Source organism: Bacillus sp. GbtcB10 (genome assembly GCF_019091365.1).
GTDB lineage: Bacteria > Bacillota > Bacilli > Bacillales > Bacillaceae > Bacillus > Bacillus altitudinis.
Window position 1 is genome coordinate 805,590 of record NZ_JAGXJP010000003.1, and the last position, 57,671, is coordinate 863,260.

Consider the following 57,671-nt stretch of genomic DNA (forward strand, 5'->3'; position numbering starts at 1 on the left):
TTCATCCATCTTCACGACAGTCTTTAGTGAACGGACGTTAAAACTTGCGGTTTCTCTGATTCGTTCTTTTGTCCAGTTTTCCTTTTGCAGCATCTTCTCGTCAATTAATCTGTAGGTGCTTCCAAGGTCAAGTGCATAGTAGATTCTTGTCTCTGCTGTATGCTCATCAAAAACGAGCGGAATCTCATCACTCGATGTTTCTGGAAAGGACGTTGAACGAATGACCGGATAAATGTGCTTCTCTTTACCTGAGATGTGCTGCGCTTCACCTTTCATAACGCTGAGCGCTTCTTTCACATAATAAACGATCTCATCCAGTGTTTCATCAGGCTTTACTTCCCACTTTGCAATAATCGGCGGGAGCTCAAGCGTGATACCCTTTCCTGTATGTTTATCTTCTACACGAAGCGTATCTTTTTCCCTGTCAAACTGGTGGGTCCAGCTGTCGTTCGTCAGACGGCTTTTCAATTGATTGGCAAGCTGTCTTGATGTCATTTTCGCCATAATAAGACTCTCCTTTCGTTATTTAGAAAGAGAATCTGTTAAAAATGCTTCAATCTCTTCCTTTGTCTTACGATCTTTGCTGACAAAACGGTTGATCTCTTGTCCGTTTTTAAAGACTAAAAAGCTTGGAATTCCGTAAATTTCCCACTCTGCACAAGTGTCGATGAACTGATCTCTATCCACATAGAAGTATTCAAATTCTGGATAGTTTGCTTCAAGCTCTGGCAAAAACGGCTCAATAAATGTGCAGTCCGGGCACCAGTCAGCTGAAAATAGTAATACTGTTAAGTCTTCTTGAATCACTTTTTGTAATTCTTCGTTTGATTCAATTTTTTTCATGTTTGATTCCTCCAGTTTGTATACTTAAATCTCCGAATTGTATATAGCCTTTCTTTCTCATCCATTCTGATACTACCAAACTAATCACTGCCGGGCCAACGATATGCAAGAGAGCAATAGCGAGGAAAACGGAAGGATGAAATCCCATGACTGTGAGAGTCATGAGCTGGCCGACAAGTCCGCTCGTTCCCATACCCGCTCCTGCCGCATTATTGACCATCCCAAAGCCAATGATACCAATTGGCGCAAGAATCAGTCCTGCAATCGTCGGCGGAATGAGAATGAGTGGATTTTTCACAATGTTCGGCAGCTGTAGTTTTGATGTTCCAATGCCTACCGCAGCAAGACCGCCAAAACGATTTTCTCTAAATCCTGCAGCAGCAAAGCCGACCATCTGCGCACAGCAGCCAATCGTTGCCGCACCAGCAGCAAGACCGCTTAAATCAAGCATCAGCGCAAGCGCAGCGCTTGAAATCGGTGAGCTAAGAGAAAGTCCAACAATGGTTGCAACCAGCATGCCCATGATGAGTGGACTTTGATCAGTCCCCCATACGATCAGCCTGCCGAGCCCTGTCATCACCGCCTGAATCCCAGGGCCGATGAAAGCAGCAGTGAGAAAACCTGTGATAATGGTCACAAGCGGCGTTAAAATAATATCAATTCTTGTCTCACCACTGATCAGTTTGCCTAATTCCACACCAATGAGAGCAGCCACGAAGCTTCCAGCAGGTCCCCCAAGCTCTGCTCCAGCGGCACCTGACACAACACTTGCGAAAATAATTAAAGGAGAAGCGTTTAAGCGATAAGCAACCGCTACGCCAATTGCTGGTCCCATCAGCCCCATAGCGAGCGTTCCCATTTCCACGATGAGAGGAAATGATAACAGGCCGCCTGCTGTTTTTAAAATCAGCCCTACCACTAATGTAGCAAATAGACCTAAAGCCATATAAGAGAGTGCATCAATAAAATACACCTTTGGCGAAAGGGAAATACCCTTTCTTTTTAAATAAGTCATCAACGTCGTCTTCCTGCTTTCTCATAGGAAAGACGAAGAGGCCTGTCCTTCCCATTATATGTAGTCTTCTTACGATGAAAAATAGTCTCTACCATGAATATCATAATCATATTTTTTTTGCTTTATCAAGCACTTCTTGTGTAACATGAAAAGAAACAGGGCAAACCTTTACTAAGTTTGTGCACAAGGAGGAGATTGTTATGCAATTAACGGTTTATTTAGCTGGAGAAATTCATAGCCAGTGGCGCGATGAAATTAAGGAAAAAAGCCAGTCGTTGAAACTACCAGTAACGTTTGTTGGTCCAATGGAGAATCATGACCGATCAGATAACATCGGAGAAGATATTTTAGGCGGGCAGCCAAATGCCATCTTGAAAGACGATGCGGCTTCTGATTTGAACAATTTCCGCACCGAACTATTATTAAATAAGGCAGACGTTGTCATCGCCCGCTTTGGTGAGAAATATAAACAGTGGAACACGGCAATGGATGCTTCTTCTGCCATCGCCAAAGGGAAACCCCTTATTTTGATTCGTCCTAAAGAATTACATCATCCCCTAAAGGAATTATCAAACAAAGCAAATATCACTGTCGAAACAGTGAATCAAGCGATTAAGGCGTTGTCATACGTGTTTGAACAGGAATAAGAAAAAGGCTGTGCTCTTAATGAGGCAGCCTTTTTCTTATCGTTTACACTTGTTGATAAATCGAATCCACCGTGCTTTGATCACAATTTTTCACAAGACGAACAATTAATTCTTTTGCCGCTGCATAATCATCCACATGCAAGACAGAGTGACTTGTATGAATGTAACGCGCACATACACCAATAACAGCAGATGGTACACCTTGATTTGAGATATGAACACGTCCAGCATCCGTACCGCCTGGCGATACGAAATATTGATATGGAATATTGTTTGTTTCGGCTGTATCGAGGACAAATTCTCTCATGCCTCGGTGCGTAATCATCGTGCGATCATAAATACGAAGAAGTGCACCTTTTCCAAGCTGGCCAAATTGTGATTTGTCTCCCGTCACATCATTTGCAGGACTCGCATCTAGAGCAAAGAACAGATCCGGTTTAATCATATTCGCAGCTACCTCAGCCCCTCTGAGCCCTACTTCCTCTTGGACGGTTGCGCCTGAATATAGCTGACATGAAAGAGCTTCGTCTTTTAATTCTTTCAATAATTCAATGGCAAGTCCGCACCCATAGCGGTTATCCCAAGCTTTGGCTAAAATCTTTTTCGGATTGGCCATTGGGGTAAAGACCGTTGCAGGAACGATTTGCTGCCCTGGGCGAACGCCAAGCTCTTTCGCTTCTTCTTCACTGTCTGCACCAATATCAATCAGCATATCTGACGGTTTTACTGGTTTGCTTTTTTGTTCTGGTGTCAGAAGATGAGGAGGTGTGCTCGATACAACGCCCGGAATTGGCCCGTGATCCGTATGAACATCCACACGCTGCGCAAGCATCACTTGACTCCACCAGCCGCCAAGTGTTTGAAAACGAATCATTCCATTTTTCGTAATGGATGACACCATAAAGCCGACTTCATCCATATGACCAGCCACCATAATCTTCGGCGCGTTCTCTGGGCCTTTGCGGACACCAAACACTCCGCCAAGACGATCCTGTATGAGTTCATCGGAATATTTCTCAAGTTCCTTTTTCATAAAAGCACGCACATGGTGCTCATTACCTGGAGTCCCTTGTAATTCTGTTAAATTTCGGAAAATCGACATTGTTTCTTCGTTCATTTGACAGTTACCCTCATTTCTATGTAATGACCATATAAATTCCTATAAAAATAACACTCACTTTATACTATAAGAATTCTTTCGGTTTTCCAAGTATCTCTCCAGAAATTTTGAATATGCTTTCAAGTATTCGGATTTCTTAACATCGCTGGACAAGTTTTGTATAATGGAAAAAACAGCAATACGGAGGTGCAGCACGTTGAAGTTAAAACATGTTCTGATTGGTGCGAGTATTGGCGTAGCCGCTGCAATTGTTGCAAAGAAAGTCTTTTTCCCGACGTATATCTCGTCTGAAAAAGCGTTAAAAATTGTGAAATCCGCTTTTAAACAGCGCGGCCCGATTGATGGCTCTTGGATTTATACTGTACCAGAACCGTATACCGTAAATGGTGAAACGATTGATGTGTACAAATCTGGCATTACACGCTCCGCCTTTGGCGAGCTGGAACAGTATGAAGTCATGATTGATGCAAAAACAGGCATGATCGTTGATGTCATTGATTCTGTTGCTTAATAAGAAAGCTTCGCAAAGACAAGTCCTTGCGAAGCTTTTTTTAGATGGCTTTGATTTTTTTGTATACAGGGTGCCACATGGCGTCTTGCACAGCCTGAATGAGATCATCAGGGGTTTCTTCCGCAATTCCTTCGTCAATCGCTGCTTGTGCCACACGGACAGCCACTGTCGCTGAAACCGTTCTGAGCTGATCAACACTTGGAAGCATCGCAGCACCCGGTTTTCCGACATTGACCATGCTCGCAATCGCTTCAGCACTCGCAACAAACATGCTGTCTGTCATGAGGCGGGCTTTACACACAATCGTTCCAAGGCCAAGCCCTGGAAACACAAGGGCATTATTTGCCTGCCCAATTTCATATGTCACACCACCATATTCAACTGGATCAAACGGACTTCCCGTTGTGACAAGCGCACGTCCTTCTGTCCACTCAATGAGATCTTCCGGCTTTGCCTCTGAAAGAGGTGTCGGGTTTGACATCGGTAAAATCGCTGGCCGCTCTACATGTGACGCCATTTCTTTCACTATTTCCTCTGTAAATGCCCCACCTACAGTTGAGGTACCAATTAAGATCGTAGGTTTCGCCTGCTTCACGACCTCTAACAAATCAATTGAATGCTTTGGACCATTACGTGCATAATCCTTCACTTCATCAGAACGTCTTGCATACGGCTTTTGGAATGGCTGAATGTCAGGTGAATCATCTGTGAGCAGTCCCGTTTTATCAATACACCAGAAATGATCATATGATTCCTCTTCTTTGACACCATCTCGCACGATGGCATCACGAATTTGCTCGGCTATACCAATCCCTGCTGTACCTGCTCCAAAGATCACGATTCGGTGATCTTTCAGCGGAACCTTCGATGCTTTTGCACAAGCAAGAACGGCAGCAAGTGAGACGGCTCCAGTTCCTTGAATATCATCATTAAATGTACAAATACGGTCCTTATATTTTTCCAAAATGGCGCGCGCATTTTTTGTACCGAAGTCTTCCCAGTGAAGAAGTGCATTTGGAAAAGTCGCACGGGCAAGCTCAACATATTGATCAATAAACTGATCATAGCGCTCTCCTCGAACGCGGGAGTGCTGATTTCCCACATAAAGCGGATCATTTAAAAGGCTTTCCTGGTTGGTCCCAGCATCAAGCACCACTGCCAGCACACGGCTAGGATCAATACCTGCTGCAGCTGTATAAACAGCCAGTTTTCCGACTGAAATGGCGATTCCGCCAACACCCCAGTCACCGATGCCTAAAATTCCTTCTGCATCTGTTGCGACAATGAGATCAATTGATTCATCCACTCCGTAAGATGCAAAAATTTCTTCCATTCCTTCTAGGTCATCAATGGATAAATAAATTCCTCTTGGCTTTCTATACTCGTGGCTGTAACGCTGAATCGCTGTTCCTACGGTCGGTGTGTAAACAATCGGCAGCATTTCTGCCAAATGCTCATTTAATAATTTATAAAAGAGCACTTCATTTCTGTCATGAAGCGCAGTTAAATAGACATTTTTCCCAAGTGCATCTGGCTGTGCTTTGAACTGTTCATATGCACGCTTTGCTTGATCTTCTAGTGTTAACACCTTCGGCGGCAGAAATCCTTTTAACCCAAGCTCTTCCCGCTCTTCCTTTGTAAATGCGACTCCTTTGTTTAAATAAGGGACAGACATGACTTCGATCCCTCTTAACGGTGTCTCGATGACATCACCATGTACACGATAAAATTGATTCACCTGCACTCTTCCTTTCACAAGTTCATTTTGTCGTTATTTTGTGTGAAAAGCGAAAAAACATACAGATGATCTTTTATCTTCCGGTTTCTCTTTTGACCTCATGGGTCATTGCCCCGTCTTCATCCCACTTTACAGCACGGTAGATGGCATCATGATAAAACAAGTACCATGCATTGTTTTCTTCGGCAAATGCCTGCCATTTTTGCTTCGCTGGGATCGAGGTCATTGGATAATCATCGTAGGCCAAGACCCATAGCGGGTTTTTATGAGCGTGTGTCGGCATGATATCCGCTAAATGAATAGCTGTTTCTCCCTGACTTGTGAGCGTTAAGATGCTATGCCCATCGCTATGTCCACCTGTATGATGCAGGCGAATGCCTTCTGTTACTTCAATGCTATCTTCAAATGTCATGACTTGATCGGCAACAGGCTCCCAGTTTTCTTTCCAATATGTATTTCTTGAGCGGATGTTCGGCGCTCTCATTTCGTCCCATTCAATTTTGGACGTGATGATTTTTGCCTGTTGAAAAACAGACACGAGCTCATCGCCTTCACGTTTTGTCAGCCCGCTTGCATGATCAAAATGCAAATGAGTCATTAAGACGTAATCTATATCAGATGGGCGCAAACCGAGAGCCGCAAGTGATTCTTCTATTTTCGTTTCCTCTGTGACGCCATAATTGCGTTTTTGTTTCTCTGTCAGCTTCCCTGACCCGATGCCGGAATCTACTAACAGATGAAGACCGTTCCACCGTATGAGCATTGGATCACACCGTAATTCAATTTGATTTCGATCATTCACAGGGTATTTTTTTGACCATAATGGCTTTGGCACCACGCCAAACATGGCACCGCCATCCATGTGTGTATCTCCCCCATTTAACCAGAACAGTTCCATTTCGCCTATTTTCATTGTCTCCATTGCTGTCATCCCTCCTTTTTCTATCGTAGCAAATACAAAGAAAAATCGCATGTGCTAATCTTTTTATCAAAAAAAAGCTGACCGCAATCGTTCGTTGCAGCCAGCTTTGTTCGCTTGTTATTCAGGGAATTTTACTTCTGATCGATAGATCGGTTGTCCCATGGAAGAGAATTTCTCTTCATATTCTGTCATGACATTTCCTTCGAGACCATCCTCATGTAAATCAAGGCTCACATACGTTAAAAGGAGTCCGTAAGACGAAAAGCTTTTCAAGGAATATTCAAATAGTCCGCGGTTATCGGTTTTGAAATGTAATTCACCGCCTGGACGGAGGATCTGTTCATATCGCTTTAAAAAGGCTTTAAACGTCAACCTACGTTTTTCATGCCTTGATTTTGGCCACGGATCAGAGAAGTTTAAATACACCCGGTCAATCTCATTTTCCGCAAAGACATCTGTTAGTGTCTCTGCGTTGATGTTTAGAAGCTTTACGTTTTCTACATCTGTTTCTTTGATTTTATCGACTGCCGTCACAATGACACTTTTAAATAATTCAATGCCGATATAGTTTATCTCAGGATGAAGCTTGCCCATTCCGGCAATAAAGCTCCCTTTTCCTGTACCGACTTCAATATGGATTGGATGATCATTTTCAAACAGCTCATGCCATTTCCCTTTGTATTGTTCAGGGTTGGCTAAAGCAATATGAGCATTTTCAGCTAAATAATCATCCGCCCACGGTTTATGTCGCATTCTCAATTTGATACACCTCTATTTTCTTTACATTTTATCAAGATACCATGAAACATAAAGAGCCGCAAGACAGCATCTTATCCGCACATATGAAAAAGACCAGCTGCTAATTGGGCTGGTCTGCTTCATGTATAAAATCAAAGCTGAATGCACAGTTTAACCACATAAATGACACGCCTTGAAAGGAGCATACGTATGGGATTAAACCGCCAACATCAGCTTCAATTAATCAAAGATATTTTAACTGATCACCAGCTGGATTGCTGCGGGACTGTTGCAGAATATGAACAGGTGGGACGCGTGATTCAATTAATGCTGGCAAAAGAAGATTTGGATGCTGACGTTCGTCAGCTACTATCCGATATTTATGATTACAGCCAAAAAGGTACCTCTGTCAGTTCAATTGATGCACATATCGAAGCGCATCAATCGCATCTATCTGACTGGGTCGAGAACATTCCACTGTCTTAATGGATGTTTAACCGTTTTAAGAGTGCATGTAGCTCGGCTTGCACTTCTTTTTGCGCCTTTTCATTTCCTTTTCTTTTATGCCAAACGACAAACGAGACGGTTTCAGCCAGCACATACCATGCCATGCGTTTTCGCAAGTTGTCGGTCAGCGGAGCACCATACATAGAGAGCCAGCTTTCCCAGTTCTCTTCTTCAACATAATGGTATAAGAGCGGTCCAAGATCAATCGCTGGATCTGCAATCATTGCCCCGTCCCAATCAATTAAATAGAGCTGATTTTCATCTGTCAGCAGCCAATTATTATGGTTGAGGTCACAATGGCATACGACCTTATCCTCGAAATGAACTGCGTCCACATGTTTCTCTAAATACTGGATGGCGCGCGTGATATCATGTGAGTCAATCTGCTCTTTTAAGATCGATGCCTTGAGATGCATCAAGATCGATGCCGGGTCAAGCGAGTGCTTTTCTAATCGTTTCAGCATATCGAGCAGCTCTTTTGATGTATGAATTTTTCTTAGCTGCTCCGCTACAGGACGGTCATTCATGTCCTTTGGCTTCAGCTCTCTGCCGCTCAGCCAGTGCTGCGCAGTAATGACATCCCCATTTTCCATCCGTTTTGTCCAGACAAGCTTCGGCACAATGCCTTCAGCTGACAAAACCGCAAGAAACGGTGACGTATTGCGTTTTAAAAATAGCTTTTGGTCATTGTGTGTTGCGAAGTACGCATCTCCCGTAGCGCCTCCAGCAGGAGAGATGTGCCATTCGCTACCTAATATTTGTCCCAACCAGTTCATATCAATTTTCAACCCATCATTTCTTAAAATATTTTAAATCATGCTTTTTTAGTCGACAAAATTCAGCCGATTGAGATCAATTGGCTGTTTATTTTTTATTTATATGATCATAAAAACAAAAAGGACAGCTATTGAGAATGAGATGCTAAACAATAGCCGTCCTATAGATTTTATCGCTACCTTCTTATACTCGTCAAGCAAAACTAGAAAATCAGGACAAGAACCTTATGAAAAAGGAAGTCTTTTTTCATGTTTCTTTTGCTCGTGCGCACACTGGCTGCTTCTTAGCCACGTAATTTTAACGATCGCTCACTAGCCTTAACAAACACTGGAGTGGCGCCAATCACTTCTCCATCGGCGTGAAATAAAATTTTTTCATCTGCCTCCAAGTAGGCTTCTTCATGCTGAAAAAGGGTGACTCCTTCCATTACAAGGTGCTTTTTAAAAACCATTGCACTTAAAAATAAGAGAACTTTCAATGGATTCAAATCCGTGACAACGAGCGTTTGAAATCCTGATTGCCTCGCACTCGCTTCCGGCGCTGCTTCCAGCCCGCCCCCATAGTAAGGGTGATTACATACGATCACAAACCACACTTGGCGAAAAACTTTTCTCTCATTTTCAATAAAAAGAGCAAGGTCAAACGGTTTGAATGACCATAACGAATGTAGAAAAGACAGCGGGTAGATGATAAACCCGAGTTTGAGTCGGTTGAGCCACTTTTTCCCTCTAAAATGTACCGTTCTCTTCAAGACATGCGCATCAAACCCAACACCAATATGATTGAGAAAAAGAACAGATTGCGGACTTTCTGCATGATCTTGAAAGGAACCGAGAGAAAATGTTTTCGTCAGCATCCTCTTTTGTTTTCTCACTTCTTTGATCACATCATGACGCTGGATGCCCAGCCCCTTCGCAGCATCATTCCAATGACCTGCTGGGACAAAGCTTAGCTGCACATGATCAATTTCTTTTAAACCATTCAGTACTTCATGAAATGTGCCGTCACCGCCAATGACGATCAGCCGTTTCAATCTGTCGTCTTGCATAGCGCTAATCTGTCTCGCCAAAACTTCGGCATGTCCTTCATGCTGGGTAAGAAACGATCTGTAGGAGATCTCTACCTTTTGTAATTCTTTCTCTATGCTTCTCCAAGTGCGGAGTCCTTTTCCTTGTCCTGCTGCTGGATTGACGATAAAGTACCATTCATTCATATATTAGCTCCACTCAGGTCTCATTTTTTGGTGACCTTGATATGCCTTTAATCGAGCCATTCCTGCCTTCTTTTGCTGTCTGATTCACCATAAGCAAGCAATGCCTTTGTCGCTTTGAATTGCTGGTGCTTTGTCGGCGCGGTGTTTTTCCGTTGCTTGTCAAACCAATCCTCCGCTTTCTTCTTATCGACAACCTCCATCCCGAATGGAACTTCGGGCAAATCAATATACGAGGTGCGGCTGATGAGGATTTTTTTCACAGGAAGTTCTACACCACTTTGCTGTAAAATTTTTGACACAACAGTTCCAGAGCGCAGAAGGCTTGCACAAGGGTTTAAAACGGATTGAACAGCTTTTCCCGTCGCCCGCTTTTCCCAAAAACGTTCCTTCGATCCAATATATACGCTGTCTGGCTCTGCTTCTAAGAAAGATAAACAGATGACTTCAAGCGGCGTAATGAGCACTGGACACAATTCCATCTCAGCTTTTTGAATGAGCAGCACCGGCTTGTACATCACAAAATAAGAATCTGGCAGCTGCCTTGCAAGCATCCGCAGCTTTTCATCATATCGAATGTGATGGGAGACAGTTGAAATATGAGAGATCGTCGAGCTGGCCCATTTTAATTGAACATCGTAAAGATGATCCTTAAAAAAGTGAATCAGCTTCGTTTCATCGGTAGGAACGTTTGTAAAGACACCTTGTTCTATATCTGTTGGCTCGTTAAAAAGACTCAGGTCCCGTTCCTTTTTCATATCGGCTTCTTTTTGCTTTCTTTTTAAGGAGAATTTCTTTCTCTTTTCTTCCTCTTGTTCAGGTGCTTGCTCGGTGGCTTGGTCAGCCTGCTTTTGCACCTGCTCTTTGGAAGCCTTTTTTAACTCGTCCCATCTTTGTTTTTTCAACCGAATAAACTGATTGATGTAATGATGCGGGTCTTGTTCATATCGTGATATATAATCTTGGATTTTAATAATTTGCGCCATCTGCTGCTCACTCCAACCTCTAGAATCATTTATGTAATGTAAATTGTTTGATCGCGTGATAACGTGGGGTTTCTTTTAGACGAATTTCAAATAAAGCGATACTAGAAACCTCCATCGAATATGGTTCTTTCCGTAAGGGCGCTTGTTCTATATAGGACTGTTCTCTATTCCATTTGCGCGCAATCGTCATGTGTGGATGAAAGGGTCTCTTTTCGACAGGATGACCTGCTGTCAAAACGGTTGCTTTCACCTTTTCTCTTAGATCCATCAAAGGCTTACTTTCACTAGGCTTTGCAAAAAAGACTCTCGGGCGCTCCTTTTGACCAAATATTCCTACTTCATTCAGCTTGAGCGGGAAAGCAGACACCTCATGAGACAGCTGTGCAAGTAGCTCAGAAATCTTATTTAAACGGTCCTCTGGAATCGCACCTAAAAACACAAGGGTGACATGATAATCAATGGGTGCTGTCCATTTTTGAAAGGACAGTTCGCTCCTCTTGTCTATATCTGCTTTCATTTGATACGCGAGTTGTTCAGGGATTGGAATCCCGATAAAATAATGACGGCTTTCGGCCATATTTTCACCTGTCCTTTTTAACAAACTTTACGAATCCCCATTGATGATAGTATAACTAAAGTAATGCGGAATGAGAAGAAAGGGTGTCACATGATGAAGGTTGCACAAAATATAGCTGAATTAATAGGTCATACACCACTTGTAAAATTACAGCGCCTTCAGCCAGAACATGGCGCTGCTGTTTATTTAAAACTGGAATCATTTAATCCTAGCGGAAGTGTAAAAGATCGGGCTGCTTACAATATGATCCTTGAGGCAGAAAAACAAGGAAAGCTCACAAAAGGGGCAACGATTATTGAACCAACGAGCGGGAATACAGGAATTGGCTTAGCGATGAACGCTGCAGCAAGAGGATACAAAGCCATTCTGATCATGCCTGATACAATGACCCAAGAAAGAATCAATATTTTAAAGGCATACGGCGCACAGGTCGTTTTAACCCCGGGGGAGGAAAAAATGCCAGGCTGTATTCGCAAGGCAGAAGAATTAGCTGCTCAAATTCCTAATAGCTTTATTCCCATGCAATTTGACAATGGTGCGAACCCTGATGCTCATAGAGGGACAACGGCTGTAGAAATTATGGATGCAGTGCAACAGATTGGACAGCCGCTTGCCGCTTTTGTCGCCACTGCTGGAACGGGCGGAACCATTACAGGCACTGGAGAGGAACTCAAGAAAGCATTCCCGGAATTGACGATACGTGTGGCAGAGCCAAAGGGGTCTCCTGTTTTATCAGGCGGGAAACCTGGCAAACATAAGCTTGTTGGCACAAGTCCAGGATTTATCCCACAAATTTTAAACGAACAGGTGTATGATGAGATTGTGCAAGTGAGTGATGAAGATGCTTACGACATCACACGAAAGCTCGCCCGTCTTGAAGGTATTTTAGTCGGTCCATCATCTGGCGCGGCATGCTATGCAGCGATTGAAGCAGCCAAGCAAATGCCAAAGGATCACATTGTCATTTGTATGACAGCAGACACGGGTGAACGTTATTTATCAAGTGATGTGTTTCAAGATTAAAAAAGGAACAGGGCGTATGCTCCTGTTCCTTTTTCTTCGTTTCATATGAACAACTCCTACAAGACCATCTTGACCTCAGTCTGTTCGCCTGTCACAAGTAAAACTTGTTCATCAGTGAGCGGGCATAAAGAGAGCGTATTTTGATCTTTCTCTATGATGTGCTGCGCGGCTTCACCTAAATAAGGATTGTTTATATGCGGTACCGGATAGCTGCTGATCTCATTGAATCCTTCAAAGGAAGATAATTCTAGCGCTTTCTCCTGATCATCCATCAGTGAGATGTATTCAATGCTTGGCGCCATGATAATACTCCCCGCAGATTCTCCGATATACAGCTTGCCTTTGCCGATCTCTTCTTTCAATACACGATCGAGCCCGGGCTTTCTTAATTCTTGCAGCAAATAAAAGGTATTGCCGCCAGATACATACATGACATCATTCTTCCTAATGATCTGTGTGATCTCCTGAACCGTTTGCCCGGTCAGCTGAACAGTCTCTACACGCATTTCTAATTGATGAAAGGCTTCTTTTGCTGCATCGACATAGTGCGTGACTTCTTCCACTTCACTGGCTACCGGAATGAATGTCACACTTTTTCCTTTTAAGGTGTCGCCTGCAAAGTCAGACAAGAGAGAATAGCTGTCTTTGAATGAAGAGCATAAGAACATTTTTTTCACGGTGAATCCCCTCTTCTCTTTCCTTTTTTATTTCGCCAATTCATACATGGCTTGTGCATATAGCGCAGTTGCTCGTAGTAAATCATCGATTTCGATATATTCATCCTTTTGGTGTGCGCAATCAGGTCTTCCAGGGAATAGAGGGCCAAAGGCAACGCCTGCTTCTAATGACCTTGCATACGTTCCTCCCCCAATCGCAATAAGATGAGCAGGATCTCCTGTTTGTTCTTCGTAGACACGCTGTAATGTTTTCACAAGTGGATGGTCTTTTGAGACATGATGAGGAGGACTGTTATCAAATTTCTCAATCGTTGCCCCTTTTATTCGTTCAATCCCTTTTTTGACTTCCTCACCGTCCGCGGTTACGGGATAGCGGACATTCAGTCCAAGCTTCGCTTCTTCGTTTTGCGAATAGCGGATTGTGCCAACATTCAAGGTCAAGTCACCACTAATATCATCTTTACAAGCGATGCCGAGTTTTTGTCCTCTTGTGTCTTGATCAAATAAGGCATTAATTTGTGATGTAAAAGCGAGCCCTCTTTCATCTAATTCATGCGCACATAAGAAATTCGCCATATGAATGCCCGCATTTGTGCCATTCGCCGGCTCCATTGCATGAACTGATACACCTTTTAATGTGAATGTCAGTCCATCTGCTGTATGGTTTGTCTCACCGGTTAACTGATTTTCCGCAAGATAGGCTGCAAAAGCCGTTTTTAAGGCTTCAGCATCGTGATCGTTTGCTGCTGCCACAATCGCGCGAGCCTCATCTGGGACCATATTGAGACGCATGCCTGATGTGAATTGCTTGAGGATGTAACGCTTGTTTTCTTCTGATTGTTCGTATGTAAAGGATACGATGGCATCTATGATCCCTTTTTCAGCATGAATAATTGGAAAATCAGCATCTGGTGCAAAGCCAATTTGCGGCATCGCCTCATGCTTGAAATAGTGATCGACGCAGCGCCAATCGCTTTCTTCATCTGTGCCAATGATGATTCGAATCTTTTTCGACAGCGGCAGACCGGCATCTTTTAACATTTTCAATGCGTAAAACGCCGCCATGGTCGGCCCTTTATCATCAATGGCTCCTCTTGCAAAGATTTTATTTTCTCTTATGTCCGCTGAAAATGGCGGGGTTGTCCAGTCGTCTCCCGCAGGCACGACATCCACATGGCATAGCACACCGACGATATCTTCGCCTTCTCCATATTCAATATGACCAGCATAACCATCAACATTTTTCACTTTGAAGCCCTCGTCCTGCCCTTTTTTGAGCATATACTGAAGAGCCTCATCCACTTTTTCACCGAACGGTTTTCCTGCTGTGCCGCCTTCTTCATCCAAGACACTTTCAATTTGTAAAAAAGATTGTGTATCCTGAATCAAATTGTCTTTTTTTCGTATGACTTCTGCTTCCCAATTCATTTTTCCATTCCTCCTTGAAAAAAGGTTGCAATCCACCCTTAAAACGAATATTATATTAAGTGTTTTGTAATAATGTTCGTAAATGGAGGATTTTATGTTTCAGTTAAAAGAGAACCAAACCAACATAAAGAAAGAATTACTCGCTGGTATGACGACATTCTTTACGATGGTATATATTGTAGCCGTCAATCCAGGAATCCTTTCAGATGCAGGCATTCCTTTTGACCAAGTTTTTACTGCAACCATTATCGCTGCTGTTGTCGGTACCCTTTGGATGGCACTCTTTGCAAACTATCCGATTGCCATTGCACCAGGTATGGGGCTGAATGTCTATTTCACCGTCACTGTTGTCGGTGGTGGGGGTCTCAGCTATCAAACAGCATTTAGTGCGGTATTTGTTGCTGGAATACTCTTTATCATTTTATCGTTAACATCCCTTAGAAAACAACTCATTGAGGCGATTCCAGATAATTTAAAGTACGGGATTACAGCAGGTATCGGATTATTTATTGCATTCATTGGGCTAAGACAGTCTGGAATCATCACTGCTGATCCACAAAATCTTGTGAAGCTTGGCAATTTAAGCTCACCTGTTGTCATTTTGACACTCGTTGGTTTAATGATTTCTGTCATATTAATGGTTCTTCAAGTGAATGGAGCGCTGTTTATCGGCATGTTAGCAACCACGTTAATTGCACTTGCAACAGGCCAGCTTCATTTTCCTAAAGTGCTAGTGGATACCCCAGCACTGCCTGAAGGAATGCTGATTACAAATCCATTCGCTGCGTTTGGCGATGTATTTTCCCATCACTTGTATGCTGTTGTCTTCTCCTTTTTACTTGTGACGATTTTTGATACAACAGGAACAATGATCGGGGTTGCGGAACAAGCAGGTTTAATGAAAAATGGTCAGCTCCCAAAAGTACGCAGAGCCTTACTTGCTGACTCTGCTGCGACGACAATTGGCTCAATGTTTGGAACAAGCCCAACCACAGCTTACATTGAATCCTCATCAGGAGTTGCTGCTGGCGGAAGAACTGGACTGACCTCTTTAACCGTTGCTGCATTGTTTATTGTGGCTTTGTTTTTTGGTCCACTCGTTCAAGCCATTTCGTCTTTGCCGTCCATCACTTCACCTGTCTTAATCATTGTCGGCTGTTTGATGATGAATTCAGTGTCACGTATTCGCTGGAATGAGCTTGACGAAGCATTTCCTGCTTTTCTTGTGATTCTTTCCATGCCGCTGACATCTAGCATCTCTACAGGAATTTCACTAGGATTTATTTCATATCCACTTGTGAAGCTGGCAAAAGGAAAATGGAAAGAAGTGCATATTCTTGTGCTCATTTTTGCTGTCTTATTTTTCGTGCAGCTCTTTTTCTTAGAAGGATAACCAAAATAAAAAGACACATTTCTCATTTGAATGTGTCTTTTTTGTATGAATGATTTTTTATTTTGTAAATTTTCTGTGTTTATTTTTTGATCTTTCTTAAGTGGCAATTTTCTTTATATGCCTTGTGTTTATTGGGTTGTAACCGGATTCAAATCATAATATATAACATATTTCAATTCATGAAGACAAGTTTAAAAACACGTAAAGTTGACTTTTTGGTGGAACTAGATGCATAATAACGTGTATAATAGAATAAAACATTAAGAAACACGAACATTTACCATTGTTGCATGTCCTTATGTCGCAGTTTTAGTGTAGTAAGTTGTGGTTAGTCAAGTCCATCCGATCTTATTGATAGGGAGTGGTTTTTTGAAACCTTCAACAAACCGTATGATGACTCGAATAAAATCAGTTTATATGTTCATTCAAGAGAAAGGTCTTGTGACGACACAAGAACTGGTTGATGAATTCGGGATCACACCTAGAACCATCCAAAGAGACTTAAACGTGCTTGCCTATAACGATCTTGTTCATAGTCCAAGCAGAGGCAAATGGGAAACAACGAGAAAAAAAGTAAAAATATCATCATAAGCGAATAATGAACTTCCATATAACAAAAAGAACCGGCGGTCGCCGGTTCTTTTCATTTTCTCTATATTAATCACGATTGATTAAGCTGTCTAACTCTTCCTCCGTCAATTCACGGTATTCTCCGGGCGCCAAATCTTCGTCTAATGAAACAGCCCCCATCGAGAGTCGTTTTAAAAAGATCACTTCATTGCCCACTGCTTGTGCCATCAGCTTCACTTGATGGTACTTCCCTTCTGTAATCGTTAAACGGATTCTTGTATCTGCCTCTTGGTTGGCATCTACTTCAACCTTCGCCGGCTTCGTTCGGTAGTCGTCTAAAATCACAACTCCCTCTTCAAGACGAGTGATGTCTTGATCTCCAAGCGGGTATTTCAGATGAACTTCATACGTTTTCGGGACATGCTTTTTCGGAGATAACAATTGATGAGCAAGCTGACCGTCATTTGTAAGGAGGAGGAGACCAACTGTATCCTTATCCAGTCTCCCTACAGGGAATGGCTCCCTTGCCATATCCTCTGGCTCTAGTAAATCAACAACCGTCTCATCTCGCAGATCCTCCGTTGCTGAAATGACACCGTCTGGCTTGTTCATCATGAGATAAATGAATTCTTTATACTCTACACGCTCTCCATGCACGAGCACTTCATCATTTGTTGGATCGACATGATCTTTCACCTGCTTCGCCACTTCTCCATTCACTGTGACAGCCCGGGCCTTGACCAGCTTCTTTACATCTTTCCTTGAACCAAAGCCGGTATTGGCCAGCAATTTATCAAGCCTCATGCTTCTCCACCTCTTCTTAACTCTTTTTTCTTAAAAATGATGGCATCCGGCTGCCAAGTACACGCTCTAACAATCCAACTTTATAAGATAAGAACATATACACACCGCCGCCTGTAATCATTGAAATCAAAATAACAATACCAGCTTGTATGATTCCGCCTTCATATGAAATGACTTGACTCACAAGCTGACATGTCACATAAGCCACTACAGCCATGATTGCCGTTAAAATACCAATTAAAATAAACCGTTTGAAAATCCTGCGGAACGAATAGCCTGCATGGCGCTTGATCATGATGAACATATACAAAATCGAGGCACTGTAGCCTAATGCCGTTGCAAGCACAGAACCGTTTCCTTGCAGCCAGCTAATCAGCGGGATATTGAGAACCGTTTTAATGATAATCCCTAACAAAAGACTGACGATCGCAAATTTTTGTTTGTTAATCCCTTGTAAAATCGCTGCGTTAATGGTGAATAAAGAAAACAGTAACGCAACAGGTGCATACCAAAACAAAATAGAAGTCCCAATCTCAGGATGCACAGACGGATAGAAAAACCAATAAACTGGTCCAGCCAATGCTGAAATGCCAAATGAAGCAGGCAGAACGAAGAATAAAATGACCTGCATCGTTTGATCAATTTGCCGATTCAGCAGCTTGTAATTTCGCGCTGTAAAGGATTCCGTTATGGTAGGAATCAATGTTAAACCAAATGCAGTTGCAAGTGACACAGGAATCATGACGAGCTTCGGTAAATATAACGTCACAATAGACAGGACCGCTGTACTAATATCCTGATGTCCTGATGCAATCATTGCTCTGTTAATTGTATTTGTATCAATATAAGAATAAATCGGAATGGCAAGCCCAACAAACACATAGGGTGCTGCATAACTGAACAGCTCTGTAAACATTTGCTTATAAGATAATCCAGAATAGTCCCCTGTATTCGGCTGCATTGCCAAAAGCCGATCTTTCCGCTTCAGCCAATATAAATAAAGCGTAAATAGACCACCAAACGCACCAATGAGTGCGGCAAATGTGGCATAACCAACCGCAATAACAAGACCACCGTCAAGCACTTTTAAAATGATAAACGTCGCTGTTAATAGGAAGATGATTCTGACAAGTTGTTCGATGACTTGGGAAACAGCTGTCGGGCCCATCATCGAGTGCCCTTGGAAAAACCCTCGCACAAGACTCATAATGGGTACAACCAATAGACCCAAACTGACCATCCGAATCACATAAACCACTTGATCGACCGTCAAACCGCCCGTTTCATTCGATCCTCCAAGCTGAATCTTGGCGAAAATCGGTGCGGTCAAATATAAAATAGAAAAGGCGATAATACCGGTGACAAGCATGACCGACATACCCGCCCTGAACATTTTTCTTGTTGTCTCATAATCGCCGATTGCATTATATTTAGAGACGAATTTCGATACCGCTGTTGGAAAACCGAGCGTAGCAATACTTAAAAAGATCGTATACTGATTGTATCCATATTGGAATAGCGCACCACCAGTCGCTCCGACCATTGCGCTAAATGGAATTAAGTAAATCATACCAAGAATACGAGAGAGATAAGTCCCAATCGTTAAAACCAACGTACCACGAAGCAGTTTATTAGACATGCGCTTAACCACCATTTTTCTAATGAATATTCAACTTAACTATTTTAACACATCATTTCATCGCACAGGTAACAAATCCAATACAGAAGTCACAAAACCAATCAATTCATATTTCAGCCTTCCCCAATCTTCGTTATAATAGAGAAATGACTGAAAGTAGAAAGAGGAATGTAACATGAAACATTATGATGTCATTGTCATTGGCGGTGGACCTTCTGGACTGATGGCCGCGATTGCATCGGCAGAACACGGTGCATCGGTTCTGTTAATTGACAAAGGAAACAAACTTGGCAGAAAGCTCGCCATTTCTGGCGGTGGACGCTGCAATGTGACCAATCGCCTTCCAGTAGAAGAAATCATCAAGCATATTCCCGGAAACGGCCGTTTTCTATATAGTGCATTTTCTGAGTTCAATAACGAGGATATTATTTCGTTCTTTGAAAATCTAGGTATTGAACTAAAAGAAGAAGACCATGGACGTATGTTCCCTGTCTCAAACAAAGCACAATCTGTTGTGGATGCCCTATTGGATAGGCTCCGCGTGCTCAATGTGACCATTCGAACGAATGAAAAGATTAAAACCGTTCTGTATCAAGACGGACAAGCAGCTGGAATTGTTACAAATAATGATGAAAAAATTTCAAGTCATGCCGTTGTCATTGCTGTTGGCGGGAAAAGTGTGCCGCATACAGGCTCTACTGGCGATGGCTATGCATGGGCAGAAGCCGCTGGTCATACCATTACAGAGCTCTTCCCAACAGAAGTACCCGTCACGTCAGACGAGCGTTTTATTAAGGACAAAGTGCTTCAAGGTCTTTCATTAAGAAGTGTGGCCGTGAGTGTTTTAAATAAAAAAGGAAAACCCGTCGTCACTCATGTCATGGATATGATCTTTACACACTTTGGCTTATCAGGTCCTGCCGTTCTGAGATGCAGCGGATTTGTTGTGAAGGAACTGAAAAAGCAACCGGCCGTCCGTCTTCAAATTGACTTATACCCAAAGCTCAATGACGAGGAGCTATTCCAAAAGCTTCATCGCGATCTAAAAGATGAGCCAAAAAAAGCCATTAAAAATGTCCTGAAATCTTGGATGCAAGAGCGCTATTTATTGTTCCTTTTAGAACGAAATGGCATTGATCCGCAGGAGACATTTTCTGGTCTCGCTAAAGATAAACTGCGCGCTTTTGCTCATGATTGTAAACATTTCATCGTCCATGCAAATGGGACGCTTTCTTTAGATAAAGCCTTTGTTACAGGAGGCGGCGTTTCTGTCAAAGAAATTGAACCGAAGAAAATGGCATCCAAAAAAATGGTCGGTCTTTATTTCTGCGGAGAAATTTTAGATATTCACGGTTACACAGGCGGTTACAATATTACGTCAGCACTTGTGACAGGCAGGTTAGCTGGCATGAATGCCGCACTAGAAGTAAAGGAGAGATTTCAATGATTAGACGCGCACTTCCGATTGTCCTTGCAGTTGTCATTAGTTTGACAGCCGCTTTCTTTATGAAGCTGTCCATTACCCCGTTAAAAGTCGCCATTGTTTTAGCGTTTACGATTTTCGCTGTTTGTTTAAAAGAATATGTCTACCGTCTGCGCAAACGAATTGAAGAAAAGTCATCTTCACATATCGATGGTTGATAAATGGAAGGAAAACATGTTACGGTAAAATAGAGGTCGAGTGAGAAACTCGCCTCTTTTTGTTTGAAAATAGTTGAGACAGGGGATATTAAATTAAATCCTCTGCTTAAACGTGTAGAACAACAGGAGAGTGAGATGGTGTGAAAAACGTATCAAGTGTATTTTGGATTGTGATTGCTATCACATTTATTGCCGTTCTATGGGGAGCCCTTTCTCCAGATACGCTGCAAAATGTGACAGATCAAATTCAAACATACATTACAAATGACTTTGGCTGGTATTATTTATTAGTCGTATCGCTGCTAGTCGGCTTTTGTCTATTCTTTATCTTTAGCCCTATCGGAAAAATCACGTTAGGAAAGCCAGGTGAAGAGCCTGAATTTGGTCTTTTTTCTTGGTTCGCCATGCTGTTTAGTGCTGGAATGGGCATTGGGCTTGTTTTTTACGGAGCCGCTGAACCGATCAGCCACTTTGCCATTCAATCCCCAACAGGCGAGACGGAAAATGCACAAGCCTTCCGTGATTCCCTTCGTTATACCTTTTTCCACTGGGGACTTCATGCATGGGCCATTTATGCAATTGTCGCCCTTTGCATTGCATACTTTAAATTTAGAAAAGATGCACCTGGATTAATCAGTTCCACCTTATACCCAGTATTCGGGAACAGAATTCATGGATGGATTGGAAAAACCATTGATTGCATCGCAGTATTTGCAACGGTGGTCGGTGTAGCTACTAGTTTAGGACTAGGTGCCGCACAAATTAATGGCGGATTAAACTATTTATTTGGAATCCCAAATAACTTCCTAACTCAGCTCATTATTATTGCAATCGTCACGGTCCTGTTCCTCCTCTCTGCTTGGAGCGGTATTGGTAAAGGGATTAAATATTTAAGTAACACAAACATGATTCTTGCTGCATTACTCATGATCTTTTTACTCATTGTTGGACCAACTGTGTATATTTTAAATTCATTTACTGATTCAATCGGACAATACTTATCAAATATTGTACAAATGAGCTTTAGATTATCACCAAATGATCCTGAAAAGAGAGAATGGATTAATGGATGGACCATCTTCTATTGGGCATGGTGGATCTCTTGGTCGCCATTTGTCGGTATTTTTATTGCAAGGGTTTCACGCGGGAGAACCATTCGAGAATTTTTAATTGGTGTCTTAGTGGCTCCTTCCATCCTCGTGTTCCTTTGGTTCTCGATCTTTGGTGTATCTGCAATGGACTTACAACAGAACAATATCGTCGATGTTGCAAACATGTCTACTGAAACGATGCTGTTTGGTGTTTTAAATGAATACCCACTCGCCATGATTACATCCATTCTGGCACTGATTTTAATTGCGGTATTCTTTATCACATCAGCAGACTCAGCTACATTCGTTCTCGGAATGCAGACAACCTATGGATCATTAAATCCAGCGAATAGTGTAAAGATCAGCTGGGGTATTATCCAGTCAGCAGTAGCGGCAGTGCTCTTATTTTCAGGCGGTCTTCAGGCCTTGCAAAACACAGCCAAACTCGCTGCTTTACCGTTCTCTGTTGTCATCATTTTAATGATTGTATCTCTGTACAAATCATTAAATGAAGAACGAAGAGCGATTAAACAAGCAAATAAGTACAATAAACCAAGAAGTCCAAGAGTAAAAAAAGCATAATCATCACAAGAGAAAAGTCGTTCCTCATCCGAACGGCTTTTTTTCTCGTTGAAATAATTGAAGATTGTCATGACATCGTGTATTCCGATAAAATAGTGTTGAATCATCACTTTTCTACATAATGGAGGTTTATATGACGTTACCTACGTTCAAGTACAACCCAGACCCAGTTTCATTACATGTGATTAAAAAAGAGCAGACGATATGCCCCGTTTGTGCGAAAGAACGAGATTATGTATATCATGGTCCTTTTTATTCTGTTGAAGACGTTTCTGGCATTTGTCCTTGGTGCATTAAAGATGGATCAGCTGCTCAAAAATATAATGGAATGTTTCAAGACGATGTGAGTTGTGATGACGTCGATCATGAGGAATATATAGATGAACTGATCTACAGAACGCCGGGTTACCGCGGATGGCAGCAGGAATATTGGTTAAGCCATTGCGGGGATATTTGCGCGATTGTGCAGTATGTTGGTTGGAAAGAAATTGAGCATTTAGAGGAAGAACTCTCAGAGGATATTGAAGAGATTTGCAGTGGTGGACATTTCACAAAAGAGAACCTGAAACAATGGCTCGTGAACGGAGGAGACTTGCAAGGCTACCTCTTTCAATGCGTTCACTGCAAAAAGCATCGTTTACATATTGACGCTAGTTGATCATGGCAAAAGGACCCTTCAGCAGGTCCTTTTATTTTTTATATAAAATGAGCGCTGAAAAACAGTAGAGCTGCTCTCCTCCTTGCTCACAGATCACCGCCACATTGTATTTGATGTCAATAATTTGGTCGTCGTCCATTCCTTTTAAAAAAAGATTGATTTCGCTTTGCAAATCTTTCTCGTGTTCTTCATCAAATACAGCTACCTTCAGCACATATGTCACTCTCCCTTCTCTTGCTACTCTATTTTTATGCAAATAGAGACGGACATATGAACAAAAAAAGCCTTCCATCTTGTCGATGAAAGGACTTCTTTTTACAGCTTCGGTTTTGTTTCTCCTGTCCATGCAAGCATGCCGCCAACGACATTGGTTGCTTGATAGCCTTGGTCTTCTAAGAAATAGCAGACATTCTCACTGCGTTTACCAGAACGGCAAATAATATAATACTCTTGCGTCTTATCAAACGCATCTAGCTTCTCAGGAATATCGCCCATTCGAATATGGACTGCCTCTGGAATCATGCCTTCTGCTACCTCTTCATCCTCACGCACATCGACGAGTTGAATGGCTTCTTCTTGCTCTAGCTTTTGCTTTAATTCTTCTATTGAAATTTCTTTTACTGACACGACTCTCATCTCTCCTTTTATTCACGGTGACACCATTATAGCAAATCATACACATCACTGCGTATTCACCCGCTTGGATTGAAGGAAAGACGGGAATCGTTTCTTCACATCAACTGCCGGCTGCTCGCTTTCAAACTCTATCTTTTTAAACACTTGATAGGCTAGCCACATGTGGCCATATGCGAGAATGCTGATGCTAAAAAACGGCACGATCCCTGGCAAATAAGCAAATAGGATAAAGAGAACAGCCGAGAAAACGAGCATAGAGAGCGTATATTGCAAATACGAGATCCCAAGTAGAAGGGAAAATTTCAAATAAAGACGCTTTTTCCAATCATAATGAGCCAGCAGCGGAAAGATATAAAACAAGCTGACAATAAACAGAAAACCAAAGATATAGATCGCAAAGCGAAGCACGTGTAAAAACCAGCTCGTTGGATAAATATAAGCAAGGTCTACATAAATAATCGTCCCGATGATGACCAGCACCACTCCAATGACATTAGAGCGTACAAATTCTTCGCGGTATACTTTCCAAAAGGTTTGAAAGACGCTGACTTGCTCATGCCCTTGTATCCACTTTCTCATCACAGAAAATAACGCTGTTGTTGCAGGCATGAAGCCAAAGATTCCAAGCCCAAGTAAAGTGAACAAAAGCCATAACACATTCGTATAGGCGAGTCTCATCACCCACTCACACATACGCAGCATTCTGCTCATTGATCCATCATGATCCATCTCTCGTCCCTCCTCTCTTTCTCGTTACACCGTCTCTTTTTGAAACAATTCTTCTATTTCAATCGGGCGTTTTTCTGCAACTGATCGCCACATGCCTTCGCCAAGTGCAATGGAATAAGCACCCGCCTCTGCTCCTGCCGAAATGTCATAAGGAATGAGCGGATCTTTTCCTAAAAATAAATCTGCTAATAATAGCGGATCTCCGCCTCCATGACCACCTGATTGCTTCACAACTTCAATCGTTTCTTTTCCACCAAACATCGGGTAGTATGCAATTGTCTGTTCAGGGAATTGAAAAGGGATTCTCGATGGCACATGAAACTCATTTGTTTCAATCCGTCCCTTCGTCCCGTTAATCGCAAGCCGGTAGCCTTCATATGGCGCTGAAAATTGAATCGAGTAACTTAACAAAGCCCCCTGATCATAAGCCACTGACGCCACATATGTATCCTCAATATCAATTTCTTGATCAAAAATACAGGCATCCGGGCGATAATTCGAGTATTGCTTTGACTGCTGCTCACCTGATTCAATATGGTCATCCTCCACCTTTGAACGCTCTACCCGCGGATTCCACCTTGCTTCATAATGACAGGTATCTCTTACATGACAGGTTCCGCAATATCGATTCCCTTCACCCTGCAAAGGATTCCAAGGACTTTCATTCCCATAATAATTCAGTGCGCCATAGGCAAATACTTGCTTCGGCTTTTGATCAACCCACCAGTTGACCAAGTCAAAGTGATGGGTCGATTTATGAATAGACAGTCCGCCAGAATATTGACGCGAGCGGTTCCACCTTTTGAAATAACTCGCTCCATGATACGTATCAATGAGCCAGCTTAACTCAACAGACGTGACCCTTCCAATCTTTCCATCTAAAATGAGCTCTTTTATCTTTCTGTGGAATGGATTGTAGCGATAATTAAAGGTGACGGTGACCTTCCCTTTGCTTTCTGCCTCTTTTTCCATCACCTGTTTGGCGTCTTTTGCTGTTGTGACCATCGGCTTTTCCGTCATGACATCCAGATCATGATCCAGTGCCTGCAGGATATATGTGACATGTGTATCATCTCGCCCCGCCACAATGACGATATCTGGTCTTGCTTCCTTCACCATCTGATCAAATGCATCCTCATGAAAAAATGAGACGCCCCTTAGTGATGGAAAACGCTCCTGACAAAGTGTATACCGCTTCTCATCTACATCTAGGAGCCCTGTAATCCTGTAATGCTCATTGAAATCCTCGGTGAGCGGTTTGATAAACATATTGAAAGCGCGGTGACTGAGCCCGCAAACGGCGACCCTTTTCACATTCCCCCACCCCTTTTTCTATTGGTTTTCACGAAGCTGCTTCATGAGAGACAGTGCCTCTTTAGATTTCTCCGCATACACAGGAATGAAGGCGACCATATCTCGATGTAATCGAAAGGTATAGCCATTTAGCTGCTTTGTTCCTTTCTTGATTTGGACCGCATAATCGACTGTATTTCCCGTCTTTGCATCTTCTACCGTATATGGTCCTGCCCCTTCGCCATCTACCCGCATCTCTTCAAGCAGCTGAAAGCTTTCAGGATCATCATATGTTCTAAACATTTCTTCCGGGACAAACATCACGTCCCCCTCTTTTGCAGTTATTTCAACAAGAAGTTTTTCAGGAATTGCAGGGAAGATGTGAACGTCGTATGTCTCCTGATTTGGTTGAAAAGCTTTCTCCACTAATTGATCTTTCATTGCTTTTGACATGTCAGAAAAAATAAGGACATCAATCCCCTCTGTTTTCCCCTGACAGGCGGACAAATAAAAGGCAGCGATGAAGCTGAGGAGCCATGCCGCAGCCCTTTGATGCCGCCTCATACCTTTTGAAAAACAGACAGCTTTTCTAGTTCAGTTAACGCCATAATAAAAGCGCCTGCTCCATGCAAATCATTCGTGCTACGCTCTCTGCCAACGTAATAGTCATAAAATCCCGCAGATGTTCCAATACAAATATCGTTCACCGTAAAATCGCCGTTGTCTTTTTCCTCCGTTTTATACTGAATCAACCCTTGATACGCTTTGACCACATGATCAACATATCGAAGACTGACATATCCTTCATTCATGGCTTTTGCCATCGCATATATGAATAGACATGACCCTGAGCTTTCAAGCCAGTTGTCGCTATGACTTCCTTTATCAAGGATCTGATGCCATAGACCCGTTTCGTCGTCCTGATATTTTGCCACACTTTCCAGCATATCTGTCAGTGTGTCCTTCCACACTTTTCGTCCTTCATGTCCTTCTGGTAAATCTTCGATCATATCGGCTAACGCAAGGACATACCAGCCAAAGGATCTTGCCCAAAATTCTGGGGAACAGCCCGTCTGTTGATCAGCCCATGGCATCACTTTCCGTTCATCCCATGCGTGATAGTAAAGACCCGTTTTTTCATCTTTGGTATGCTTTCTCATGAGATGCTCTTGATGGATGACCATGTCCACCAGCTCCGATTCTCCTGTCATCTGGGCATACTTTAAAGCAAAAGGCCCACCCATATAAAGACCATCTAGCCACATTTGATAAGCATAATTATCTTTATGCCAGAAACCGCCCTCAGACGTGCGATTCAGCGTCCGGTAAAGCCCCCGAAGCTTTTCCGCTGCCTTCACATACCGCTTCTCTCCCGTTCTTTCAATCAGCGGGAATAAAATGAGCCCTGCTTGAATGGCATCAAGCTCGTCTCTGCGGAATAACAGATTCCCATGGTCATCAATGAGTGAGTCAGCATAATTTTTCACATAATCAAAGTACGCCTCGTTTTCTGTTGCTTCGTAAAGCTTCATCACTCCGCAAAGGAAAACCCCTTGATGATAGTGCCACCTTCCAGCTGGCGGAAGTTCAATCGGTGTATACGCTTTCATTATTGTTTGTGCTAATTTCTCTGCATGCTCAAGCGGTGATCCCTTTTCAATCGATAATGTCATTGGTCTTCATCTCCCCTTTTAATAAATCCCTTCTTCTCCAAACTTCTTCGCTAAACGGTTCGCCATCATGACCAAAATAAGTCCAACGGCTGCTTTAAATAAACCAACAGCAGTACTATAGCTGAATTGTCCTTGCTTCAGACCAGCTGTATACACATACGTATCAAAAATCTCTGCAACTTCCCTGTTGGTCGCATTGAGTAATAAATAGACATGTTCAAATCCAAGCTCTAACGTATCACCGATTTTTAAAATGAGCAGTACAACAATGACACTTTTAATCGCAGGAAGGGTGATGTGCCACATTTGTCTAAGTCTGCCGGCTCCATCCATTTTTGCTGCTTCATATAGCTGCGGATCTACTGCTGTAATCGCTGCAAGATAAATAATGGTTGACCAACCCGCTTCTCTCCAGATTACCTGCAAAATGTACATGGGTCTAAACCATTCTTGGCTAAGAAGGAAGTTAATCTTTTCTCCTCCAAAGAAAGCAATCAATTCATTGATTAACCCGCCATCTACCGTTAACAAAACAAAAGATAAGGACACGACAATCACCCATGACATGAAGTGAGGAATATAAATCATCGTCTGAACAAATTTCTTAAACAGTGCCAATCTGACCTCGTTTAAAAGAAGGGCTAATAAGATCGGAATCGGAAAGAAAATCACGACATTCATGGCAAATAAAATGAGCGTATTTTTTAATAAGATGAAAAATGTTGGTTCTGTAAATAATCGAATAAAGTGTTTGAAGCCAACCCACTCACTGCCAAGAATTCCGAGAAACGGCTGGTAATCTTGAAAGGCAATGATCAGCCCCCACATAGGGACATATTTAAAGACAAGAAAATAAATGAGCCCTGGCAAAATCATTAAATACAGAAATTTTTGACTAAGCAATTGATTAAGTAAGCGCTTTCTCTTTTCTTTTTTCAAAGCTGCCGCAGGCACACCCTTGGCAGTGACATCCTGTGTTTTCACAGATAAAGCCTCCCCTCATGCTGATGCATGTGTTAACTGTATCTTAAGGATGAAAAATCCGTCTACAATCATATCATCAGATCATATTTACTCAGGGGAAGCTACTCAAAACGTTACATAAAACATAAGAAAATGATCCTAATCTCAGAAAATGATTATTGACAAACCTACCAGATTTTTGGATTAATAAACTAAGGGGAAAAGATTGTTTCGTTTGAAATGGGGGGTTTTATGAAAAGAAAGCAGTATAAATTTTATTACAAGCTGGTGACGTTTTTTTTCGTGCTTAGTACGATTCCTGTTATTATTGTCGGTATTTTTTCTTATCAGCATTCGCAAAAAACTGCACTCGAAAATATTTCAAATGAAAAGCTGGACAGCGTCAAACAAACGCAATCCAATATTGAGCATATTCTAAAGACAGTAGATCATTCTCTCACTCACTATGTCAGTTCGCCGCCTCTCCTTCAAACACTGGCAGAACCTTTAAATCCAGACCAATTCCAACTTTATAATCAAGTCCAGCAAGAACTGAATTACCTGCAAACCTTCGACACCGATCTCTCCAATATTACACTTGTTAGTAAAATGGAAGATTGGTATATGAACAATTCTGGTCTTTATCATGTCTCGAACGGGGATCAAGAGAAAGCGTTAACCTCTTACCTCAATATTCCGAGTCATTCCAGCTGGGCACTTGAAGAAAATAATCCACTTGTCTCAACAAAAGAAGGAAAGACATCCTTTTGCAAATACAATGTGAATTTAATCAAGCAGCTTCCGATGAATAGTGTCCAAAAGAAGGGGATCGCCGTCGCCAGCATTCCAAGCTGCGTGATTGCTGACAACATGCCTGACTTCTCTCAATCTGATAGTATGTTTGTCATTGATACAAACGGAAAAGTGCTGCTACATAATCGAAAAGAACAAATTGGTGACTCGTTAAAAAATCAAGATTTCGTCAAACATGTCCTGTCACTTGAAGAACGATCCGGACAATTTGATATGAAAATCGATGAACTAAACTATCAAATTACGTTTCAAAAATCAGATTATAACGAATGGACATACTTATCCTTTGTCTCCATTCCAGAACTAAAGCAGCAAACGAAATCAATCGGGTGGATCACCTTTATTATTTGCTTTATTTTGTTAGCGCTTTCATTATTATTTTCATGGTTTGGCTCTAGACACTTTTATAAACCGATTCGCTTATTATACGAATCCTTTGCACGTAATGAGTCGTTTTTGCATAAACAGCCTTTCCAAAATGAATTTGAGCTCATCGAATCGAGCATTAAACAAATGAAAGATCAAAACAATGATCTAGAGGAACGAATTGAACAGCAAGTGACACACTTACAGCAATACTTTATGGTGCGGCTGCTGCTTGGCAAGCTGACGGAAGAAGAGATTCACAACCGATTTCAAAGTCTAGGCTTTCCTCGTGACTGGTCCCATTTGTCCATGCTTGTGACCCAAATCGATACACTAAAAGGAACGCCGTATGAAAAAAAGGATGCAGACTTGCTTTTATTTGCGATAAATGGACTGATTGAGCAGATTATTCCGCTAGAGGAGCATCTTCAGCCAACCGTTGTCAATCAGCATCAAACGACGATTGTCCTCAATCAATCGAAGTCAGAAGAGGAATTTACTGAATATTTAAATCAATTAGCCGAAACAATTCAGCAGCGAATTGAGGAAGAGCTGGGCTTGTCGATCAGCATTGGGATCAGTCGCTCATTTAAAGAGCTCTCTATGGCCAAACATGCTTATATTGAGGGAAAAGAAGCCTTAAAATACAGGCTCAAAGCAGAGAAAAAATCCATTCTTTTATACGAACACATTCAGCAAGGAAAGACGTTTAAAACTCACTTCCCAAAACAGCTGCAACATGATTTATTCGATGCCATTAAAGCAGGCGATCAAGGCAAGGCAGATCACTATTTACATGTGCTTCTGCAATCCATTTTTTCTAAAAATGCTGGACCACATGAGTACCAGATTGCTCTCGCTCGTTTTTTAAACAATCTCATCGAGCTGATGCATTTGCTAGGCATTGAATTGTTTGAAGTCGAAGATAATAAAATGCTCTATGATACGATCTTTGAGTTTAAAACGTTTGAAGATACAGAAGCGTGGCTGAAACATGAGATCATTCGACCCATCATTGATCAGCTCGGCGCACGTGAAGACTCTCAATATAAAAATATCTCAGAGAAAATCATTCATATCATTCATCAAGAATTTGACTCAGATCTGACCTTGGACGAAATCGCTACACGCCTGCACTATAATCCAAATTATTTAAGTAGTATTTTTAGAAAAGAAATGGATATCTCCTTTAGTGAATATCTCTCGTCTTACAGACATCATGTCGCCAAAAACTGGTTGGTGGAGACGGATATGTCGGTGAAAGAAATTTCGGAAAAGCTAAAATACAAAAATCCGCAAAATTTCATCCGCTCCTTCAAAAAGCTGGAAGGCACGACACCTGGGAAATACCGTGATCAGAAAAAAGGCACATAAAGCAAAGTCCCGCTCTCACAAGAAGCGGGACTTTTTTATTTAAACTGTTCATTTAGGATACTGTCTTCCAGCACTGAAAGCGGCTCGCCATACACTCGTTCAATATGGGCTGCCCCCCAATCACATAACGCATTCAAAATTCGCTCAAGTGACTGTCCGTATTCACTTAATTCATACTCCACTTTAGGCGGCACTTGTTCATACACAATGCGGTTAATCACACCGTCATTTTCAAGCTCTCGCAGCTGCTGTGTGAGCATTTTTTGCGTGATATTTGGCATGAGGCGCTTCAGTTCACTCGTCCGCTTTTTCCCATGTGTTAAATGACATAAAATGACACACTTCCATTTCCCGCCGATCACTTCAAGCGTTGCTTCCACAGAGATATTATATTTCTTCTTTTCCAACGTCTCTTCACTCCTTTTGATGCTGAACAGGCACTTTTTAGTACCTATATTACAAAAAAGTACGTACTTTTTTTTCTGTCATCTATGTTAGATAATAACTCTTGCCGATCGGCTTCGTCTATTAAAATGTCATGAAAGAAGGATGTGAATCACGATGCAAAACAAACAAAATCACTTTGCCCTTCTCGCACTAGCGATTAGTGCATTTGCTATAGGTACAACTGAATTTATCTCTGTAGGTCTTCTGCCGATGATCTCAGAAGACTTTGGCGTGAGTGTCAGTCAGGCCGGCTGGACTGTTTCTTTATATGCGCTCGGTGTTACCTTTGGCGCACCAATTCTAACCTCACTTACGTCAACGATGAAAAAAAAGACATTGCTTCTGCTCATTATGCTCGTCTTTTTGATCGGAAATACACTCGCCACGATTGCCCCGACTTTTTCTGTACTCTTAATCGGACGAGTGATTTCAGCCCTATCACATGGCGTATTTATGTCGATTGGCTCGACCATTGCCGCAAGCCTTGTGGTGAAAGAAAAGCGGGCAAGCGCTATTGCCTTTATGTTCACTGGTTTAACAGTCGCTACTGTGACAGGTGTGCCATTCGGTACGTTTCTTGGTCATGAGCTCGGCTGGCGGACGTCATTTGGTGTGATTGTTATGATTGGCCTAATCGCACTGATTTCTAACTATTTCCTTGTTCCGTCTCAATTGAAACAGGGCGTGAAAACAACGTTTAAGGATCAAGCAGCCTTATTAAAGTCGAAAAGAATGTTGCTTTTATTTGTCATTACTGCTACTGGGTATGGAGGAACTTTTGTCGTCTTCACCTATTTATCCCCTCTCTTGCAGCATGTGACAGGTCTTGCGCCTGGAACAGTTGCATTGATCCTGCTGTTATACGGAATGACCATCGCCGCTGGGAATGTCATTGGCGGAAAAGCAGCGAATAAACAGCCAATGAAGGCACTGATTTATATGTTTATCATTCAAAGTCTCATCTTGTTTATCCTTAGCTTTACTGCTGGATTTATGGCAGTCGGGATTGGAACTGTGATGCTGATGGGACTGTTTGCTTTCATGAATGTCCCCGGCCTTCAAGTTGCCGTCGTTGATTTTGCAGAAAGGTATACACCTGGAGCTGTCGACGTTGCTTCCGCTCTGAATATCGCTGCCTTTAATGCAGGTATCGCCATTGGTTCATTTTTAGGCGGCATCGTGACAGATACCCTTGGGCTTGTGCATACCGGCTGGGTTGGCGGCATCATGGTGCTCATGGCTGCCTTACTCACAATCGTGAGTCATCAAATCGAACAAAAAGAATACAAACAAACCATGTAAAGGAGTCTTTCATATGAACAATTTACAAAGTACAAAAACATTAAACAACGGGGTCCGCATGCCAGGATTTGGTCTTGGGGTCTTTCAGGTTGAAGAGGGAACGGAATTAATTGAAGCTGTTAAAACAGCCATTCAATTAGGATATCGCAGTATTGATACAGCTTCTATTTACGGCAATGAAGAAGGTGTTGGACGAGGCATACAACTTGGTCTAGCAGAAACAGGCCTTCGCCGCGAAGACATCTTTGTGACATCCAAAGTGTGGAATGCCGATTTAGGATATGAAGCGACACTAAAAGCATATGAAGACAGCCTGAAAAAACTTCAACTTGATTACCTTGATCTGTATTTAATTCACTGGCCAGTTGAAGGAAAATACAAAGAAGCATGGCGCGCGCTTGAAACGCTATACCGTGAAGGAAAAGTCAGAGCCATCGGTGTGAGTAACTTTCAGCCGCATCATCTAGACGAATTATTGAAAGATGCGGACATCATTCCAGCAATTAATCAAGTCGAGTTTCATCCAAAACTCACGCAGGAAACGCTGTTTACGTATTTGAAAACACATGGTATCCAAATGGAAGCCTGGTCACCACTTATGCAGGGAGAGCTGCTGCACCACCCGCTGATCACGGAGCTTGCGGGCACATACAGCAAAACACCTGCTCAAATTATTTTGCGCTGGGATGTGCAAAAAGGCGTCATTACGATTCCTAAATCAACGAAAGCCCATCGTTTAAAAGAAAATGCCGATATTTTTGATTTTGTCCTATCTGATGAGGATATGAAGCGCCTGTCTGACTTAAATGAAAATAAACGAATTGGTCCTGATCCAGACAACTTCGATTTTTAATGAAAACACCCCCGCTTTTTACTAAGCGGGGGTCTTCATGTTCATCATTTTGATTTTTTAAAGGAAGCTTCATATTCTTCTATGATTTTATTTCCACCATTTGATTTCCACTTCTCTACATCTTTCTTAAATTGTTCTTCGTTGATATCACCAAGAATGAACTTATAGGTCGCATCATCGATGATTTTCTTCAATTCATTTCCTCGCTCTGATGCTGTTTCTGAATACAGGCTTTCAGCAGGGTTAGCGACAATGATGTTTTTATTGTCTTCTTCCAGCTCTTCATATTTTGTACGAACTGCATCGCCTTTATTTTTCAAGTAACGTTTATCAATCCCTACGAGGCTGACAAGCGGCTGTACATCTGTCTGCCAGCTTTTCACTTGGCTTTCTTCCCTCACAAATGTATTTCCATCTTGTTTGTTATAATGCTTTCCATCAATCCCGTATGTCATGAGACCATACACGTCTTCTTCTGCAATGCGGTCAAAGAAAGCCAAAATTCTCTTTAACTCTGCTTCTGATTTGACGCTTGTTTTCGGGAAGGCGAAGATGCCATTATGGCCGCCTGATGCCCATACACGTTCTTTGCCATCTGGGCCTTTGATTCGGTTGATAATATCCACTTCCATGTTTTTATCTGTTGCATCATCTCTTAAGTTCACTGCATCTACCATATTTCCAACATAGATACCCGCTTTTCCTTGTGAAAACAATTCTTGCTGCTGCGTTTTGCTTGTGACTGGGAAGTCTTTGTTTATATAACCATTGTCACGCAGCTTTTTCATATATTTCATTGTATTCATATACTCATCTGTCATAAAGTCTGGCGTAAATTTGCCATTTTCTTCTTTCCAATCTGTTGGCATTCCTTCATAAGAACCAAGCGTTTTAAATGCACCGTAAATCAAATCATTACGGTCTGTAAAACCAATTGTATCGTCCTTGCCATTTTTGTTCGGATCTTTTTCAGTAAATGCCTTGGCTACCTCATAAAGGTCATCTAGCGTTTTTGGTGTATCCAAATTTAAATTTTCAAGCCAATCCTTTCGAATGACAATCCCTTGTCTTGAAAGTGGTCTCTCTCTATAAATGCCATAAAGCTTCCCATCGATAGAGGCATTTTTATTAATCAGTTCGTTCATCTTACTTAAATTTGGATAATCCTTTAAGTATGGACCGATTTCCCAGAACATGCCTGATCTGAACGCATTGATAGCAGATGAATTCTTAATGTCTTGAATCGTCACAATTTGCGGGAGGTTCCCTGCGGCAAGTGCTGAATTTAAACGGTCTTCTTTCACCGCATCAGGCACCCACGTAATATCAAGCTCTGTATTTGTAAGCTTCTCAATCTCTTCTAACACTGAATCTTTTGGCGGCTGCTGATGATACAAAATCGCCATCCATGACAGCTTCACCTTTTTGTCTAAATCAACCTTTTCATCTGATGAGCTTGCCCCTTTACTTGAACAAGCTGACAGAATACCGCTTGCGGCAAATAACAAAACAAAGGCAATCAGCCATAATTTCTTTCTCCCCATAAGATCCCTCCGTTATTCCATCTTTTTAACCCTTTACAGAACCTAGTAATGCCCCTTTGTTGAAATGCTTTTGAATAAATGGATAGACAAGCAGAACGGGAATGGTCGCCACGACGATGACCGCCATTTTAATGGTTTGGTCTGGCGGCGGTGTGGATGAGCCCATATCTGACATATCTCCCTGCATACCGCTTGATACAATGACGATTTGTCTTAACAGGACCTGAATTGGCCATTTCACCGAATCGTTTAAATATAAAATGGCTGTCATGTACGTATTCCAATACGTCACGGCATAAAAAAGTGAAATCGTCGCAATAGCTGGCAAAGAAAGTGGCAGCACGATTTTAAAGAAGATCCCTAAATCGTTACAGCCGTCCATCTTCGCTGATTCTTCAAGGCTTGCCGGAATGTTTTGAAAGAAGTTTTTCAAAATGATCAAATTGAATGCATTGATGGCCACTGGCAGAATGAGTGACCAGTAAGTATCAAGCAGCCCAAGTGTTTTCACGACAATAAACGTCGGAATCATCCCTCCGCTAAACAGCATCGTGAAGACAACGAGAAACATGAGGGTTCTCCTGCCCTTTAGCTCCTGACGAGACAGCCCATACGCCATGAGTGAGGACAAAAACATGCTGACCGCTGTTCCAACGAGTGTCACAAGAATGGATACAATCAGGCTGCGATACACAATATCTGTAGAAAAGATATAGCGATAGGCCTCTAGAGAAAACGTCGTTGGAAACAAAATAAACTTCTTTGAGATGACCTCTTCTACTGTCGCAAAAGAGGCGGCAATGACATGGATGAACGGGAGCACACATATTAATGCGAACATGAGTAGAAAAGAGTAATTAAATACATTGAACAATCGGCCTTTAATAGAACGATCTATGTTCATCACGCCCTTTCTTTGTAAGCGTTATCATTTCGTCTGAACATAAGCTGCAGCCTTTGACGATATCGTGATTAAAATGTAACAAACGGGGGAAGAAAGCGTCTATAATCATCATGACAGACCACAGAGATGATCATGCCATTCGTGCTTTTAGCCTCATCAATGAAAAGAAAAAGATCATGAGCTAATGTCATGATTATGCCCTATGCCTGATCGTTTTCTTTCAGAATTTCTGCCGTATTGACATCTGGCCTGTAGCCTAACTCCTGCTTCGTTTTCTCAGTAGACCAAGGTTTTCCTTCGTTTTCTGATACGGCATAATAAGTCCCGAATGGAACGTCTGTTTCGATGGCAGCCTTGATCATGCTGAAAAGATCTTCATGTGAAAGAAGCGTTCGTTTCGTTCTTTTTTTGGTGTGCAATCCTTCCATCTCATCTGTCACGACGGTTCCAATTCTCAAATTGATGACAGACATACCTGTTTGATCGTGAAACAAACGCCCAAGCTGTTCGGAAGCAAATTTTAAAATGCCATACACATTTTTCGTTGCTGGTACATCATCAGTCGTAATTTCTCGCCCTAGTAAGGAGTGACCATCTTTTTCATAGCGATCTGTCACATGATTACTGCTTGCAAAAATGACTTTTGGAATGCTTAACCTGGTCGCTGAACGAAACATATTATACGTGCTTATCCAAAACACCTCATTCATTTTTGCAAACTCCTTTTCATTCATCACATCATGCGTCATGTCTATGTTTAAAAGATGAATGATCACATCTGTATCTCTTGGAATGGCTTGAAACAACTCAACATCATTTGCCGCATTTGCAAAAATGACTTCTTCTACACATCTTGTTTGATCAATGATGGTCAGGTCATACTCCGAAGAGAGCTCTTTAGTTAATAAACGTCCGATGACACCACATCCGCCAATCATGGTGATTTTTTTCATCTGTTTCCTCCTTCATCTTCTATCGGAGTAGTATGTCCATGCCGTCTATTGATTACAGCCACTTTTTCAAAAAACGTGTAGCCTCGTGGCGCATAGCAGCCGTTTCAAAATGACCTGCATGTAGACCTATAAGCTGATAACGTTCCTTTAAGGAAGCAGCTTGATAGGCTTGACTTAATGTCTGTTGAATTCGTCCAACACCTTCAGCAGGAGTAAGCTGATCATGCTTTCCAACTAAGCTTAAATGCGGTCTTGGGAAAATCATTTCTTGGATGTCAGCTGCTGTAAAGTGCTTAGCTAAGCTCGGTACATAATAGTAAAAACCGTGTCTATCTAAATGATTTGTTTCAATCAATGTGTGATGATCAACCTGTGCGCAAAGATCCACACACACACTGACCCTCTCATCAAGTGCTGCCGTCCACCATGAAAGAAGGCCGCCCATTGACATCCCAAAAACAGCTAAACGCTCTGGGAGTACATCAGAGCGGGACAGCAAATAATCAATTGCACACATGCTCTCATACAGCATCATGCCCCACATCACTTTTCCTGTTAACAGCATTTCTTTGAAAATTTCACTTTCTGTTCTTCCCCTTCTTTCACCAAATCCCGCATGATCAATCGCCAACACACTATAGCCCTTTGAAGTGAATTCTTTTGCGTATGAAGGCGCTTGCAAATAATGAGCCCCCTTCAATAACTCTTCTTTCCCATCCACATAATTCCCACCATGAGAATGCTGAAACAAGACAACAGGCCTTTTTTTTACTGTATCTTTCGGCTTCACAAAGTAAGCCGGAACTTCCTCCACCCCATGAATAGAGAGAATGAGTGTTTCTACTAAGTACGATTCACGTTCCTCAATCTTTAACGTATACGCCTCCACACGATGGCGCTCCGGCATTTCCCCTAATAAACTGAGCAGTTGTTCACGTTTGTTTTCCTTTTCCATTGACGTCACTCCTCATTTTCTTGATCAACTTGTTAAATACGAGATTGATGGAGGAATTACCTTGTTTTCGACAAAATTATGTCCCGGGAAATAAACAACACCCATCGGCTGATACCGATGGGTGCGTTCATTAGTTCGCGACAATATTGACAAGTTTTCCAGGAACCGCAATCACTTTACGGATTGTTTTCCCTTCAAGCTGTTCTTTTATCCGTGCATCATTTTTCGCAAGCTCTTCTAGCTGCTCTTTTGTTGCATCAGCAGGAACCGTTAATTTTGCTTTCACTTTTCCATTTAGCTGTACGACAATTTCCACTTCATCATCGACAAGTTTTGACTCATCATATTGCGGCCATGCTTCATAAGAAATAGACCCTTCATGACCAAGTTTATTCCAAAGCTCTTCCGCTACATGCGGTGCAATTGGAGAAAGAAGTTTCACAAAGCCTTCTGCATATTCTTTCGGCAGTGTGTCAGCCTTGTATGCATCGTTGATGAACACCATTAATTGTGAAATCCCAGTATTGAAACGTAAGCCTTCATAATGATCTGTTACCTTCATGACGGTTTCATGGTAGCTTCGCTCTAATGGCCCGCCAGATTGCTCTGTCACTTTATCACTGATGGAGCCATCTTCATTTGTAAACAGACGCCATACACGATCTAGGAAACGACGAGCACCATCAAGACCTGTTTCAGACCAAGCAATTGACGCATCTAAAGGCCCCATGAACATTTCATACAGTCTTAATGTATCTGCACCATGAGATTCTACGATATCATCTGGGTTGACAACATTCCCTTTTGATTTACTCATTTTTTCATTATTTTCACCAAGAATCATTCCTTGGTTGAACAATTTCATGAACGGTTCTTTTGTTGGAACAACACCAATATCATACAAGAATTTATGCCAGAATCGTGCATATAGCAGATGAAGCACAGCATGTTCTGCTCCACCAATATACACATCAACCGGAAGCCATTTCTTCAGCTTTTCAGGCGATGCAAGTTCTTCTGTGTTATGTGGATCAATATAACGTAAGAAGTACCAGCAGCTACCTGCCCATTGTGGCATCGTATTCGTTTCACGGCGGCCTTTCTTACCTGTTACAGGATCTACAACCTCAACCCAGTCTTTAATATTGGCTAAAGGTGATTCACCTGTTCCGCTTGGCTTAATCTCAGTCGTCTTAGGCAAAATCAGTGGAAGCTCTTCCTCTGAAACAGCTGAAGATGTTCCGTCCTCCCAATGAATAATTGGAATTGGCTCTCCCCAGTAACGCTGACGGCTGAACAGCCAGTCTCTTAAACGATAAGTGACTTTCTTTTCACCTTTTTGATGTTCTTCCAGCCATGCAATCGCTTTTTCAATTGCTTCTTCTTTCCCTAAGCCGTTTAAGAAATCAGAGTTGATGTGCTTTCCATCACCTGTGTAGGCTTCTTTGTCAATGTCTCCACCTTCGACAACCTCTTTGATGGGAAGATCGAATGTTTTGGCGAATTCATAATCACGCTCATCATGAGCAGGAACTGCCATAATCGCTCCAGTGCCATATGTGGCTAACACATAATCTGCAATCCAGATCGGCATCTTTTCCCCATTCAATGGATTGATGGCATAAGCACCTGTGAAAATGCCCGTTTTCGTTTTAGCAAGATCTGTTCGCTCTAAGTCACTCTTAGATTGAATTTCTTTGATATATGCTTCAACTGCTTCTTTTTGAGCAGCTGTTGTAATTTTTTCAACTAGTGTATGCTCTGGTGCAAGAACGGCATATGTTGCACCAAATAGTGTATCAGGACGTGTTGTAAACACAGTAAACTGTTCGTCATGTCCTTCTACTTCGAAGTGAACATGTGCACCTTCAGAACGTCCAATCCAGTTGCGCTGCATGTCTTTGATGCTTTCAGGCCAATCAATGTCTTCTAAATCTTCTAATAGCCTGTCCGCATATGCTGTAATTTTTAGCATCCATTGCTTCATTGGACGTCTTTCAACAGGATGCCCTCCGCGCTCACTTTTCCCATCAATGACTTCTTCATTTGCAAGGACTGTACCAAGTGCTGGGCACCAGTTTACAGGTACTTCATCAATATACGCCAATCCTTTTTCGTACAATTTCAAGAAAATCCACTGCGTCCATTTATAATAATTCGGATCTGTCGTGTTAATTTCTCGATCCCAATCATACGAGAAGCCCAATGATTGAATTTGGCGGCGGAAATTATTAATGTTCTCTTCTGTAAATGCAGCTGGATCATTTCCTGTATCCAGCGCATATTGTTCCGCTGGAAGACCAAATGCGTCCCATCCCATTGGATGAAGAACATCGTATCCCTGCATACGTTTCATACGTGATAAAATATCCGTTGCTGTGTATCCTTCAGGATGCCCTACATGAAGCCCTGCTCCTGATGGATAAGGAAACATATCTAGCGCATAAAACTTTGGCTTATCTTCCGAGTCAGATGTGGCGAATGTTTTATGTGTCAGCCAATAATCCTGCCACTTCTTTTCAATTTCCCGATGCTGAAAACTCAATGTGAAAACCTCCTTTAATGTGTACGGCTTTATCTGCACAGATGACCACTGCAAGAATTCAGATTTTTCTAAAATCAACAAAAAACCCTCATCCCTAGAAAGGGACGAGAGATTTTTTGGTTCCCGCGGTACCACCCTTGTTAGCGTCATGAACTGTTCATACGCTCACTTAATATCTTTAACGCAGACATGCGACAGAAGCTTTAACGCAACTGCAACTCTGAGGCGAGTTCAGAAGCAGATTTGATTGACTTTCACCAGCCGTCAATTCTCTAAAGACAAATACTGCTTTCCTACTACTCCTCTTCACTGTTCTTATCGTAACCGTCATCTAAGTAGTATTTTATAGAATTATGATCATAAGTGCAAGCAGGTTTGTATACAATGGGAATGTACCCTAGACTAGGGTAAAGTGAGGATATTATTCGTGTGGAGATCGGTTATGACGGTTGGAGCCTGCATCCTGTGAACGTTCTTCTCTCACAAAATCGAAGCTTCGCAGAACTGCTTCTCCTCCGTAACCTGAAATAATGGATAAGATGATCAAGTGCAGACTAGATTCGGGATTTGAGGATAAGACAAGCAGTGTAGCAGCAATCATCCCAACGAGCCAATCTTCAATAAACCCTAGATAAATAAACTTCTTTGTCATTCTGGGCTTCTCTAGCCTGCCTTTTTTCTTTACGTGACCGAGAATGCCCATGACCCCTCCAATGGCGCAAGCAATAATGACTTGTTGCAGCATTTTCATCACCTTCCTAAAGCCCTTAGAATAGTAAAGCGACTTCAGGCTGTCCAGCCCCCTGTAATGCCATTCTGCTGTTCCGTCATAATCCATGTAAAAGGTCTATTCTCTCTAACGAAGAAAAAAAGCTTGTTTCTTCCATTATATGTGAATGACCCAAAAACAATCTTGATGCATTGGAATCATTTTTACCTAATCCATATTAACTATTTTTGTCATTTTATGAATTATTCCCAAATGATTCCTTCTTTTTCTAATGAAAAGTCTCCTTACTTACTCTATTCTAATGGAGGACAAACTATGATGACAAATTTAACAAAACGATTGCAATCATTGAAACAGAACATATGTTATGTTACGTTTAAAAAGAATTCATTTGGTTTTAAAAAAACCATCTTAAATGTCTGATAGTAGCAGCAAAGGAGGGTAATATGGTCAGCTCGAACATCTTCGGCTTGCAAAAACAGCTTGAACTCATAAAAAAAGCGCTGGATCATGCGCGGATTGGTGTTGTCATTACAGACCCTTCTTTAGAGGATAACCCTATCGTTTATGTGAATCATGGCTTTACACAAATGACTGGATACAAACCAGATGAGATTCTTGGACGTAATTGTCGATTCCTCCAAGGAAAAGACACAAATCAAGAGCAACTTGCCTTAATACGTCACGGAATTCAAAACAAAACACCTATTACCACACAGCTCAAAAATTATAAAAAAGACGGTACTTTTTTTTGGAATGAACTCAATATAGATCCTCTATACATTGAACAAGATGACAAAACATTTTTTATTGGCTTTCAAAAGGACATTACAAAGCAGAAAGAATATGAACAACTCCTAGAAGATTCCTTACAGGAAGTCACCTCTCTGTCGACGCCAATTGTCCCAATCAAAAATGGTGTTTCCGCTCTTCCACTCATCGGAAAATTATCAGAAGAACGCTTTGATGCCATCGTCGCGAAGTTAACTTGTATATTAGAAGATTCGAAGGATGATTATTTAATTGTCGATCTTTCTGGTTTAATTGATGTCGATGATTCCGTTACAGCGCGAATTTTTAAACTGCATCACCTGCTGAACTTAACTGGAACTGAACTCATCATCACTGGGATCAAACCACAGCTTGCGATGAAAATGAAAGACTTAGATACAGACTTCCAGAATACGATCACTTATTTAACGGTAAAAGAAGCAATCAAAGGATTGGCATTAGCTGAAAACCCTGTATAAACAGGGTTTTTTTAATTGAACCGCTCCCCAAAATGGAAAAATGAGGTATGATAGGTATAAATAGCGATATAGGGGGGCTGCCAGATGATGATGTTACTCATCATAGGTCTTTTATGTATTTGTTTCGCCATAGGATATGCCGTGAATTTCTTATTACTCAAACACCAAAATCAACAAATCTTTTCAAAAAAACTCTTCTATCCTTTTTTGACCATTGGTCTTGTTTTTTCTATTATGTCATTACCGTTTGCCGGCACAGGTGCTCCGAAAGCACAAGCAGATCCATCTTCTGAACAGCTGCTGAAAGAGCAAAAACAATTAGCATCTGATATTTCTCGTCTAAAGGAAGACAAAGAAACGCTGACGGCCTCTTTAGAAGACGTGACCAAAGAAAAAGAAAAGCTATCCAAGAAATTAGAAAACATCACCTCCGAAAAGAAGACAGTCAAACAGCAAGAAAAAACCATCCATGAGCTTGAAGAGAAAATAGACAAGCTCACCTCTACAAACGAAACACTCAAAAAAGAACACCAGAAAGTAAACAAAGACACCACGTCATCGGCCCAGCGATCTGCTCCTAAAGATGATGGGGCCAATACTAGCGGTCATGAGTCACAAAAAGAAACAAAAAAAGAATCTACCGCCTGTAATATTAAAGGAAGTGTCAACGGCATCTATCACACACCGAGCAGCAGATACTACTCACGGACAAAAAACGTGACCAAAATGTTCTGCTCCGTAGAAGAAGCTGAGCGTGCAGGGTACCGGGCACCAAAACAATAGACATCTTTTGACGATAAAAAAACCTCCTGTCAGCCCACTATAGGTACAGGAGGTTCTTCTTTAAATTTCTCTTCTTAATGCTGTTAATACATTCGTTTTTGTCGCCTTACGTGCTGGGTTCAGTCCAGAAATAATGGCAACTCCTGCACTAATCACTGTTGCTGTGACCACAAGGCTTAGCGGAATATAGGAGAAGGTGATCGAGAATTGATCACTGGATCCCCCTTCAGACATGGAAGACAAAATCGCTGGAATGATTAAATTCACTGCAAAACTAACGATGTACGAGATAATGATCCCGATGATCGATCCAATCACCCCAATATACGCACTTTCCATGAGGAACATTCGCTTAATAATGGAAGGATTCGCACCGATGGCTTTCATGATCCCAATCTCTTGTGTCCGCTCTGTAACGGCCATTGTCATCGTATTGAAAATGCCAATCGCCGAAATAATGACCGCAATACATCCAACAAAGATGAGTCCAATTTTAAAGACTGTAAAGAACATATCCATTCCTTCAAGCTGATTCGTCACAGAGATGACTTGATAGCCGTCATCTGTCAGCTTATCTGTGAGCGCACCGACATTGTCGAACTTATCAGCATAGACAGACGTCATTTTTTCAACATTTCCTGCATCAGGAGACAGATCGAGCACTTGACTAAATTCTTTTTCATAAGCATTCGGAATAAGAATTTTATGATCCTGCTGCCACTCCAAATTCGGTTTCTTCAATACACCGACGACACGGAAATCGAACGTCTTTTCTTTCACCACTTCATTTTCTTCATTCAGTTTTGGCACCTTGATTTGAATGACTTTGTTTAAAATTTCCTTCGTATAGCCTTTTGGCTCTTCCGGTGTCTCCTCACCATTTGATGTCTGATTCATTTCTTTTTCATAGTCTTTTCGTTCTTTTTCCGTCCAAAGTTGTTCTGCCATTTGATACCCAACTACAATTTCATTCGCCGATGTTGGGACTTTTCCACGGTCTAGTTCAAGGCCTGCCTCTTTTTCTTCTTTCATATCTGTCAGTACAGCCTGCGTATCACTTGAGCGATTATCGAGCTCGACGTGAACCGATGGAATGATTGACGTTCTTGCAACGACAGATTTCGCATGATCATATTTCTTTAGATCGTCGACCTTGACGTCCCCTTTTTCTTTGCCTAACACTTTAATTTCTGTGATGATTTGTTGTTTCATGATTTCATCTTGAGCCGATTTTTGCAGACCAAAACCAACCGACGCTAGAACGATTAAGAAAGAGCATGCCATTGTCGTTGCAAGTATGGTCATAAACACACGCAATCTATTTTTCTTCATATTTCTTCTGATGAATTTGACCTGATCTCTAAATTTCAATGGACTGATCCCCTTTCTTTAATACACCATCATGAAGCTGGAACGTTGTGTCTGCGATTGAAGCGACTTCATCGTCATGTGTAATGATGACAAATGTAATTCCTTTTTCACGATTAAGCTGCTGGATAAAGGCTAGAATTTCGCCTTCAGTTTCTGAATCCAGACTGCCTGTTGGCTCATCCGCTAAAATAATAGACGGATTAAGGATCAAGGCTCTTGCAATACTCACACGCTGCTGCTGTCCACCTGACAGTTCATTAGGATAATGTCCTGCGTGATGTTCAAGACCAACTCGTTTCAGCATTTCCTTTACTTTCACTTTTCGCTCAGACGGTTTCACACCTTTTAAAGTGAGCGGAAGTTCAACGTTCTCATATGTTGTTAAACTCCCGATCAATTGAAAGCTTTGAAAGATAAAGCCAAAATGATCTAACCGAAAGTCTGCCCATTCTTTCTCATTAAAGCCGGTCACATTGGTGCCATCAACCATAATTTGTCCGCTTGTTGGCGTAATATATCCCGATATTAAATTCAGTAAAGTTGATTTCCCCGAACCGCTTCGTCCGACGATACATGCAATTTCGCCTCTTTTAATAGACAAATCAATGTCTTTGAGCACAGGAATCTCGTTCTCCCTGCCCTTTTTCCCAATTTTAAACACATGATCTAACGATTGAATTTGAATCATCTCTACTCCCCTGCTCTCTGTTTATCTTTTTCGATAGATTAAGAAATAACTCGTCAGCGCGCCTACAGCTCCACCGATTAACATGCCAGCGATATAACCAAAAATGGAATTGTCTGAAGAAAATCCAACCCAGCCAAATCCTAGAACACCGAAGGCAATGACCAATATCTGAATGGGCCTATCCATTTTAGGGTAAACAAAGAATCGTCCATTTCGTTCAACTGGATGTTTAATAAAACTAAACAAACCAATGAGATAAAATACGATTAGCATCACAATTGGCACGATGAATTCTACACCTGTAAACCAAATTGGATTTTCAACTAAATTTCGAAATTGAAAACGGTCTGTTATATAAGTAATTGGAGCTATGGGCATAATAAAGTAGTCATAACTGATATCAACCCAACTTCTATCCGTTTTTAATAAATAGTCTAAATGAAACATCGGTAGCCAAATTAATAAATAAGGTAAAATTGATGTACTGAATGTAACAATGGCTTGACTAATTGCGCTTCCTGTTAAAGCACCTGCTGCAAGACACAAACTATAAAACATTAAGGTGGACACAAGTGCAATCAAATAACCACTGTTAAACGCAATCGTATATTGTGGTTGAATGCATAAAATGAGTATATAAGTAAAGACATATGACAATACATGAACAAGCGTGATAATTCCGGCACCTAGGAAAAACTTTGTGTGATAAATGGTCGTTCTGCTAAACGGCAAAGATAAAGTAAAATCAATTTGCCCTTTATTTCTTTCAAAACCCAACTGGGTAATTGCAAAAATTAAACTCATCGTCCATGAAAAGGTGATAAACATATCAGAACCGAAATCATAATAAAAGTAATTATCGAGTGGTGTACAAGTCGGATCGTTTAAACAAGTTTGAAAGGATGAGTATCCCATTAAAAAGGATAATGGCGTCGCAAAGACCGCAACAAGCATCACTAAAATGAATGTCAGCTCAGACTGCTTCCATTCCTTATATAACAATTGCCGCTTTACCATCTGCGTTTCCCTCCAAACTTTGCAATGAATACTTCTTCTAAATTTACAGGCAGTTCATGCCAGACTTTTGGTTCAAGCGATTTCAAATACTCTTTTGCTTCTTCATCTGTTTTGAGTACAAGTGCTGTATAGAACACACCCGCTTGATCTAAGATGGCAACGCCTTTTTTTCTAATACTTAAGTTCATATCCTCTTCAAATGCCATCTGGATTTTAACGTAGTCATTCTTTAATTCGTCTAAATCCATAACACTTGTGAGCTGATTTCCTTCCAAAAACCCGATTCGGTTACACATACGCTCAATATCCTCTAAACGGTGCGATGTAATTAAAATCGTTGTTTGTCGTTCTGCCACCTCGTCAATCATCAGCTGAAGAACGTCATTTCTTGTGACTGCATCAATCCCATCTGTCGGCTCATCTAACAAAATGACTGCTGGTTTGATGGCAAAACTTAAAATGAGGGACAGCTGTTTCTTTAAACCTGTCGACAATTCACGGTATTTCACTTTTTCCGGAATCTCATACCGGTTCACAAGCTCATTGGCATATGTCACGTCAAACTTTGGATACAGTTGTTTTAACAGCTTTACAAGCTGTCCATAATTGTACCGGTCAAAGTAGGGATTTACGACTGGCATATACACAATATTTTGCTTCACTAACGGGTGGTCTTTTACGAGTACATCTTTAAAATAAATCTCTCCTTCATCTGGAAGAAGTATTTGCTGAATCAAGCGAAGAAGTGTTGTTTTACCAGAGCCATTCCGGCCAAGCAGACCAAAGATCTCTCCTTCGCCTATCTTGAAGGAAACGTTGCTGAGTACTTCACGTCCATTTAATTTCTTTGATACATTTCTGACCTCAATCAACTTGGTTTCCTCCTTTTAGACTTGAGCCGATCTCCTCCAACCACTCTTTGAGTTGATGAATATCAATACCGGCATAATGAGCTTCAATAATGAGTTGCCTTAATTGCTCCTTCATCTCTAACACCTTCCCTTCATTCAGCTTTAACTGTGCACCTTCTGTCACATACGTTCCACGGCCTCTTAATGTTTCAATAATTCCTTCCCGTTCAAGCTCTTTATACGCTTTGCTGACGGTGTTTGGATTCGCAATAATAATGGTGGCAAGCTCTCTCACAGAGGGCAGTTTGTCACCTGGTTTCATCACGCCTTTTAAGCACAAAATTTTTAACTGCTCAATGATTTGTTCATATATTGGTGCAGCGCTTCTTGGATCTATTTGAATCATGATGGCTCCCTCTTTTCTCATTCATGCTTTTGCAGTCCTATCGCTTGATCATGTCCTTGCATTAAAGGGACCGAATTTGGAATGAAATCTTTTTGAACTTCAAAACCAATGAAAACGAGAACGAAAAAAAATGTACATGCTAACGCAACAGCCAGCACCATCCACTTTAAATTGATTGGTTTTTTTTCTTTTTTCATGGTTAAACACCTTTCTTCACGTTTAAGTGTCTATAGTGTATTAGTCGATATAGTACACTTAATACAATATAGACACTTGATTGAAAAGTCAAGGGACTCTAGAAAAAAATAGGCAGACGAACCAGATAAAATGACGAAACTACTTAAAAGCATTCGTGAAGCCAAGTTTGCTTCTGGTTTAGGGTGTTCAACACGTTCATCACTTTCATAATCGCCTGAAAAAGTGCATAATAAAAGACCCCGAATATTGAGGTCTCTACAATGTTTTAATTAGATACTATTCCTTTGTTTTTGGACTTGCTTTTGAACAGAATTAGCACCCACCATACTAATAAAAATATATAGCCTATAACTGTAAAGATAGCCCAAACTGCCCCCTGTCGCAATTGACTAAATAAGTGTTCAAATTCATTCATTCCTTCTACTCTACCAATGCTATTTATCAGGCTAATAATCGGAATTGTAACAGTAAATACAATGGTTAGAATGGACAATCCCCTTTGTTTATTTTTCACAACACTGAATATTGCGGTTCCTAATGTTGCTAAGAAAAACAAGTAATATAATGCCCAAAACCAATCAGGAAGAGTCTCCCACATTTCTTCTACCCCCTTGAAGATATTTGCAATTTCTATATATAACATACTTTAACAGAATAAAAACCTATGACAAATATATATCCAAAAAACAACAATCTTTGCGAAAACAGCCAAAAAAAATAAAACAGACCCTTAAAAGAAGGATCTGTTCATCATTCGTTATCGTATGAAATACCTAAAATCATTTGGTTTTGCAGACTTTGAATTTGTACACGCGTTCTGTCTAAACGTTCTCTTTGCTGATCATTGGCGACATCTTTTAACTTTTCTAATTCATTCACTGCATCCTCTAGCATGAGCTGCGCTTTTGAAAATTCTTCCTCGTTATAATGTTCTTGGCGAGAGCTCAAATCAAACTGTTCGCTTGCAAACTCAAGAGTCTCAGTGCTTTTTTGGACAAATTCATCGATTGATTTTCTAGTTGCCATCTAGCCATCCCTCCATTTCATCATTTCTCTCGCCTATTTTGCCCACGTAAAGCTTTTTCACTAAAGAAAATGTTGGACAGATTCAATTGTCCTCTTTCGTGATTTTTGTTAAACTTTAAGGATGCCTATTATTATGCAAGGAGGTTACTGACTTGGATCAGCATAACCCTTTTTTATATTCAAACAGCGAAAAACGTTATCACACATGGAATTATCATTTGCGTGAGCACTTTGGTCATAAAGTATTTAAAGTCGCATTAGACGGCGGCTTTGATTGTCCAAACCGTGATGGTACTGTCGCACATGGAGGTTGCACATTTTGCAGCGCAGCAGGATCTGGTGATTTTGCAGGGAACCGGGCGGATGATCTCATCACTCAATTTAATGAAATCAAGGACCGGATGCATACAAAATGGAAAGATGGAAAATACATGGCGTATTTCCAAGCTTACACAAATACACATGCGCCGCTTCCTGTTTTAAAAGAAAAATACGAAACCGTTATGAATCTGGATGGAGTGGTTGGTTTATCGATTGCCACAAGACCAGATTGTCTGCCAGATGACGTCGTGGAATATTTAGCTGAGTTAAATGAACGGACGTATCTATGGGTTGAACTTGGTCTACAAACTGTGCATGAGCGGACAGCGATGCTCATCAACCGTGCCCATGATTATGAATGCTACGTAGAAGGTGTAGAAAAACTGCGAAAACATGGCATTCGAGTCTGTTCACATATCATCAACGGTCTTCCTCTTGAAAACCGAGATATGATGATGGAAACAGCAAAAGCTGTCGCTGATTTAGATGTGCAAGGAATTAAAATTCATCTACTTCACCTGTTAAAAGGAACACCGATGGTGAAGCAATATGAGAAAGGCAAACTAGAATTTCTCAGCCAAGAGGAATATGTCCAGCTTGTCTGTGATCAGCTGGAGATCCTGCCCCCAGAAATGATTATTCATCGTATTACAGGCGATGGTCCCATTGAATTAATGGTAGGTCCAATGTGGAGTGTGAATAAATGGGAAGTGCTCAATGCCATTAATGCTGAGCTTGAAAGGCGTAACAGCTACCAGGGCAAACGCTTCATCAGATTGGAAGAAGCGGCAAAATGATTTTAAAACGGATGCTCCCTTTTAGTAAAGAACTGTTAGAACGTGCATGTCAAAAAGGCGATATTGTCATTGATGCAACGATGGGAAATGGCCATGATACACGCTATTTAGCTGACCTTGTCGGGAAGGATGGACAAGTTTTCGCATTCGATGTACAGAAGGAAGCCATTGAGCAAACAAGCAAAAGACTTGGTGAGCACTACCCTTACGTTCACCTGATCCATGACGGACATGAACAACTTGCTGAGCATCTGCCAGCCGAAGCTTATGGTCACATATCTGGTGCAGTGTTCAATCTTGGGTACTTACCAGGAGGCGATAAAACCGTCACGACTCAGGCCCATACGACCATTGAAGCGATCAACCAGCTCATGGATTGGCTTAAGCCTGGAGGTCTGATCGTTCTTGTGATTTACCACGGTCATCCCGAAGGAAAAAAAGAGAAGGATATCCTTCTTGATTATTGCAAAACACTCCATCACGAAGAAGTACAGGTGATCTCTTATCAATACATGAATATTCAAAACGATCCGCCCTTTGTGGTAGCCATCGAAAAAAAACTCAAATCCTCTTAATGGATTTGAGTTTTTTTTATTTAATAAGCGTATTGGTCAATGATTTCTTCAAGCACTACTTCCAGCTCTTCTACATCTGCAAGCTCTGATTGAGTAAAGCGGACACGTACAAGCTGTTCTCCGTCATTATACATTTCTTCCAGCCAGCCACGCAGCCCTCTTGCTCTACGGTCGACTTCAAAAATGATATCTAACCCCTCTTCATCAATGAAGAAAATCACCTCTAACTCATCAAGCATTTGACGATAATAGTCGGAAGTCGGTATGAACTCAAATTCTTGAACAAAGGGAAGGCGGCGCCTAAAATAAGGTGCTTCTTCGCAGTCTGCTTCATGAAGGTGAAAGCCTAAGTTTCCAACAGCTTCAAGCACACGATTCACCCAAGGGTGTGCGTTTACAAAAATGCGGTCATGATCAAATTTATCAATACCACCTTGAATATCAAGGTCTGTCACAACAGCCACCTCTACTTTACCTACAGTCATTGGTGTATCAAGAGGAAGGTGAAATGAGAATGTAAACTGCTGGGCTTCCGCAGGCTGAATCGTGAATGATTCAGTCACTCGGACAGAATGGATGATTGTGTGTTTTCGTTGCTCTTCATCATCTTTTACAATGGTGTACCATGTTTTCAACTTTAAATCAATATAGCGAATATCTTGAGGCACTTTTCCGCCCTTCACATGGACTGTTCCCTTTACTTCTTCTCCCGGTTCATACGCATCTTTCTCCAAAATTGTATCCACTTTTGCTGCACCGATTCCTACACTTGCTGCAAACTTTTTAAAAAATGACATATTCGACCTTCCCCTTTTTTAAGTTTTCCAACAAATATACGTCATAAGGAGTAGATACGATTCATTCGATCCATACTTTTCTCCTATTTTTCGTACACTAAGAATAATATCGGCAGCAAATAAGAGGATTGTAATGAAAAAAGAGGATACAAGCGAAACAGTTCAATACAAAAAAGCTTGTAGAAAAACATTTTCTACAAGCCGATGGGCTTATTTTATACGTTAAGAAGATTTCATCCAAGGCATTTTCTGATAGGTTCGATAGGCTCTGCCATTGATATAGAAAAAGAACGATGTTTTCCCGCTTGATTTGATCAACCGTTTTGCCAGCTTGTTCATCTCTTTTTGGGCTGTCACTTTTTCATCAGACAAATAGACCGCAAGTAACCCTCTATTGATTAGTTTGTGAAAATTCTCGTGTGGAATGCCTTTCAGCTGTTCATCCGCTTTTTCAATAAAATGCTGTAGTCTATCCATCATCTCATGATGAGAGTTGTAGTACGAGCAAAAATTCAAATCGCCTTCCAGCCTGTCCTCTTCTTGGTCGATTAAATAGTCCAGTAAGATGTGCAGACCTTGAATATAAGGGAAATAACTTTCGTAAATTTGCTTCGCCTGCTTCTCTGTAAAATCAGGCTGCAGTGCATAAGCCACAAGACAGAAAATACCCAACGTTGATCCTGCACATGCGGAAAACTCATACCACTCCATCTTCGGTAAATCCTTTTCATACTGGCGGAACCATGACTCTAATCGGGGTTCACGCTCATGAGGAACCACATGCTTATGTACTTGTAAATCACTATAATAATCACACAGCGTATGTAAATAGGGCTGAATGATCGGATAATGCGCTAGACGTGACAGCACATCTTGGCACGTCCTGACTAGCGCATGCAGGTACCCATGATCCTCTTGATCATCACGGAATTGATAATACGGCTTAAGCTCCGCATGAATATCGAGTGCATCTCTCATTGCCTGATGCAGCATATGAAAATCCTTTGGATCAAGTGATGTACTGCGGTCACACAAATTATCTAAGTAATCGCTAATCGTTTGGTACGCCACAATGAATTCAATACACGTTTCTTTCGCTTCACCTGCAAGCAGAGATAAAATTCCCCCGCCTTCACAGTGAAAGGTTTTACTGGATATGCTCGCTAGTGCCTGCGTTCTCAGTTCTTCGTTTTCAATCATTTCTGCATGAGCCCGCCACTTTTTTAGCTCCTGATGAACTAGCGGAAAAATATCTTTATACACCTTCGTCATCAGTGCAAAAGGACGTTCTGGTACTGACAAATCAATCCACCCCCAACTTAAGCTCACAATCAAATATATTGATCAGTAAAGGCTCTTGCCGCCTTAAATACTTCTTCTCGCTCGGGCTCATTAAAAATTTCATGATAAAGCCCTTCCCATTCACGGTATGATTTATTGGTTGATTCAATGCCATTGAACCATTTCATCACTCTTGTTTTATCTACAATCTTGTCATCGCCTGCCTGCATGAGCAGGAGTGGAATCGACCGAAAAACATTCGTAGGCTGCATCGCCGCATCGATATTTTTTACCAGTTCTCGATACCAGCGAACCGACACCTTCGTCACATAAAGCGAATCATTCGAATCTGCCTCTATCACATCTTGATTCCGCGTGGCAAGTTCAATCGACAGCCCAGATTCGACTTTAAAAGACGGCGCCAGCACATTTAGCCCTTTTGACGCAAAATCCATCAGCTTCTTCGGTTTAAATTGCAGACCTAAACAAGGTGATGATAAAATAAGGCCATCAATCTTCGTATGGGTATACTGCTTGAACCATTCAATCGAAATCAGTCCCCCCATACTATGTCCAAGTAAAAATGTCGGAAGTCTGAACGACTTCGCATGTTCAATCCATTCATCGACTGTATCAATGTATTCTTGAAAAGAACGAATGTGGCCTCTCGCACGTGTCGATGTCCCTTGCCCAGGCAGGTCACCCATGACGACGTGATAGCCTGCATTTCGCCACATTTCGATCAGCCATTTATATCGGCCATGATATTCACTAGCACCATGTACAATGACAATTGTACCAACCGGTCTTTCAGCATGCCAAGTCCACAAAGTAAACACCTCACAAATGTTGTATTAAGAAAGGAAGTCGAAAAAGTGATTTATCCATATCATCAGTTTACACCTGAGATTCATGAATCGGTCTTTGTTGCAGAAAACGCCACCATTACAGGTGATGTCACAATTGGAGAATATTCAAGCGTTTGGTTCCAAACGGTCATTAGAGGCGATGTAGCTCCTGTAAGAATTGGAAAAAACGTCAACATTCAAGACTTATCCTGTCTGCATCAAAGTCCTGGAAAAACACTTCTTATTGAAGATGGTGCTACCATTGGACACCAAGTCACATTACATAGCTCTATCATTCGAAAAAATGCCCTCATTGGCATGGGTTCCATCATTCTCGATGGTGCGGAAATTGGCGAAGGAGCCTTTATTGGTGCAGGTAGCCTTGTCCCGCAAGGAAAAGTCATCCCAAAAGGTTCACTCGCTTTTGGCCGTCCAGCCAAAGTCGTTCGCCAGTTAACAGATGAAGATATCCAAGACATGGATCGTATCCGCAGAGAATATGTAGAAAAAGGACAATACTATCGTTCCCTTTTATCGCGTTAACATCATACATGTATCTTCACTTTATCATGTTTTTTTCAGGATATTAAGCAATAACTGTGTACCGCTTGTTATTTTACCCTTTTCCACCACTTTCTATCATGACAAAAAAGGTTTTCAGCACAAAGCTGAAAACCTTTTTCATTAGCTAAAAATAACTTCTTTCGGCTGGTGATTCAACTGCTCTGGATCAATGCTGCGCTCTACATAGATGCTATGCCAGATCATAAAGATCAGGACAGTCCAAATCTTACGACTATGATCTGCTTTTCCAGCACAATGATCATTTAATAAATCAAGAACATATGCCTTGTTAATGTATTCATCTGTCTGACTGTTTTTAATGATATCTTTCGCCCAAGCGTTCATCTCATTTTTCAGCCAATGACGAATTGGCACAGGGAAACCTAGTTTTTTACGGTTTAACACATGGTCTGGTACAATGCCTTCTGCTGCTTTACGCAATAAATATTTCGTTGTACCGTCTTTCGTTTTCAACTCTTCTGGAATTTTAGAAGCTGCTTCAAATACGACCTTATCAAGGAATGGAACACGAAGCTCAAGAGAATTCGCCATTGTCATCTTATCTGCTTTCAGCAGGATATCCCCGCGCATCCACGTATGGATATCAACATATTGCATTTTGTTAATATCACTGTAGCCTGCACTTTCCTCGAAGTATGTTCTCGTCACGTCACGATACGTGATGTTCGGATCATACTGCTTTAAGAGGTTTTTCTTCACTGGCTCTTCAAAGATTTTCGCATTGCCGATATAACGTTCCTCTAATGGCGTACAGCCGCGAACGATAAAGCTTTTCCCTTTCATTCCTTCTGGCATTAAACGAGCCAGACGAAGAAGAAGCTTTTTCAGCATGGATGGTACAGATTCAAAAGGCTTTAGAGATAGCGGCTCACGGTAAATATTATATCCACCGAACAGCTCGTCTGCTCCCTCACCTGAAAGAACAACTGTGACTTGTTTTTTCGCTTCTTTTGCCACGAAATACAATGGAATCGCCGCTGGATCAGCCAAAGGATCATCTAAATGCCAGACGATCTTTGGAAGCTCATTCATATATTCCTCAGGAGAAATCACAGCACTAAAGTTTTGCAATCCCAGCTTATCAGCTGTTTCTTTTGCTACATCCACCTCACTGAATCCATCCTGCTGGAAACCAACAGAGAATGTCTTCAGTTCAGGGTGAAATTCCTTTGCGACCGACACGATGAAAGAAGAATCGATCCCGCCTGATAGGAATGAACCAACAGGCACATCACTTCTCATGTGGACTTTTACAGAATCATAGATAGCATCACGTACTTCTTCTACTAATTTCTGCTCTTGTGTTTGCTCAGGTTTGAATTGAACTTTCCAGTAAGTCTTAAATGCAATGTCTTGGCCTGGACGCAGTGTAAACTGATGACCTGGCTCGACTTTGTGCACTTTTTGATCAAGTGTATTTGGCTCAGGAACGAACTGAAAAGACATGTACTGCTGCAAAGCAGTCTCATCAAATAAAATGTTCTCATTCACAGCCATTAAGCTTTTGCGTTCAGAAGCAAAGTACACTTGGTCATCCATTTGTGTAAAATAGAGCGGTTTAATGCCGAAAGGATCTCTTGCGCCATATAATAACTGCGCTTCTTTATCCCAAATTAAAAATGCAAACATCCCGCGAAGCTTCGATGCCGCTTCTTCTTTATAGTGGCGATATGTGGCAAGAAGGACTTCCGTATCAGAATCTGTGCTGAACGTATAGCCTTTTTTCACAAGCTCTTCTTTCAGCTCCACATAGTTATAAATTTCTCCGTTGAAAATAATCCAATATTTTTCATCTTCATAAGAAAGCGGCTGCTTTCCGTGTTCAACATCTATAATACTTAAACGTCTAAATCCAAATCCTACATGCTCATCATGAAAGTACCCCTCATCATCCGGACCTCGATGAACGATGAGACGATTCATTTGCTTAATTAACTCTTCCTGCTCAGTAGTTTCGGACAATGGACGGTGATTAAATACACCAACAAACCCACACATATTATTGCCTCCACGTTATGTTATTTCTTAAAAGTAGACCTATAATTAGACAGTTTTTTGTCCAATTTTGTTTCACATTTTTACGCTTTTTGTAGAATTTTTTTTAATCAAAAGGAAAACCGCTTAAAATAAGCGGTTTTGTATGTTGTTATTCTCCTAATGCTTCCTTGCGAAGCGTGTCGGCTTTATCCGTTTTTTCCCATGGAAGATCCAAGTCATGACGGCCAAAATGTCCGTATGCAGCGGTTTGTTTATAGATCGGACGACGTAAGTCAAGCATTTTAATAATGCCAGCTGGACGAAGATCAAAGTTTGCACGTACCACTTCAATTAATTTCTCTTCAGAGGCTTTTCCTGTTCCAAATGTATCAATTGAAATGGAGACAGGCTGTGCAACACCAATTGCATAAGCAAGCTGCACTTCACATGAATCTGCAAGACCAGCTGCTACGATGTTTTTCGCTACATAGCGAGCCGCATATGCTGCAGAACGGTCAACCTTCGTTGCATCCTTACCAGAGAAAGCACCGCCACCGTGACGAGCATACCCGCCATAAGTGTCAACGATGATTTTACGTCCAGTTAAACCAGCATCCCCTTGAGGTCCACCGATAACAAAGCGGCCTGTTGGGTTGATGAAGTATTTTGTTTCTTCATCGATCAGTTCACTTGGAACGACAGGGCGGATGACATGCTCTTTTAAGTCGCTTTGAATTTGTTCAAGCGTCACTTCTGGTGCATGCTGTGTAGAAATAACCACCGTATCAATACGAACTGGTTTGTTTTGTTCATCATATTCAACTGTTACTTGAGTTTTTCCGTCTGGACGAAGGTATGCAAGTGTTTCATTCTTGCGTACTTCTGTTAAACGGCGAGATAATTTATGTGCAAGAGAAATCGGCAGTGGCATAAGCTCTTCAGTTTCGTTATTTGCAAAACCAAACATCAGACCTTGGTCACCTGCACCGATCGCATCAATTTCTTCTTCAGTCATTGTTCCTTCACGTGCTTCAAGCGCTTTGTCTACACCTTGCGCAATATCAGCAGACTGTTCATCAATTGATGTAAGAACCGCACATGTTTCCGCATCAAAACCATATTTCGCACGTGTGTAGCCAATTTCCTTAATCGTGTCACGCACCGTCTTTGGAATGTCAACATAAGTAGACGTTGTAATCTCACCGCTTACTAATACGAGACCGGTTGTTACAGAAGTTTCACAGGCAACACGTGCATTTGGATCTTTCTTTAAAATTTCATCCAAAATGCTGTCTGAAATTTGATCACAGATTTTATCTGGATGTCCTTCGGTCACTGATTCTGAAGTAAATAAACGACGATTTTGACTCATAATGGCTATTTCCTCCTGTACAAGACCACATCATCCCAAGATGAGGCCTCCAATATGATACGGAACTCGTTCCCTCTTATATTTCAACATGTTTATATTAGAGATGTTATTGGCAATTTGTTCATATGATATCCCAAAAATAAAAAAACCATTTCCTTCATTGCGAGGAAAGGGTCTGAGATCGCATGCCTTTCACTCTTATCGCTCAAGGTGTTCTTGTACCTTGCATCAGGTTAGCACCTTGGTTTCTCAGCATGTTCATGCCTTTTTCATAAGAAACCGGTTGCTGGGCTTCATCGGGCCTGTCCCTCCACCAACTCGGGATAAGAGTATCCGTTCAATAAGATATCT

At 41.5% G+C, this 57,671-nt stretch carries 60 protein-coding genes, 1 riboswitch and 1 other annotated feature (1 of these 62 only partly in view); of the genes, 18 read left to right on the plus strand and 42 right to left on the minus strand.

The window, feature by feature from the left end; all coding sequences use genetic code 11:
- The 3 genes in view from KVT11_RS14310 to KVT11_RS14320 are tightly spaced (at most 18 nt apart) and all read right to left on the minus strand, a layout consistent with a single transcriptional unit that may run on beyond the window.
- Positions 1–504, minus strand: partial view of a DUF1444 domain-containing protein gene (locus KVT11_RS14310; protein WP_217609016.1) — the 5' portion only. Its footprint begins 309 nt before the window's first position; the window shows 504 of its 813 coding nt (coding positions 1–504); its start codon is at positions 502–504; its stop codon lies beyond the left edge, outside the window.
- Between the two features lie 18 nt (positions 505–522).
- Entirely contained in the window at positions 523–843 is a 321-nt protein-coding gene (locus KVT11_RS14315) for a thioredoxin family protein (protein WP_003217665.1), read from the minus strand.
- Complete coding sequence (locus KVT11_RS14320; RefSeq protein WP_017367866.1) at positions 830–1,858, minus strand: PTS sugar transporter subunit IIC; 1,029 nt, start codon at positions 1,856–1,858, stop codon at positions 830–832. Before KVT11_RS14320 ends, KVT11_RS14315 begins: the two co-directional genes overlap by 14 nt.
- Positions 1,859–2,058: 200 nt before the next feature.
- Here KVT11_RS14320 and KVT11_RS14325 point away from each other — a divergent pair, with 200 nt between their 5' ends.
- A complete protein-coding gene (locus tag KVT11_RS14325; RefSeq protein ID WP_007501817.1) occupies positions 2,059–2,505 on the plus strand; it encodes a YtoQ family protein in 447 nt (148 codons plus the stop codon).
- 43 nt (positions 2,506–2,548) lie between these two features.
- On the opposite strand, the gene KVT11_RS14330 is transcribed toward KVT11_RS14325, so the two are convergent.
- Entirely contained in the window at positions 2,549–3,622 is a 1,074-nt protein-coding gene (locus KVT11_RS14330) for a M42 family metallopeptidase (protein WP_065460896.1), read from the minus strand.
- A gap of 199 nt (positions 3,623–3,821) precedes the next feature.
- On the opposite strand from KVT11_RS14330, the gene KVT11_RS14335 reads away from it, so the two are divergent.
- A complete protein-coding gene (locus KVT11_RS14335; protein WP_003217759.1) occupies positions 3,822–4,136 on the plus strand; it encodes a PepSY domain-containing protein in 315 nt (104 codons plus the stop codon).
- A 40-nt stretch (positions 4,137–4,176) separates the two neighbouring features.
- Here the strand turns inward: KVT11_RS14335 and KVT11_RS14340 are convergent, their stop codons facing one another.
- From KVT11_RS14340 to trmB, 3 genes are all read right to left on the minus strand, one after another.
- Positions 4,177–5,874, minus strand: coding sequence for an NAD-dependent malic enzyme (locus KVT11_RS14340; RefSeq protein WP_035391093.1), 1,698 nt, complete (start codon positions 5,872–5,874; stop codon positions 4,177–4,179).
- Positions 5,875–5,947: 73 nt separating this feature from the next.
- Positions 5,948–6,796, minus strand: coding sequence for a YtnP family quorum-quenching lactonase (locus KVT11_RS14345; protein WP_008343041.1), 849 nt, complete (start codon positions 6,794–6,796; stop codon positions 5,948–5,950).
- Positions 6,797–6,913: 117 nt separating this feature from the next.
- Positions 6,914–7,555, minus strand: coding sequence for a tRNA (guanosine(46)-N7)-methyltransferase TrmB (gene trmB, locus KVT11_RS14350; protein ID WP_007501825.1), 642 nt, complete (start codon positions 7,553–7,555; stop codon positions 6,914–6,916).
- A 189-nt stretch (positions 7,556–7,744) separates the two neighbouring features.
- On the opposite strand from trmB, the gene KVT11_RS14355 reads away from it, so the two are divergent.
- On the plus strand, positions 7,745–8,020 hold the full coding sequence (locus KVT11_RS14355) for a YtzH-like family protein (protein WP_019743713.1): 276 nt from the start codon (positions 7,745–7,747) through the stop codon (positions 8,018–8,020).
- On the opposite strand, the gene KVT11_RS14360 is transcribed toward KVT11_RS14355, so the two are convergent.
- From KVT11_RS14360 to thpR, 4 genes are all read right to left on the minus strand, one after another.
- On the minus strand, positions 8,017–8,817 hold the full coding sequence (locus KVT11_RS14360; protein WP_026050132.1) for a phosphotransferase family protein: 801 nt from the start codon (positions 8,815–8,817) through the stop codon (positions 8,017–8,019). The genes KVT11_RS14355 and KVT11_RS14360 overlap by 4 nt on opposite strands.
- A gap of 284 nt (positions 8,818–9,101) precedes the next feature.
- On the minus strand, positions 9,102–10,031 hold the full coding sequence (locus KVT11_RS14365; RefSeq protein ID WP_017367869.1) for a YegS/Rv2252/BmrU family lipid kinase: 930 nt from the start codon (positions 10,029–10,031) through the stop codon (positions 9,102–9,104).
- 47 nt (positions 10,032–10,078) lie between these two features.
- Positions 10,079–11,014 carry a hypothetical protein gene (locus KVT11_RS14370; RefSeq protein ID WP_017367870.1) on the minus strand — a complete coding sequence of 312 codons (936 nt, stop codon included), beginning with the start codon at positions 11,012–11,014 and terminating at the stop codon, positions 10,079–10,081.
- A gap of 25 nt (positions 11,015–11,039) precedes the next feature.
- The gene (gene thpR, locus KVT11_RS14375) at positions 11,040–11,591 is read right to left on the minus strand and encodes an RNA 2',3'-cyclic phosphodiesterase (RefSeq protein WP_025207818.1); all 552 of its coding nucleotides are present in this window, start codon (positions 11,589–11,591) and stop codon (positions 11,040–11,042) included.
- 93 nt (positions 11,592–11,684) lie between these two features.
- Between thpR and cysK the strand changes: the two genes are divergently transcribed.
- Positions 11,685–12,614, plus strand: coding sequence for a cysteine synthase A (gene cysK, locus KVT11_RS14380; RefSeq protein WP_076822452.1), 930 nt, complete (start codon positions 11,685–11,687; stop codon positions 12,612–12,614).
- A 56-nt stretch (positions 12,615–12,670) separates the two neighbouring features.
- Here the strand turns inward: cysK and KVT11_RS14385 are convergent, their stop codons facing one another.
- Both KVT11_RS14385 and pepV read right to left on the minus strand, forming a co-directional pair.
- Positions 12,671–13,291, minus strand: coding sequence for a Type 1 glutamine amidotransferase-like domain-containing protein (locus KVT11_RS14385; protein WP_048002547.1), 621 nt, complete (start codon positions 13,289–13,291; stop codon positions 12,671–12,673).
- 27 nt (positions 13,292–13,318) lie between these two features.
- Complete coding sequence (gene pepV, locus KVT11_RS14390; protein WP_017358328.1) at positions 13,319–14,719, minus strand: dipeptidase PepV; 1,401 nt, start codon at positions 14,717–14,719, stop codon at positions 13,319–13,321.
- 94 nt (positions 14,720–14,813) lie between these two features.
- On the opposite strand from pepV, the gene KVT11_RS14395 reads away from it, so the two are divergent.
- A complete protein-coding gene (locus KVT11_RS14395; protein WP_017358329.1) occupies positions 14,814–16,112 on the plus strand; it encodes an NCS2 family permease in 1,299 nt (432 codons plus the stop codon).
- 369 nt (positions 16,113–16,481) lie between these two features.
- Positions 16,482–16,703, plus strand: a complete 222-nt coding sequence (locus KVT11_RS14400) for a DeoR family transcriptional regulator (protein ID WP_008356419.1) — start codon at positions 16,482–16,484, stop codon at positions 16,701–16,703.
- Between the two features lie 66 nt (positions 16,704–16,769).
- Here the strand turns inward: KVT11_RS14400 and KVT11_RS14405 are convergent, their stop codons facing one another.
- Together KVT11_RS14405 and KVT11_RS14410 are read right to left on the minus strand one after the other, a co-directional pair.
- Complete coding sequence (locus KVT11_RS14405; protein WP_025207823.1) at positions 16,770–17,486, minus strand: pseudouridine synthase; 717 nt, start codon at positions 17,484–17,486, stop codon at positions 16,770–16,772.
- Positions 17,487–17,502: 16 nt separating this feature from the next.
- Positions 17,503–19,125: a putative polysaccharide biosynthesis protein gene (locus KVT11_RS14410; RefSeq protein ID WP_017358331.1), complete on the minus strand. Its 1,623-nt coding sequence runs from the start codon at positions 19,123–19,125 to the stop codon at positions 17,503–17,505.
- 175 nt (positions 19,126–19,300) lie between these two features.
- Here KVT11_RS14410 and KVT11_RS14415 point away from each other — a divergent pair, with 175 nt between their 5' ends.
- From KVT11_RS14415 to KVT11_RS14430, 4 genes are all read left to right on the plus strand, one after another.
- Positions 19,301–20,572, plus strand: a complete 1,272-nt coding sequence (locus KVT11_RS14415) for a BaiN/RdsA family NAD(P)/FAD-dependent oxidoreductase (protein WP_210552173.1) — start codon at positions 19,301–19,303, stop codon at positions 20,570–20,572.
- Positions 20,569–20,766, plus strand: coding sequence for a hypothetical protein (locus KVT11_RS14420; protein WP_019743705.1), 198 nt, complete (start codon positions 20,569–20,571; stop codon positions 20,764–20,766). The genes KVT11_RS14415 and KVT11_RS14420 overlap by 4 nt, the downstream gene beginning before the upstream one ends.
- Before the next feature lie 140 nt (positions 20,767–20,906).
- The gene (gene opuD, locus KVT11_RS14425; protein ID WP_039964140.1) at positions 20,907–22,439 is read left to right on the plus strand and encodes a glycine betaine transporter OpuD; all 1,533 of its coding nucleotides are present in this window, start codon (positions 20,907–20,909) and stop codon (positions 22,437–22,439) included.
- A 133-nt stretch (positions 22,440–22,572) separates the two neighbouring features.
- On the plus strand, positions 22,573–23,097 hold the full coding sequence (locus KVT11_RS14430) for a CbrC family protein (protein WP_210552174.1): 525 nt from the start codon (positions 22,573–22,575) through the stop codon (positions 23,095–23,097).
- Between the two features lie 31 nt (positions 23,098–23,128).
- On the opposite strand, the gene KVT11_RS14435 is transcribed toward KVT11_RS14430, so the two are convergent.
- The 7 genes from KVT11_RS14435 to KVT11_RS14465 all read right to left on the minus strand — a co-directional run bounded on the left by KVT11_RS14435 (position 23,129) and on the right by KVT11_RS14465 (position 28,412).
- On the minus strand, positions 23,129–23,311 hold the full coding sequence (locus KVT11_RS14435) for a sporulation protein Cse60 (RefSeq protein WP_003217582.1): 183 nt from the start codon (positions 23,309–23,311) through the stop codon (positions 23,129–23,131).
- 101 nt (positions 23,312–23,412) lie between these two features.
- Positions 23,413–23,724, minus strand: coding sequence for a rhodanese-like domain-containing protein (locus KVT11_RS14440; protein ID WP_017358336.1), 312 nt, complete (start codon positions 23,722–23,724; stop codon positions 23,413–23,415).
- Between the two features lie 54 nt (positions 23,725–23,778).
- Positions 23,779–24,462: a YesL family protein gene (locus KVT11_RS14445; protein ID WP_210552175.1), complete on the minus strand. Its 684-nt coding sequence runs from the start codon at positions 24,460–24,462 to the stop codon at positions 23,779–23,781.
- Positions 24,463–24,486: 24 nt separating this feature from the next.
- Entirely contained in the window at positions 24,487–25,776 is a 1,290-nt protein-coding gene (locus KVT11_RS14450) for a Gfo/Idh/MocA family protein (protein ID WP_210552176.1), read from the minus strand.
- An 18-nt stretch (positions 25,777–25,794) separates the two neighbouring features.
- Positions 25,795–26,319, minus strand: a complete 525-nt coding sequence (locus tag KVT11_RS14455) for a hypothetical protein (protein WP_025207829.1) — start codon at positions 26,317–26,319, stop codon at positions 25,795–25,797.
- Positions 26,316–27,428, minus strand: coding sequence for a glycoside hydrolase family 88/105 protein (locus KVT11_RS14460; RefSeq protein WP_210552177.1), 1,113 nt, complete (start codon positions 27,426–27,428; stop codon positions 26,316–26,318). Before KVT11_RS14460 ends, KVT11_RS14455 begins: the two co-directional genes overlap by 4 nt.
- Before the next feature lie 18 nt (positions 27,429–27,446).
- Positions 27,447–28,412 carry an ABC transporter permease gene (locus KVT11_RS14465; RefSeq protein WP_046344262.1) on the minus strand — a complete coding sequence of 322 codons (966 nt, stop codon included), beginning with the start codon at positions 28,410–28,412 and terminating at the stop codon, positions 27,447–27,449.
- A gap of 231 nt (positions 28,413–28,643) precedes the next feature.
- Here KVT11_RS14465 and KVT11_RS14470 point away from each other — a divergent pair, with 231 nt between their 5' ends.
- A complete protein-coding gene (locus KVT11_RS14470) occupies positions 28,644–30,944 on the plus strand; it encodes a helix-turn-helix domain-containing protein (RefSeq protein ID WP_019743703.1) in 2,301 nt (766 codons plus the stop codon).
- A 35-nt stretch (positions 30,945–30,979) separates the two neighbouring features.
- Here KVT11_RS14470 and KVT11_RS14475 read toward each other — a convergent pair whose 3' ends face one another.
- A complete protein-coding gene (locus KVT11_RS14475; RefSeq protein ID WP_008343017.1) occupies positions 30,980–31,351 on the minus strand; it encodes a winged helix-turn-helix transcriptional regulator in 372 nt (123 codons plus the stop codon).
- 154 nt (positions 31,352–31,505) lie between these two features.
- Between KVT11_RS14475 and KVT11_RS14480 the strand changes: the two genes are divergently transcribed.
- Both KVT11_RS14480 and KVT11_RS14485 read left to right on the plus strand, forming a co-directional pair.
- Positions 31,506–32,693 carry an MFS transporter gene (locus tag KVT11_RS14480; protein WP_050827584.1) on the plus strand — a complete coding sequence of 396 codons (1,188 nt, stop codon included), beginning with the start codon at positions 31,506–31,508 and terminating at the stop codon, positions 32,691–32,693.
- A 13-nt stretch (positions 32,694–32,706) separates the two neighbouring features.
- Positions 32,707–33,546, plus strand: a complete 840-nt coding sequence (locus KVT11_RS14485; protein ID WP_050827590.1) for an aldo/keto reductase — start codon at positions 32,707–32,709, stop codon at positions 33,544–33,546.
- A 44-nt stretch (positions 33,547–33,590) separates the two neighbouring features.
- Here the strand turns inward: KVT11_RS14485 and KVT11_RS14490 are convergent, their stop codons facing one another.
- The 6 genes from KVT11_RS14490 to KVT11_RS14515 form a co-directional block, all read right to left on the minus strand.
- Complete coding sequence (locus KVT11_RS14490) at positions 33,591–35,090, minus strand: extracellular solute-binding protein (RefSeq protein ID WP_007501870.1); 1,500 nt, start codon at positions 35,088–35,090, stop codon at positions 33,591–33,593.
- A 25-nt stretch (positions 35,091–35,115) separates the two neighbouring features.
- A complete protein-coding gene (locus KVT11_RS14495) occupies positions 35,116–35,976 on the minus strand; it encodes a carbohydrate ABC transporter permease (RefSeq protein ID WP_098680761.1) in 861 nt (286 codons plus the stop codon).
- 218 nt (positions 35,977–36,194) lie between these two features.
- On the minus strand, positions 36,195–36,947 hold the full coding sequence (locus KVT11_RS14500; RefSeq protein WP_076822461.1) for an NAD-dependent epimerase/dehydratase family protein: 753 nt from the start codon (positions 36,945–36,947) through the stop codon (positions 36,195–36,197).
- Positions 36,948–36,999: 52 nt separating this feature from the next.
- Positions 37,000–37,902, minus strand: a complete 903-nt coding sequence (locus KVT11_RS14505) for a dienelactone hydrolase family protein (protein WP_210552179.1) — start codon at positions 37,900–37,902, stop codon at positions 37,000–37,002.
- Positions 37,903–38,032: 130 nt separating this feature from the next.
- Positions 38,033–40,447, minus strand: a complete 2,415-nt coding sequence (leuS, locus tag KVT11_RS14510) for a leucine--tRNA ligase (protein ID WP_048001444.1) — start codon at positions 40,445–40,447, stop codon at positions 38,033–38,035.
- A gap of 97 nt (positions 40,448–40,544) precedes the next feature.
- Positions 40,545–40,766 (minus strand) — a binding site (T-box leader).
- Positions 40,767–40,868: 102 nt separating this feature from the next.
- On the minus strand, positions 40,869–41,198 hold the full coding sequence (locus tag KVT11_RS14515) for a DUF4257 domain-containing protein (protein WP_008343006.1): 330 nt from the start codon (positions 41,196–41,198) through the stop codon (positions 40,869–40,871).
- 425 nt (positions 41,199–41,623) lie between these two features.
- Between KVT11_RS14515 and ytvA the strand changes: the two genes are divergently transcribed.
- A complete protein-coding gene (gene ytvA, locus KVT11_RS14520) occupies positions 41,624–42,427 on the plus strand; it encodes a YtvA family blue-light photoreceptor (protein WP_181891429.1) in 804 nt (267 codons plus the stop codon).
- A gap of 84 nt (positions 42,428–42,511) precedes the next feature.
- Entirely contained in the window at positions 42,512–43,210 is a 699-nt protein-coding gene (locus tag KVT11_RS14525; RefSeq protein WP_191218924.1) for a sunset domain-containing protein, read from the plus strand.
- 60 nt (positions 43,211–43,270) lie between these two features.
- On the opposite strand, the gene KVT11_RS14530 is transcribed toward KVT11_RS14525, so the two are convergent.
- From KVT11_RS14530 to KVT11_RS14565, 8 genes are all read right to left on the minus strand, one after another.
- On the minus strand, positions 43,271–44,581 hold the full coding sequence (locus tag KVT11_RS14530) for an ABC transporter permease (RefSeq protein ID WP_008342997.1): 1,311 nt from the start codon (positions 44,579–44,581) through the stop codon (positions 43,271–43,273).
- Positions 44,571–45,269, minus strand: coding sequence for an ABC transporter ATP-binding protein (locus KVT11_RS14535; RefSeq protein ID WP_007501890.1), 699 nt, complete (start codon positions 45,267–45,269; stop codon positions 44,571–44,573). Before KVT11_RS14535 ends, KVT11_RS14530 begins: the two co-directional genes overlap by 11 nt.
- A 21-nt stretch (positions 45,270–45,290) precedes the next feature.
- Positions 45,291–46,286 (minus strand): ABC-2 transporter permease, encoded by a 996-nt coding sequence (locus KVT11_RS14540; RefSeq protein ID WP_017358352.1) that lies wholly within the window; start codon positions 46,284–46,286, stop codon positions 45,291–45,293.
- Positions 46,280–47,158 (minus strand): ATP-binding cassette domain-containing protein, encoded by an 879-nt coding sequence (locus tag KVT11_RS14545; RefSeq protein WP_007501894.1) that lies wholly within the window; start codon positions 47,156–47,158, stop codon positions 46,280–46,282. Before KVT11_RS14545 ends, KVT11_RS14540 begins: the two co-directional genes overlap by 7 nt.
- Positions 47,151–47,543 carry a GntR family transcriptional regulator gene (locus KVT11_RS14550; protein WP_017358353.1) on the minus strand — a complete coding sequence of 131 codons (393 nt, stop codon included), beginning with the start codon at positions 47,541–47,543 and terminating at the stop codon, positions 47,151–47,153. Before KVT11_RS14550 ends, KVT11_RS14545 begins: the two co-directional genes overlap by 8 nt.
- Before the next feature lie 17 nt (positions 47,544–47,560).
- Positions 47,561–47,740, minus strand: a complete 180-nt coding sequence (locus tag KVT11_RS14555) for a hypothetical protein (RefSeq protein ID WP_008342991.1) — start codon at positions 47,738–47,740, stop codon at positions 47,561–47,563.
- 266 nt (positions 47,741–48,006) lie between these two features.
- The gene (locus tag KVT11_RS14560; protein ID WP_052320828.1) at positions 48,007–48,339 is read right to left on the minus strand and encodes a hypothetical protein; all 333 of its coding nucleotides are present in this window, start codon (positions 48,337–48,339) and stop codon (positions 48,007–48,009) included.
- A 152-nt stretch (positions 48,340–48,491) separates the two neighbouring features.
- The gene (locus KVT11_RS14565; RefSeq protein WP_008361717.1) at positions 48,492–48,767 is read right to left on the minus strand and encodes a YtzC family protein; all 276 of its coding nucleotides are present in this window, start codon (positions 48,765–48,767) and stop codon (positions 48,492–48,494) included.
- Between the two features lie 152 nt (positions 48,768–48,919).
- Between KVT11_RS14565 and mnmL the strand changes: the two genes are divergently transcribed.
- Entirely contained in the window at positions 48,920–49,885 is a 966-nt protein-coding gene (gene mnmL / locus KVT11_RS14570; protein WP_007501900.1) for a tRNA modification radical SAM protein MnmL/YtqA, read from the plus strand.
- On the plus strand, positions 49,882–50,460 hold the full coding sequence (gene mnmM / locus KVT11_RS14575; RefSeq protein ID WP_046344273.1) for a tRNA 5-(aminomethyl)-2-thiouridylate-methyltransferase MnmM: 579 nt from the start codon (positions 49,882–49,884) through the stop codon (positions 50,458–50,460). The genes mnmL and mnmM overlap by 4 nt, the downstream gene beginning before the upstream one ends.
- A 20-nt stretch (positions 50,461–50,480) precedes the next feature.
- On the opposite strand, the gene KVT11_RS14580 is transcribed toward mnmM, so the two are convergent.
- The 3 genes from KVT11_RS14580 to KVT11_RS14590 form a co-directional block, all read right to left on the minus strand.
- Positions 50,481–51,257, minus strand: coding sequence for a sporulation protein (locus KVT11_RS14580; RefSeq protein WP_210552180.1), 777 nt, complete (start codon positions 51,255–51,257; stop codon positions 50,481–50,483).
- A 222-nt stretch (positions 51,258–51,479) separates the two neighbouring features.
- A complete protein-coding gene (locus KVT11_RS14585) occupies positions 51,480–52,559 on the minus strand; it encodes a tetraprenyl-beta-curcumene synthase family protein (RefSeq protein WP_017358359.1) in 1,080 nt (359 codons plus the stop codon).
- Positions 52,560–52,588: 29 nt separating this feature from the next.
- Positions 52,589–53,368, minus strand: coding sequence for an alpha/beta hydrolase (locus KVT11_RS14590; protein WP_007501904.1), 780 nt, complete (start codon positions 53,366–53,368; stop codon positions 52,589–52,591).
- A gap of 45 nt (positions 53,369–53,413) precedes the next feature.
- Between KVT11_RS14590 and KVT11_RS14595 the strand changes: the two genes are divergently transcribed.
- Positions 53,414–53,929, plus strand: a complete 516-nt coding sequence (locus KVT11_RS14595; protein ID WP_008342977.1) for a gamma carbonic anhydrase — start codon at positions 53,414–53,416, stop codon at positions 53,927–53,929.
- 141 nt (positions 53,930–54,070) lie between these two features.
- Here the strand turns inward: KVT11_RS14595 and asnB are convergent, their stop codons facing one another.
- Positions 54,071–55,969, minus strand: a complete 1,899-nt coding sequence (asnB, locus tag KVT11_RS14600; RefSeq protein ID WP_046344278.1) for an asparagine synthase (glutamine-hydrolyzing) — start codon at positions 55,967–55,969, stop codon at positions 54,071–54,073.
- A gap of 148 nt (positions 55,970–56,117) precedes the next feature.
- Entirely contained in the window at positions 56,118–57,320 is a 1,203-nt protein-coding gene (metK, locus tag KVT11_RS14605) for a methionine adenosyltransferase (protein WP_008342973.1), read from the minus strand.
- 195 nt (positions 57,321–57,515) lie between these two features.
- Positions 57,516–57,650, minus strand: a riboswitch (SAM riboswitch).
- Between the last annotated feature and the right edge of the window lie 21 nt (positions 57,651–57,671).

Bases quoted from the DNA above. Each gene is read 5' to 3' on its own strand.
- KVT11_RS14315 (WP_003217665.1), bottom strand. From the start codon at position 843: ATGAAAAAAATTGAATCAAACGAAGAATTACAAAAAGTGATTCAAGAA.
- KVT11_RS14320 (WP_017367866.1), bottom strand. From the start codon at position 1,858: ATGACTTATTTAAAAAGAAAGGGTATTTCCCTTTCGCCAAAGGTGTAT.
- KVT11_RS14325 (WP_007501817.1), top strand. From the start codon at position 2,059: ATGCAATTAACGGTTTATTTAGCTGGAGAAATTCATAGCCAGTGGCGC.
- KVT11_RS14330 (WP_065460896.1), bottom strand. From the start codon at position 3,622: ATGAACGAAGAAACAATGTCGATTTTCCGAAATTTAACAGAATTACAA.
- KVT11_RS14345 (WP_008343041.1), bottom strand. From the start codon at position 6,796: ATGGAGACAATGAAAATAGGCGAAATGGAACTGTTCTGGTTAAATGGG.
- KVT11_RS14355 (WP_019743713.1), top strand. From the start codon at position 7,745: ATGGGATTAAACCGCCAACATCAGCTTCAATTAATCAAAGATATTTTA.
- KVT11_RS14360 (WP_026050132.1), bottom strand. From the start codon at position 8,817: ATGAACTGGTTGGGACAAATATTAGGTAGCGAATGGCACATCTCTCCT.
- KVT11_RS14365 (WP_017367869.1), bottom strand. From the start codon at position 10,031: ATGAATGAATGGTACTTTATCGTCAATCCAGCAGCAGGACAAGGAAAA.
- KVT11_RS14370 (WP_017367870.1), bottom strand. From the start codon at position 11,014: ATGGCGCAAATTATTAAAATCCAAGATTATATATCACGATATGAACAA.
- thpR (WP_025207818.1), bottom strand. From the start codon at position 11,591: ATGGCCGAAAGCCGTCATTATTTTATCGGGATTCCAATCCCTGAACAA.
- cysK (WP_076822452.1), top strand. From the start codon at position 11,685: ATGAAGGTTGCACAAAATATAGCTGAATTAATAGGTCATACACCACTT.
- pepV (WP_017358328.1), bottom strand. From the start codon at position 14,719: ATGAATTGGGAAGCAGAAGTCATACGAAAAAAAGACAATTTGATTCAG.
- KVT11_RS14395 (WP_017358329.1), top strand. From the start codon at position 14,814: ATGTTTCAGTTAAAAGAGAACCAAACCAACATAAAGAAAGAATTACTC.
- KVT11_RS14405 (WP_025207823.1), bottom strand. From the start codon at position 17,486: ATGAGGCTTGATAAATTGCTGGCCAATACCGGCTTTGGTTCAAGGAAA.
- KVT11_RS14410 (WP_017358331.1), bottom strand. From the start codon at position 19,125: ATGTCTAATAAACTGCTTCGTGGTACGTTGGTTTTAACGATTGGGACT.
- KVT11_RS14415 (WP_210552173.1), top strand. From the start codon at position 19,301: ATGAAACATTATGATGTCATTGTCATTGGCGGTGGACCTTCTGGACTG.
- KVT11_RS14420 (WP_019743705.1), top strand. From the start codon at position 20,569: ATGATTAGACGCGCACTTCCGATTGTCCTTGCAGTTGTCATTAGTTTG.
- KVT11_RS14430 (WP_210552174.1), top strand. From the start codon at position 22,573: ATGACGTTACCTACGTTCAAGTACAACCCAGACCCAGTTTCATTACAT.
- KVT11_RS14445 (WP_210552175.1), bottom strand. From the start codon at position 24,462: ATGGATCATGATGGATCAATGAGCAGAATGCTGCGTATGTGTGAGTGG.
- KVT11_RS14455 (WP_025207829.1), bottom strand. From the start codon at position 26,319: ATGAGGCGGCATCAAAGGGCTGCGGCATGGCTCCTCAGCTTCATCGCT.
- KVT11_RS14460 (WP_210552177.1), bottom strand. From the start codon at position 27,428: ATGACATTATCGATTGAAAAGGGATCACCGCTTGAGCATGCAGAGAAA.
- KVT11_RS14470 (WP_019743703.1), top strand. From the start codon at position 28,644: ATGAAAAGAAAGCAGTATAAATTTTATTACAAGCTGGTGACGTTTTTT.
- KVT11_RS14480 (WP_050827584.1), top strand. From the start codon at position 31,506: ATGCAAAACAAACAAAATCACTTTGCCCTTCTCGCACTAGCGATTAGT.
- KVT11_RS14485 (WP_050827590.1), top strand. From the start codon at position 32,707: ATGAACAATTTACAAAGTACAAAAACATTAAACAACGGGGTCCGCATG.
- KVT11_RS14490 (WP_007501870.1), bottom strand. From the start codon at position 35,090: ATGGGGAGAAAGAAATTATGGCTGATTGCCTTTGTTTTGTTATTTGCC.
- KVT11_RS14500 (WP_076822461.1), bottom strand. From the start codon at position 36,947: ATGAAAAAAATCACCATGATTGGCGGATGTGGTGTCATCGGACGTTTA.
- KVT11_RS14505 (WP_210552179.1), bottom strand. From the start codon at position 37,902: ATGGAAAAGGAAAACAAACGTGAACAACTGCTCAGTTTATTAGGGGAA.
- KVT11_RS14515 (WP_008343006.1), bottom strand. From the start codon at position 41,198: ATGAAAATGCTGCAACAAGTCATTATTGCTTGCGCCATTGGAGGGGTC.
- ytvA (WP_181891429.1), top strand. From the start codon at position 41,624: ATGGTCAGCTCGAACATCTTCGGCTTGCAAAAACAGCTTGAACTCATA.
- KVT11_RS14525 (WP_191218924.1), top strand. From the start codon at position 42,512: ATGATGATGTTACTCATCATAGGTCTTTTATGTATTTGTTTCGCCATA.
- KVT11_RS14535 (WP_007501890.1), bottom strand. From the start codon at position 45,269: ATGATTCAAATTCAATCGTTAGATCATGTGTTTAAAATTGGGAAAAAG.
- KVT11_RS14540 (WP_017358352.1), bottom strand. From the start codon at position 46,286: ATGGTAAAGCGGCAATTGTTATATAAGGAATGGAAGCAGTCTGAGCTG.
- KVT11_RS14550 (WP_017358353.1), bottom strand. From the start codon at position 47,543: ATGATTCAAATAGATCCAAGAAGCGCTGCACCAATATATGAACAAATC.
- KVT11_RS14555 (WP_008342991.1), bottom strand. From the start codon at position 47,740: ATGAAAAAAGAAAAAAAACCAATCAATTTAAAGTGGATGGTGCTGGCT.
- KVT11_RS14560 (WP_052320828.1), bottom strand. From the start codon at position 48,339: ATGTGGGAGACTCTTCCTGATTGGTTTTGGGCATTATATTACTTGTTT.
- KVT11_RS14565 (WP_008361717.1), bottom strand. From the start codon at position 48,767: ATGGCAACTAGAAAATCAATCGATGAATTTGTCCAAAAAAGCACTGAG.
- mnmM (WP_046344273.1), top strand. From the start codon at position 49,882: ATGATTTTAAAACGGATGCTCCCTTTTAGTAAAGAACTGTTAGAACGT.
- KVT11_RS14580 (WP_210552180.1), bottom strand. From the start codon at position 51,257: ATGTCATTTTTTAAAAAGTTTGCAGCAAGTGTAGGAATCGGTGCAGCA.
- asnB (WP_046344278.1), bottom strand. From the start codon at position 55,969: ATGTGTGGGTTTGTTGGTGTATTTAATCACCGTCCATTGTCCGAAACT.
- metK (WP_008342973.1), bottom strand. From the start codon at position 57,320: ATGAGTCAAAATCGTCGTTTATTTACTTCAGAATCAGTGACCGAAGGA.